The following is a 57,671-nucleotide window of genomic DNA, read 5'->3' as shown; positions in this document are numbered from 1 at the left end:
AAGTGAATGAGGCGTTTGCCCCTGTGCCGCTGGCATGGCTTAAAGAGACTGGCGCCGACCCTGCCAAACTGAATCCGAATGGAGGCGCAATCGCACTTGGCCACCCTCTTGGAGCGAGCGGAGCGCGTCTGATGGTGACGATGATGCATGAACTTGAAAGGACTGGAGGCCGTTATGGTTTGCAGACGATGTGCGAAGGCCATGGCATGGCAAACGCGACGATCATCGAACGGCTTGATTGATCAAAGATGCTAAAAGATGGTACCACAGTAAAGCCTTGGATCGACATTGAAGGAGGAATGAAATTGAGTACAACAATCGGCAAGATTTTCGACCTGACGGTGAAGAAGTATCCGAACAAAGAAGCTCTCCATGATGTCCGCAAAAATGTCCGCTTTACTTACCGTGAATGGAATGATGAGGTGAATAGGCTGGCAAACGCGCTGCTTGCTGAAGGTGTCAGGAAAGGCGACAGGGTTTCGACCTTCCTGTTCAATACCGAAGAACTTGGAACCGCTTTCTTTGCCTGCGCCAAAATCGGCGCGGTGTTCAATCCAATCAATTTCAGGCTGATGTCCGAGGAAGTCGCCTTTATCCTTAAGGATGCAGAACCGAAAGTTGTCCTGTTTGAAAAAGCTCTTGAGCCAGTGATTACCTCGATTGAAAACCGGTTTCCGGATATCGCTTTCTGGTTCATTGATGAGGAACCGCCAGGCTATGCTAAAAGCTACCACGAAAAAGTCAGGGCAGCAAAGGCAGATCCTGTCCATGCTGACATCGATGAAAATGATTTGTACGCCATCATGTATACTAGCGGCACGACTGGCAGGCCAAAGGGAGTCATGCACAAGCATCGGAGTATAGCGGAGCAGAGCTTGCTTGTCATCGCGGCAACAAAGCTTGAATCCGGGGATGTCGGGCTGGTGACAGCGCCAATGTTCCACTGCGCGGAACTGCATTGTGCCTTCCTTCCGAGAGTCCATGCTGGCGGAAGCAATGTCATCCTCCACCATTTTGAACCGAAAAATGTCCTGAGGTTGATTTCCTCTGAAAAAATCACGAAATTCTTTGCTGCGCCGACGATGTGGAACATGCTTTTGCAGGAAAACCTCTCAGACTATGATATCGAAAGCCTGAAGCTCGGACTTTATGGAGCCGCGCCAATGGCGCCATCTCTCGTCCACGCCTGCCATGATCGTTTAGGGATCAAGCTTGTCCAGGCTTACGGCATGACGGAGATGGGACCGGCGATCACATTCCTGGGTGAGGATGATCAGCTTACGAAGGCAGGTGCTGCTGGCCAGGCGTGCCTGAATCATGAAATCAGGATTGTCAGGCCGAACGAGGATGGAGTCTCAAATCCCGAAGATACTCTGCCGCCGGGAGAAAGCGGGGAGATTATCGTCCAGGGGCCGTGCATGATGATTGGCTATTATAATCGGGAAGAAGCGACTGAAAAGGCAATGGCCGATGGCTGGTACCATTCGGGTGATATCGGATACCTGGATAACGATGGTTATTTATGGGTGAAGGACAGGGTCGACGACATGATCATCAGCGGTGGAGAGAATGTCTATCCCCGCGAGGTAGAGGACGTCCTCCATGCCCATGAAGGAGTGCTTGATGTAGCTGTTGTAGGCCAGCCGGATGATCGTTGGGGAGAAAGCGTAACGGCTTTTGTCGTGAAAAAAGACCCACTCGTCACGGAGGGAGACCTTGATGAATGGTGCAAAAGCAGCGACAGCCTGGCAAATTACAAACGGCCCCGGAAATACCTTTTCGTAGAACAGCTGCCGAGGAATGCAAGCGGTAAAATCCAGAAATTCATGCTCCGCAAGCAAATGGAGGAGATTCCTTCAAAGGGGCTGCCGACATGATGCCAGGGATGCTTGATGGCATCAAGGTTGTCGATTTCACCAACTACATTCCCGGGCCATTCGCGACCTTAAGGCTCGCCGAGCTTGGCGCAGAGATTGTAAAGGTTGAAGCGCCAGCAGGGGACCCGGCGAGGAATACAGGAGAAGGGCACGTCTTCACGGCCCATAATCGCGGCAAGAAAAGTATTGTCCTGGATTTGAAACAGAAGAAAGGCAGGGAAATTGCCCTCGGGTTGATTGAAAGTGCGGATGTTGTTGTTGAAAGCTTCCGGCCAGGCGTTATGGAAAAGTTCGGCCTCGACTATGAATCCCTTAGTGCGTCAAACCCAGGTCTTGTGTACTGCTCGATCACCGGCTACGGGAACAGAGGGGCAATGAGTGAACTTGGCAGCCATGATTTAAATTACATGAGCATCAGTGGTGCCCTTGCACAATTGAAGGATCGGGAAGGCAGACCGGTGCATCCAACCAACACATTCGCTGACTATATTGGCGGGCTTACTGCAAGTGAAAGGATTCTTTCCGCACTTGTCTCCCGTTTTCGGACGGGGAAAGGGAGCCATCACTGCATCTCGCTGGCAGACAACCTGGCTTCCATGATGGCAAACCATGTCCTGATCGAAAGAGAGACTGGCTATCCTAATGGCGTATCGGTCCTGAACGGGACCGTCGTCGCCTATTCACTCTATGAAACGAGTGACGGCCGCTATATAAGCCTCGCCGCGCTCGAGCCAAAATTCTGGCGGAATTTTTGCGAGGCAATAGGCAGGGAAGATTGGATACCGGCCCATCTATCAAAAACGGAACCGGGAAATCCTGTTTTCCTTGAACTGACGAATCTATTCAAGAGAAGGAGCTTTAAAGACTGGATCCGCTTCGGACAACAGGTGGACTGCTGCCTCGCCCCAGTACTGGAAGCAGGCGAATTGTCCGAGTTTCCTTATTTTAAGGAGAAGGGATTCGTGTTCGGCCGGGGACAAGTGAAAATGCATGGTGATCTAAAAGAAAGAGCTGCATCTTCCCCTCCGGAAAAAGGGAGCGGGACGGAGCCCATTTTGCGGGAGTGGCTTGCAGCCAGTGAACAACAGATCAGCGCCTGGAAAAGGGATGGTATTATCCATTTAGGAGGAACGAAAGGGGAAATGTCGGTATGATGAATGTGCCAATGACAATTGGTTCGCTTTTGGAAAGAGCAGAAAAGTTTTTCCCGAAAAAAGTGGTTGTATCCCGAACTCTTTCTGGTATACACCGGTTCACGTACAAAGAAATCGGCGAACGGACACGGAAGCTGGCCAGTGCGCTTGAAAAGCTGGGAATCAAAAAGGGCGATCGGGTTGGAACCTTTGCCTGGAACCACCACCGCCATCTCGAAATTTACTTTGCTGCGCCAGGAATGGGAGCTGTCCTCCACACAATCAATATCCGACTTTCTCCTGAACATCTCTCCTACATCATCAACCATGCAGAAGACAAGATTCTGTTTGTTGACGAGGATTTATTGCCGCTGATCGAGCGGAATCAGGACAAATTCAAGACCGTAGAAGCATACGTCATAATGACTGACAGTCAGGAGCTTCCGGAAACAACGCTTGCACCTGTGTATTCGTATGAAGAACTCCTGCGGGAAGGTGATCCAGGTTTCGGGTTCCTGAAAGACATTGATGAGAATGAACCAGCCGGAATGTGCTTTACCTCAGCGACGACAGGCAATCCGAAGGGGGTGGTCTACAGCCATCGAGGGATTGTCCTTCACAGCTTCAGTTTTGGGCTTGCCGACACAGCAGCCCTGTCAGAAACGGACATTTGCATGCCTGTCGTGCCGATGTTCCATGTGAATGCATGGGGCCTGCCATTTGCGGCCACCTGGTTCGGCTCGACCCAAGTGCTTCCAGGGCCGATGTTCACGCCAAACCTGCTTGCCGAATTGATCGAACAGGAGAAGGTCACTTTTACCGCGGGAGTGCCGACTATCTGGCTTGGACTGCTCAATGAGCTTGAGAAAGGCAGCTATGATACCTCATCCCTTAGAGCGATTGTCTGTGGAGGATCAGCTGCTCCGCGAGGCATGATCAAAGCTTTTGAGACAAAATACAAGATTCCTTTCCACCATGCCTATGGAATGACGGAAACGACTCCGCTTGCTACCGTTTCCCGTCTTAAGAGCTATCAGCTTGGCCTCGATGAAGACGAAATTCTCGACATCCGCTCCAAGCAGGGGCTGCTTGTGCCCGGGCTGGAAATGAAGGTTGTCGGCGGAAACGGGGAGGTGAAGTGGGACGGCAAGGAAGCTGGGGAACTGCTGCTGCGAGGCCCTTGGATTGCTGATGAGTATTATAGGGATGAACGCAGCGCCGAGGCGTTCAGGGATGGCTGGCTGTACACAGGCGATGTGGCCACTGTTGATGAAGAAGGGACAATCAAGCTGGTCGACCGTACGAAGGACTTGATCAAAAGCGGAGGAGAGTGGATTTCATCTGTCGACCTTGAGAACGCTTTGATGGCCCATGAAGCGGTGTTTGAAGCGAGCGTTGTCGCAGTTCCCCATCCGGAGTGGCAAGAGCGGCCGGTAGCATGCGTTGTCTTGAAAGAAGCCTTCAGGGGCAAAGTGGGGAAACAGGAGCTGCTTGAGTTCATCACTCCCCAATTCGCCAAATGGTGGCTTCCTGACGACATCGTCTTCATGGAGGAGATTCCAAAGACTTCCGTCGGGAAATTCCTCAAACGCGCCCTGCGCGAACAGCTAAAAGACCACTTAACGCAAAAATCCTGATTTGTTTGCCGGCTGCAGATGAGCAGCCGGCTTTTAAGTTGACAGGAAAATCGATAAAAATAAATCAATCGCCATTCTGAACCAATGCGTGGGGGTCCATTCTGTATAAATGCCTGGAAGTCCTGCCATGAGTGTCGTCAAGGGACAAAGCATTAAAAAGAAGAGCCACCTGAGAGGTTTTGCAAAAGGAAATAGTCCTATCCTTATGATCCAATGGGGCTGTGGCTGTTGGTAAATGGACGGATATTGCTTGCAATAGAAAAGAAATCAGGTTTTTTCCATTTTTTATTGCAATTTGATGTAAAATACTTTAATATTTAGTTAAATAACTAAATATCTAATAAGAAAACTCCGTCACACCTTTTTGAGAGGGGGGATTCCAGTGAATGAAGCATTTAAGGCTCTGTCAGATCCTACGAGAAGAAAGATATTGGATCTCTTGAAAGAAAAGGATAGGACAGCTGGGGAAATATCCGACCATTTCAACATTTCCAAGCCCAGCATCTCCCAGCATCTTAAATTACTGAAGCATGCTGGATTGGTCCAGGACGAGAAACAAGGACAATTCATCATTTATTCACTCAACCTGACTGTGTTCCAGGAGTTGATTAGCTGGGCTTTCAGTTTTACAGAAAAGAAAGAGAAGGAAGGAGAAAACTGATATGAAAAATCATGTATTGCCTTTGACATTGATTGGCCTGACCGTCATTGCCTGGATCATTGCTTATCCGAACCTGCCGGAACAAATGCCTGTCCATTGGAATGCAAGCGGGGAAGTTGATGATTACGCGGCAAAACTTTATGCAATGCTTTCCAATGTTGGTATCATGGCGCTGCTGTATGTTTCAATGGTGTATTTGCCAAAGATTGATCCGCGCAAAAAGAATTATAAGTACTTTGGCAAAAGCTACAGCATCATCTTGAATGTGATGATGAGTGTATTTTTTGTCATCAGCCTGCTGGTCATCCTGAATGGCGCTGGCTACGATGTCCCGATTGCAAGCATTGGCCCGCTGGTTGCAGGGATTATGTTCATGGTACTTGGGAATTATATGCCGCATGTCCGTTCGAATTTTTTCCTGGGGATCCGGACTCCCTGGACACTGAGCAACGATGAGGTCTGGAAACGGACACACAGGATGACAGCCAGGGTTTTCTTTTTCGGCGGCTTTTTGATCATGCTGACGACTTTTATACCAGCAGATTGGAAGCAATGGATTTTCATTTCAATCATTACCGTTACTCTTACTGCTCCGTACCTTTATTCCTATCTGCTTTATCGTAAAATCCAGTCCTGAAAGGGACTGGATTTTTTAAAGCCATTTTCTCCCTTCTATTGTGATAAAATAATGATAAAATTCGTTGGACGAAATAGTGTGTGTTCTTTTTAGGGGGAGTACTGCATGAGAATCCTTTCGTTTGCAAAACCCTATCGTATCCCGATAGCGGCAGCGCTGGCCTTGATGCTTGTAGAGCTTGCTGTCGAACTGTGGCAGCCGCTGCTGATGGCTAAAATCATCGATGAAGGCATTGTCGAACGAGATCTTGATACCGTCATAAAATGGGGAGGGGTAATGCTCGGGCTTTCACTCCTTGCTTTTGCATCCGGGATCACCAATTCATTCATAGCGGCCCATGCAGGCCAGAGCTTTGGATTTGATTTGCGGGAAAAACTGTTCGAAAAGGTACAGTCGTTTTCTTTTGCCAATTTCAGCAGTTTTCCCGCATCCTCGCTGATCACAAGAATCACCAATGATGTGACCCAGCTGCAAAATGTTTTGTTCATGAGCTTGAGGATCGCGATGAGAGCGCCCCTGCTTGTCATCGGAGGAATCATCATGGCCTTGCTGGTTCATGTGAAACTGGCTCTTGTATTCGTTATCGTGATCCCGCCATTATTATTTTTCATGGTCTGGATCATGAAAATGGCTGCGAAATTATTCAAAAGTGTCCAAAGACGGCTGGATCGAGTGAATGCGGTGATGAGGGAAAACCTTGCTGGCATGAAGCTGATCAAAGCCTTCGCTAGAGGAAACTATGAAGAAACCAGATTCAATGAAGTGAACGAAAAACTCAGGGAAAGGACGGTATTTGCCCTCAGGTTGACAGAGTCGGCGATTCCAATCCTGTTGCTTTTCATGAATATCAGCATCATTGCAATCCTCTGGTCAGGAAAATTGGAAATCGAAAGAGGGGCTGTGACGGTCGGGGAAGTTGTTGCGATCATTAACTATGCCGCAAGGATTACCACAGCGTTTTCGATGTTTTCATTCATTATAATGGCTTTTTCTCGTGCAAAGGCTTCTGCGGAAAGGGTGACAGAAGTGTTGGATGAGGAAATCGATTTGCTGGATACAGAGGAAAGCCGCGAGGAAAATAGGCTTTCGAAAGGGAAAATTGAGTTTGACCACGTTTCCTTCCAATTCCCGAATACAGATGTGACGGTACTGCATGATCTATCCTTTACAATTGATGCCGGGGAAACGGTTGCGATCCTCGGAGCTACAGGAGCCGGAAAGTCGGCCATGTTCCAGCTTATTCCACGTCTTTATGATGCCACCTCTGGAAAAATAAAGCTTGACGGACATGACATCCGGGAAATGAAGCTGAAAAACCTGCGTGAGCAAATCGGCTATGTACCGCAGGAAGCATTGCTGTTCAGCGGCTCGATCAAGGAAAACCTTTCCTGGGGAAAGGGAGAGGCTACCTATAAGGAAATGGTTGAGGCAGCCGGCAGCGCCCAAATCCATGACACGATCATAAAGTTGCCGGACCAGTACTTAACACTTATTGGACAGAAAGGCGTCAATCTTTCTGGCGGGCAAAAACAACGGCTTTCGATTGCAAGGGCGCTAATCAAGAAGCCAAAAATCCTGTTGCTTGACGACAGCACGAGCGCGCTCGATTTGAAAACAGAGGCGAGGCTGCTGGACGCCATCGCAAAGCACAAGTGTACGACAGTCGTCATTACCCAGAAAATCAGTACGGCAATACAGGCCGATAAAATCCTTCTTCTTGAAGATGGCAGATTGATTGCCTATGGAAACCATGAACAACTGTTAAGCGATTCTTCCCTCTATCAGCAAATCTGCCAGTCCCAGTTCCTGGAGGTGAAGGCAGAGTGATGAAAAAACAATCGAAAAAACAGCAAAGACAAAGGCTGGGACCTACTTTGAAAAGGATATGGTCCTATCTTTCCGCCCACAGGAAGCTGCTCCTGCTGGTCCTGCTGATGGTCGTCGCCAGTTCAGTGTTCGGCCTGATGGGGCCATTCTTGGTGGGGCGGGGAATCGACAATTATCTCGCTGCGAAGTCTACGGATGGCTTCATCTTGTTATTGATCGGGCTGGCCGCTGTCTACCTATTGAATTCTCTTTCTTTATGGCTGCAAAACTACTGGATGATCGGCATTGCGCAGAAAACAGTTTACAAGATGAGAGAGCAGCTTTTCCATCACTTTCATGATCTGCCGCTCGATTTTTTCAACAAACGGCAGCATGGAGAGCTGATGAGCCGGGTTACGAATGATATTGAAAATGTCAGTTCAACGCTGAATTCATCCGTTATCCAGATATTTTCAAGTGTGCTGACACTCTTTGGGACGGTTGGTGTCATGCTCTGGCTGAGCCCGCTGCTGACACTAATCACAATGACCATTGTCCCATTCATGTTTTTAGGCATGAAATGGATCACAAACAGGACCGGCCGGCTTTATAAAGAGCAGCAGCGCAGGCTGGGAGACATGAATGGGTACATTGAAGAAGCGATTTCCGGACAGAAAATCATCAAATCTTTTTCACAGGAAGCGAAGGTCATTGAGGAGTTCAAAGTGAAGAACCAGGAATTGAAGCAATCCGGATATTGGGCTCAAACTTTTACCGGATTCATCCCGAAGCTGATGAACATGCTGAATAACCTCAGCTTCACGCTGGTGGCAGCAGTCGGAGGATATTTTGCTTTAAAAGGCATGGTATCAATCGGGACGTTAGTCATTTTCACCGAATACTCCAGACAGTTCACAAGGCCATTGAACGATCTTTCAAACCAGTTTAATACACTCCTGTCGGCAGTGGCTGGTGCCGATAGGGTATTTGATATCCTTGGTACGGAAGTAGAGGCCATCGATGAAAAGGAAGCAATCGCACTGCCTGGGATCAAAGGCAGTGTAGAATTCAAGGAAGTTTCTTTTTCCTATGAAAAGGGAGGGGATACTGTTTCGAATTTATCTTTTGCAGCTAGGCAGGGTGAAAGTATAGCACTTGTAGGACCAACAGGTGCTGGGAAATCGACGATCATCAATCTGATTTCCCGCTTTTATGAGCCGGATAGCGGCGTGATCCTAATCGATGGACATGACAGCAGGTGCATTACCCGTGATAGCCTGCGCCGGCAAATGGCTTTTGTCCTGCAGGATTCCTTCCTGTTCCAGGGAAGCATCAGGGAAAATATCCGCTTTGGCCGTCTGGATGCAACCAATCAGGAGGTAGAAGAAGCAGCGAGGGCCGCAAATGCCCATTCGTTCATAAAAAGGCTGCCGGAAGGATACGAAACGGAATTGAGCCAGGATGATGCAGGAATCAGCCAGGGGCAAAAACAGCTGCTTTCCATCGCTCGGGCGATTCTCGCAAATCCTTCCATCCTGATCCTGGATGAAGCGACCAGCAGCATCGATACAATCACCGAACTGAAAATCCAGGAAGCATTGGACCAACTGCTTGAAGGAAGGACCAGTTTTATCATTGCCCATAGACTCAATACGGTAAAGAATGCAGACCAGATCATTGTGATTGACAACGGCCGAGTCATTGAAAAAGGAAGCCACAGTCAGCTGCTTTCACAAAAAGGATTTTACCATGATTTATACACCAGTCAATTGGAAAGGAAAAAGATGGAAAATAACCAAAGGTTGTTATCGTAATAAGCGGTGGATGGTTTCCACACGAAGGCTTCCCGCTTTCCACTGAGGTGAGGTGGGCCGCATTGGCCCGCAGCGCCTGCAAGATCCCGCCCTTCTAGCTGATCCTGAGGAGGAATAGACCTTTCTTTTTTGAGCTGATCTATCCATGAAGGAAATGTGGCAGCCTTTTGGGAGGAGCCACGCAAATCCATTTCCATGTAACTCTTTTCTTTGTTCTTTTTCAGAACCTATGTAAATAAAATGAAGATTTCGTCTATAAAGTGACAAATTTCCCGGGAAATAGGAAAAAACCGCTAAAAAAGAGGGTCATTATAACCCCTGGTCAGTCAATTGACTGCCTTGCTTCCATATAGAGTGCCTGGAGGAATTTTTTTATGTTGGCACGGGGCTGGAGGGCACAGGTTTTTGATTTCCCCTCTAATTCACGCATCTTCATGCGAACCTGGGTATAATCAAAGAATGTCGTAGCATAGTGTTCGAATTTTGGGTTGGCATAATCCGTCAACCCGAGGGAAGCAATGTGTTCCAGTGCCTGGTGCAAAGCCCTTCGGACGCGCTGCTCAGCCGCTTTTGTTTCCTTCTTGATAACTGCAGGGCTTGCAGTATACCCGAGGCGCCTTTTTATAATTTCCTCAAATAGATCTTTCAACGGTGGAATCTCTCTTATTCCCTTTTTCTCATAATCATATAAAACATTGATCAGGTCCAATAGGTCCTTGTTGCCGCTTTCTCCAATGATCCCCAGCTCCAGCAGCGCATTTTTTCCTGCTGGGACAATAGAGTGGCTCCGGTTGTGAGGGATTGGCTTTGTTTGGAGAGCCGATATGGAGCTCAGTGATTCCTGGATATTCAGAATCGACCGTTCCAAAACAAGCCGCTCACTGACTTTCTTGATGACATTCATTACCTCTACACGATTAATCGGTTTCGTAACATAGTACTCGACGCCAAGCTCATAGGCTTCGCCAATCATGTCCTTTGACTCGACCTGTGAAATCATGATCACCTTTCCGTTGAAGCCCGGCCCGATTTCCCGTATGGTTTCAATCCCATCCCTGTTAGGCATCAGCAGGTCGATCAGGAGGATATCGATCTGTTTTGTTTCAAGGAGATCTGCATATACCTCTGATCCGTCTTCCGCCTCCCCTTCGATGGTCCCGAGCTCTTGATCTTCAATTATATTTGACAGCATTGCACGGATGGACGCAGAATCATCCACAATGAAAAATCTCACGGATATCATCCCTTCTCAGTTAAGCTTTCAATAGGAAGCGTAACGGTAAAAATTGTTTTGTATAATGGAGAAAAGCTTTCGTCTTCCAACATTATGGTGCCATCAAGATTTTCAACCACATTTTTCACATATGACAGTCCGATCCCGTTAGAAGATACACCTGTCTGATCGAATTTGGTCGTGAAGCCAGGTTCGAAAATGAGTCCCCGATTCCTTGCGGATATCCCGGAACCACTGTCGCTCACTTGAATGACGGCATGATCGTCGCATCTATCAATCCTCAGATGAATCTTTCCGGACTCAGCAATCGCTTCAACCCCATTCGAAACAAGGTTATTGATAACAGAGAGCAGCATGAATGTGTGGTATAAAGGATGGTCTCCTGAAATATCGCTTTTGATATCGATGGATTTCCCGAGTGAATCGGCGTACCGTTCATTGCAAGTTTTGATTACCTCGATAATTTCATTAATAGTCATGAAATCATTCAAGTTCTCCTTGACCATTAATTTTGACAGCCCGGCATAGATCCGCTGGTTGTCTTTTTTCATTTCATGCATTTCTCCAGCAATCCTAAGGGCAGTCTTGGCATAGCCCTCAAGGGATTGAACTTTTAGTTCACGGTAGAAATTATAGCAGTCCGCTGTCACGTTTTCTGCATCTTTCATCGTTTTTTTCAGCTGGATCATTTCAACGTATAAGTTCGAAATGAGCATCAGCATTTGCTCAGTCCTTTTTCGCTGCTGTTCTTCAGCAAGCTTTGCTTCTCTTATCACAAATATGTTGAAGAAACCGAGGACAAAGAAACTCCTGATGATGGCAATTCCGCCGATTGTAAAGAAAGTATCCAAGGTGATTGGGATATGGGAAAAAATCGAGCGAAAACCAATTTCAACGAGGCTGGCAGCTACTTCGACAATCACTCCAAGCAGGCCAACCATTAAAGGCCGATCATAGAGAGTGTTGATTTTAAAAAAATAGAACAGTAGGGCAAACGTCAAGTAATAAAAGAAAACGGGGAAGTGCATGGTGAATACTTCCTCTAATATAGGCGCATTTTCCGTCATTCCCTGCAAAGCTACCCTGAAAGCAACAACTGAAGCTCCGGCAACTAAGCCGGATAATAATGGATGAAGCTTCCTCGACCATAATAAAAAAAAGAAAAAAACCGGAGTCCCAAGGCTGACCCTAAGATGCCCCTCTAAAGGGTAAAATTTCATTTCACCAGCAATCGGTACTGCAATCGCTATTGCCAGGTATATAAGAAGCCTTTCCTTCATGAAAACATCCCCTGTTAGAAGAATCTTTGATGTTATTAATATTCACTGAAGATTGGCAGAATCCTGTACATATTTATTTTAAATGAGAGAATCGATTCGGCAGCCAGCAAATTTGACAAAAATATTAAGAACGAAGAAGTTTGTGTAGCTATTTGTAGTTTTCCGTAGGGGCATCGTTATGCTGAAGCTGTAAAAGCATATATCCTGGAAATGAAACGTTTTCGGGAACAAAATAATGTGAAAACATTCACAAATTAGAAAGAAGGTGTCATGAAAATCAATGTTCGTGAAAAACGTCATTTTTAGCAATTCATGTTGGCCTTTAGCATTCATAACTTAACAATCCATTCCCAGGGAGGAAACCAAAATGTTTTGGATTCAATTTTTAATTGTTATGGCATGTATATTTATTGGTGCCCGTCTTGGTGGAGTCGGTCTTGGAGTGATGGGGGGCGTTGGCCTTGCAATCCTCGTATTTGGATTCGGGCTGCAGCCGACTTCAGCACCTATTGATGTCATGCTGATGATATTGGCGGTCATCACCGCGGCGGGTGCGCTCCAGGCAGCTGGCGGGATGGAATATCTCGTCTATCTGGCTGAAAAGGCACTGCGGAAAAATCCTAAACGAATCACTTTCATAGCACCGATGGTTACTTACATTTTCACTTTCTTTGCCGGCACAGGCCATGTAGCATACTCTGTACTTCCTGTCATCGCAGAGGTTTCAAGGGAATCAGGCGTCCGTCCAGAACGTCCGATGTCCATCGCAGTCATCGCGTCGCAGCAAGCGATCACCGCCAGTCCAATATCAGCAGCAACGGTAGCGATGCTCGCCCTTTTGGCGGATTTCAAGATCAGCCTTATGCAAATCATGTTAATCTGTGTCCCTTCCACTTTCATCGCCTGCATGATCGCAGCTTTCGTTGCCAGCAAGATGGGCAAGGAATTGAACATGGATGCAGAGTATCTGAAGCGTCTTGAAGAAGGTCTCGCACCAATCAAAAAAGATAAAAAGGCCTATACGGCCAACCCAGGTGCAAAGCTTTCCGTCATCCTGTTTTTGCTGGCAGCAGTACTGGTCGTTATTCTTGGGTCCATTCCGGAACTCCGCCCAGGATGGGAGATTGACGGAGTGTTCACAAGGATGGGAATGCCGGCTGCGATTGAAATCGTGATGCTTACCATCGCGGCGATGATCATCATATTCGCAAAGCCGAAAGTCGAAGAAATCGTCTCAGGATCCGTATTCAAAGCTGGCGCAGCAGCTGTTGTAGCTATCTTCGGGATTGCCTGGATGGGGGATACCTTCTTCCAGGGAAATATCGCCGCTATCTCGGGTTCGATTTCTGATCTTGTGACAGCAGCGCCTTGGTTATTCGCTGTCGCTTTATTCGCCTTATCCATCCTTCTGTACAGCCAGGCAGCAACTGTCAGGACTTTAATGCCGCTGGGAATCACACTTGGGATCAACCCGGCATTATTGATCGCGATGTTCCCGGCAGTGAATGGGTACTTTTTCATTCCGAACTATCCAACCGTAGTTGCGGCCATTAACTTCGACAGAACAGGGACAACACGGATCGGAAAATATATCCTGAACCATAGTTTCATGGTTCCCGGACTGGTTGCTACAACCGGCGCAGTAGGAATCGGTATCCTGTTAAGCACGATTGTACTGTAAGAAATCTTTTGGACCGCAGTTGGCCTAGTTGCCGGCTGCGCATCATTGAAAATGGGAGATGAAGAAAATGAAAGATCAATTCAGGGTCGAGAAAGATTTTTTGGGAGAGAAAAAGGTTCCTGCCAATGCTTATTATGGGGTGCAGACAATGCGGGCCATCGAGAATTTCCCGATAACTGGTTCCCGAATTGATGAAGCATTAATCAAGGCAATGGCTATCGTGAAAAAAGCGGCCGCTCTCGCAAATGCTGATATCGGCCAGCTTGATAGGAAGATTGCGGACGCAATCGCCAAGGCTGCAGATGATGTGATCGAAGGGAAACTGCATGATCAATTCATTGTTGACCCTATCCAGGGCGGAGCCGGCACATCCATCAATATGAACACGAATGAAGTGATTGCTAACAGGGCATTGGAGTTGATGGACGAACAGAAGGGAAGCTATAAGATCATCAGTCCGAATTCACATGTCAATATGGCACAGTCAACCAACGATTCCTTCCCTACTGCCATCCACCTTTCAACACTGGCAACTCTTGAAGGGTTACTTGAAGTGATGGAAGGTCTCCATGAGGAATTCATGAAAAAGGGCAAGGAGTTTGCGGGCATGATTAAAATGGGCCGCACGCATCTGCAGGACGCCGTTCCGATTCGTCTTGGCCAGGAATTCGAGGCATACGCAAGAGTTTTAAAAAGGGATATTAAGAGAATCAGCGCAACCAGGGAACATTTATACGAAGTGAACATGGGTGCTACGGCAGTCGGAACTGGCCTTAATGCTGATCCCGTCTATATCCAAAAGGCTGTGGACTATCTTGTGGAATTCAGCGGATTCCCGCTAAAGGGTTCAGAAAACCTTGTCGATGGGACACAGAATACCGATTGCTATATTGAAGTTTCAGCTGCATTGAAAGTCTGCATGCTGAACATGTCCAAAATCGCGAACGATCTTAGGATGATGACTTCAGGTCCTCGCTGCGGATTCGGGGAAATCAATCTCCCTGCCCGGCAGCCAGGTTCATCGATCATGCCCGGAAAAGTCAATCCGGTGATGGCGGAAGTTTTGAACCAGAGTGCATTCCAGGTTGTCGGAAATGATTTGACAATCAGCATGGCAGCGGAGGCGGGCCAATTCGAGTTGAATGTCATGGAACCAGTCATTGTATACAATCTCCTCCAATCGATAAAAATCATGACAAATGTCTTCGCTGTCTTCCGTGAACATTGCTTAAGCGGCATTACAGCCAATGAAGAGAGAATGAAAGCTTACGTCAATAACAGCGTAGGAGTCATCACCGCAATCAATCCGCACGTAGGATATGAAACCGCAGCTTCTGTCGCCAGGGAAGCGATTGTATCAAATCGTCCAGTCCGTGAAATCGTACTGGAACGCGGGGTGTTGACAAATAAGGAACTCGATACGATTCTTAACCCATTTGAAATGACGCATCCGGGTATTTCGGGCAAGGAATTGATCGATAAAAAAAAGGAAGAAGAGCTATTGGTGTAAGCGAGGGCAGCACTTAAGGAGGCGTTATCATGGAGCACGGAAGGAACCAGCATTTATACAGAAAGCTTCACTCACTGTCAGGAATCATCCCGGTCGGGGTGTTCCTGACGGTTCACCTTTTCGTCAACTATACAGCAACATGGGGACAGGATGCTTATAATACGGCAGCAGGAATCATGGTGAATTTGCCCTTCAAATATTTCCTTGAGGCCTTCATCATTTTCATTCCTCTGTATTTCCATGCAATTTACGGAATTTATATAGCGTTCCAGGCGAAAAACAATGTAGGGCGATACGGTTTTGTCCGGAACTGGAAATTCTTCCTGCAAAGATTGACGGGAGTGATCACATTTATTTTCGTTACCTGGCACATATGGGAAACGAAGGTCCAAGTCGAATTCTTTGGAGCCGAAGCAAACTTCAATCTAATGGCCAATATAGTAGACAGCCCCGTTTCTTTAGGATTGTACATTGTCGGGATTGTTTCGTCCATTTATCATTTCGCGAATGGCATATGGACTTTCCTGATCACATGGGGAATCACAGTTTCCCCGAAATCACAAAAAGTATTTTCATATATTACATTCGGATTATTTGTCGTACTATCCATCATTGGTGTACGCGCAATACTTGCATTTGCTTGATAGCTGGATAGGAGGGCATTCAAATGAGCAAGGGTACAATCGCAATAGTCGGCGGTGGTCTCGCAGGATTGATGGCGGCCATCAAGATAGCGGAAAGCGGCACGAGGGTTGACTTATTCTCCATCGTTCCCGTAAAACGATCGCATTCTGTATGTGCACAAGGGGGAATCAATGGAGCAGTGAATACAAAAGGAGAGAATGATTCTCCATGGGAGCATTTTGATGATTCAGTATACGGCGGAGATTTCCTTGCCAACCAGCCTCCGGTCAGGGCGATGTGTGAAGCGGCCCCGAAAATCATCCACATGTTTGATCGCATGGGGGTCATGTTTAACCGGACACCCGAAGGTTTGCTTGATTTCCGCAGGTTTGGAGGAACACAGCATCATCGCACTGCTTTTGCCGGAGCGACAACCGGGCAGCAGCTCTTGTATGCGCTGGACGAACAAGTCAGGAAATATGAAGTCGATGGGCTTGTCACGAAATTTGAAAACTGGGAATTCGTTTCGGCCGTCGTTGATGATGAGGGAATCTGCCGGGGGTTAACCGCCCAGAATCTGAGGACAATGGAAATTCATCCATTTCCAGCGGATGCGGTCATCATTGCGACTGGTGGTCCTGGACTAATTTTTGGAAAATCAACCAATTCGACGATCAATACGGGATATGCAGCTGCCAGATTGTATGAGCAGGGTGCGGTTTATGCGAATGGTGAATTCATTCAAATCCACCCTACGGCCATTCCAGGTGACGACAAGAATCGCCTGATGAGTGAATCTGCGCGAGGAGAGGGTGGCAGGGTCTGGACTTATAAGGACGGGAAGCCTTGGTACTTCCTCGAAGAGAAATACCCTGCATACGGAAATCTAGTCCCGAGGGATATTGCCACGCGTGAAATATTTGATGTTTGTGTGAGCCAGAAGCTTGGAATAGACGGAGAAAACAAAGTATATCTTGATCTGTCACATATTGATTCCAAACAGCTTGATATCAAGCTTGGGGGAATCATGGAAATTTACGAAAAATTCATGGGGGATGATCCGCGCAAAGTCCCAATGAAAATTTTTCCGGCAGTCCATTATTCCATGGGCGGATTGTGGGTTGACTTTGATCAAAGAACGAGTATTCCAGGACTGTTTGCAGCGGGTGAATGTGATTACTCCCAGCATGGTGCGAATCGCTTAGGTGCCAATTCCCTGTTGTCAGCTGTTTATGGCGGCATGGTTGCTGGTCCGTCAGCCCTGGAATATATTCAAGGATTGGACAAGTCAGCCAGCGCCATACCGGATTCTACCTTTGATCAGTATGTAAACAAAGACAAGCTGAAATATGAATCCATTCTGAAGATGGATGGAAACGAAAACGCATACTTGCTCCATAAAGAGCTTGGGGAACTGATGACAGCAAACGTGACAGTCGTGCGGGAAAATAAAAAATTGAAATTGACTTATGAAAAACTTCAGGAATTCAAAGAACGGTACAAGCGGATCAACATAGAAGATACGGCAAGATGGAGCAACTCAGGCGCATCATTCACTCGACAGCTTGAAGGAATGATCAATTTAGCGCATGTGATCACACTTGGAGCTTACCAAAGAAATGAAAGCCGCGGCGCCCATTACAAGCCTGAGTATCCAGAACGCAATGACGAAGAATGGCTGAAAACCACAATGGCCAAGTTTAATCCTAAAACGAAATTGCCTGAATTATCCTATGAAAAAGTCGATGTGTCGTTAATTGCACCAAGAAAACGCGATTACACAAAATCCAAGAAAGGAGCAAAGTAATCATGCCTGCAGAGAAAAAAATCCACTTAATCATCAAAAGGCAGAGAGATGCTACTTCAGCCCCTTATCTTGAGGATTTTCACATACCCTACCGCCCGAATATGAACATCATTTCGGCGTTGATGGAAATACAGAAAAAACCAGTCAACGCCAAGGGTGAAAAAACGACACCAGTCATTTGGGAATCCGTTTGCCTTGAAGAGGTCTGCGGTGCATGTTCGATGGTCATCAATGGAAAGCCGCAACAGGCATGTTCTTCATTGATTGACCGCCTGGAACAGCCGATCCGGATTGAACCATTAAGCACATTTCCTGTGATTCGCGATCTGGCTGTAGATCGGCAGAGAATGTTCGATTCGCTTAAAAAAGTGAAAGCGTGGATTCCAATCGATGGGACGCATGATTTAGGTCCTGGTCCGCGAATGCCTGAGAACACGCGGCAGTGGGCTTATGAACTTTCAAAGTGTATGACCTGCGGCTGCTGCCTTGAAGCATGCCCAAATGTGAATGATCATTCTCCTTTCATGGGACCGGCGCCTTTATCCCAGGTCCGCCTCTTTAATGCGCACCCAACAGGCGCCATGCATAAAGGAGAACGTCTGGAAGCCATCATGGGAGAGGGCGGCATCACGACATGCGGGAATTCGCAAAATTGTGTCGAGGTTTGTCCAAAAGGAATACCGCTCACGACATCTCTCGCCCATCTAAACCGCCAAGTTACAGTACATTCCATTAAGAGCTTTTTTGGAAGCTTTTGAATACTCAAATGCCGGTTCGGAATGAACCGGCATTTGTTTTGATCAAAAAGAAATAGGGAATGGCTGCAATGGGCCGTCCTGTTACTGGAGGTCTTTAAAAATCAATTTGACCAGGTCAAGGTAGACCTTAATGTTATGCCGATTGAAGGTTTCTTTTAGAAGATTGCCGGGAATAGAAAAGATGGTTGATGGGAAAAAATGTGGGATAGTGTCCAAAAAAGGAGAAGTTTTTTGGTTTTTAGGAAGCTTGACGATTCTTTTCCCATTTTTTTATTTTTTTATGGTACTTTATGTGAAATGATTCACTACGAACAGGCGCCATTCCTTTGGATGGTACAGCATCAAGCATCATCATTACCCGGGAGGGAAGGGACATGTTATGGATTCAATTTCTAATCGTGATGGCCTGCATCTTTATTGGAGCCCGCCTTGGCGGCGTTGGCCTGGGCGTAATGGGAGGAGTGGGGCTGGCAATCCTCGTATTTGGATTCGGGCTGCAGCCTACATCTGCTCCGATTGATGTCATGCTGATGATTTTGGCTGTCATAACTGCTGCAGGTGCATTGCAGGCAGCTGGAGGAATGGAATATCTTGTCTATCTGGCAGAAAAAGCATTGCGGAAAAACCCAAAACGGATCACTTTCATAGCCCCTATGGTTACTTACATTTTCACTTTCTTTGCAGGGACTGGACACGTTGCGTATTCAGTTCTTCCTGTCATTGCTGAAGTGTCGAGGGAATCCGGGGTCCGTCCGGAACGGCCGATGTCAATCGCCGTGATTGCCTCCCAGCAGGCGATTACCGCCAGCCCGATTTCTGCCGCCACTGTCGCCATGCTTGCATTGCTGGCCGACTTTAATATCAGCCTGCTGCAAATCATGCTGATCTGTGTTCCATCAACATCCATTGCCTGCATGATCGCTGCGTTCGCCGCAAGCAGAATGGGCAAGGAACTGTCCATGGATGCTGAGTATTTGAAGCGCCTGGAAGAGGGGCTCATTCCGATCCAAAAAGATAAAAAAGCATATGCCGCTGATTCAGGCGCCAAGCTTTCTGTCATACTTTTTTTGCTTGCCGCTATCCTTGTCGTCATTCTTGGTTCCATCCCAGAGCTCCGGCCGGGCTGGGAAATCGAGGGGGTCTTCACAAGAATGGGGATGCCGGCCGCTATCGAAATCGTCATGCTGACGATTGCCGCCATGATTATTATCCTTGCGAAACCGAAAGTAGAGGAGATTATTTCAGGCAGCGTATTCAAGGCGGGTGCCGCCGCTGTTGTCGCGATATTTGGCATCGCATGGATGGGGGATACTTTCTTCCAGGGAAATATAGAGGTTATCTCTGGATCAATCTCAGATCTTGTTACAGCAGCTCCATGGCTATTCGCCGTAGCGTTGTTTGCTCTGTCCATCCTCCTGTACAGCCAGGCTGCGACAGTCAGGACGTTAATGCCGCTTGGAATCACGCTTGGCATCAATCCTGCTTTATTGATCGCGATGTTCCCGGCGGTGAATGGGTATTTCTTCATCCCTAACTACCCCACGGTCGTCGCGGCGATCAACTTTGACCGGACAGGCACAACGCGTATCGGAAAGTACATCCTCAATCACAGCTTCATGGTCCCTGGCCTTGTGGCGACAATCGGAGCAGTCGCGATCGGTATTTTGCTCAGTACGATCGTCCTTTGAAAAAAGCCGGGCGTCCATCGGCTGGACGCCCGGCTTACGTTAATTGAAAAAGCGGACCGGCTTGGTCCGCTTTTGAGTAACTTGCTACCTCACAAGATGTATATTGTCCATCAATTATAAACTGTGCCGCGGTACAAAATTCCACTTGGCCATTTTTAAAACCTAAACGACGCAAGCCCTACCTCTCTTGCATCCTAACGGCTCCGAAGCCGATCCAGTGTGAATAAGTTGTTACCTAAAAAATAAAGCAGAATGCCATTTCATGTTTACATTGTTTAATGGTGTGTTTCAAGTTACTTCTTTTATAAAGGCGAAGCAATATATAACTTTACATGATATTTTTTGTGCTGTCAAGGGATCTTATTTGTTTTTTAAGTTTTCCTGTGCCATTTTTACAAGTTCCCTTACCATGCTTCCGCCTAGCTTGCCGCCAATCCTTCCAGCCTCCCGGGTTGTCAGGTTTCCGTTATAGCCTTTTTTCAGTGGGATACCTGCTTCTCTCGCGGTTTCGAATTTTGCATCTTCGGCTTTCAGCGTACCGGCGACCCTGGCTTTCAAATCATCAAGCGCATCTCGTGCTTCTGGTACAAGGATCTTTCTTCTTCTAGCCATTGCTAACCCTCCTTGAATTGCATTTTGCTTTATTGTTTGTAAAGGTGAATAAATTTATTTGTTCAAGCTTTTGGAAAGAGTTATGACGAGTTCATCACAGCTGCAACATTGGTAAAAAAGCAGGAGGAAAATAAGGTGTGCCAGGCTTTCGGCACTCTGGAAAACGATTGGTACAGGGAGGTTATATCTGCGCAGCTTGTCGATAGCGGCTTTTTTTATCCTCAAACATATCAACAGATAAAATGCTTGATTCATAAGTATTCCACAGGTTTATCCACATTATCCACAAAAACAAGGGAGTTTGTCCTCAATTAAGCAAGTGTTGCTCGATAAGGCATGTGGAAAGTTATCAACAGTATCCACAGCGTTGTGGATATCCGCATTTTTTTTTGTGAATTATTGGTGAACCTCATTGTATCGAGGAGAAAAATAGAGTATATTTAAATTATCAAAAGTTAGTGAATTTATTCACAAACTTTGATCCCATCATTACTTGTGATGAACATTTCCCCCTCCCCCTTTAAACAAAGCAAAAAGCAGGATGAATATCCTGCTTTTTGCTTTGTTTAAAGGGTTATTTTCTGTTCCTGGCACGTTCGTCGGCTGCTTTTGAACGGGCCATGGCTTCCAGATCATCATGGTCTGCAAGGTCACGGGCGATTTCAACATCAAGGCCGTCAGACTTAAGATTCTTGGGAACCTGTGGAAGTGATGCTTTGTTTCGGTCGCGTGTTCTTTGTCCTCTTGAACGTCCCATTTGGAAAACCCCTTCCTGTCTAAAATGCGGAAATGGAATATTCCCGCACCTTTAAGGTTTGCCGGTTGCTGTTCTTTCATACAGGTTATCTCTTTCCAATATACCCGCCGGCCCGGTCTGCCTTTTTGAATTCACGGCTGTAGGTTACTTCCTGCATACTTGATAAAGTGTTTTTTGTTTGTTCGCGCTTCTTTTTTTCCAACTGGATCCGTCCCTTCCAAACTGATTTACCTTACAAGTATCTCCCCAGGCGGAAAGGTTAAACATCGAAAATGTTTTTCAATGCCTGATTCAGCTCTGGATAGCGGAAGGCATAACCAGAGGTAAGGAGTTTTTCAGGAATTGCCCGCTGGCCTTGAAGCACAAGCATACTCATTTCGCCAAGCAGCAATTTCAGCATGAAGGAAGGAACTGGAAACCAATGTGGCCGTTCCATGACATTGGACAGGGTCTTTCCGAACTGCTCCATTCGTACAGGTGAGGGGGCTGTGAAGTTTACGGGCCCGGCAAGGTGGGGGTGCTTAATCGCAAAAATGATTCCTTGGACCACATCTTCAATATGGATCCATGAAAGCCATTGGGAACCTGACCCGACTCTGCCGCCTGCGAACAATTTATATGGCTGCGCCATCCTTGGAAGGGCACCGCCATTTTTATCGAGTATGACACCGAACCGGGATAATACTACACGGAGTCCTAAATCCCCTGCTTTCATTGCTGCAGCTTCCCACTGAACGGTCGTTGATGCAAGGAAATACTTTCCTGCCGGCGATGTTTCAGTGAATACTTCGTCTTCGGAAGTGCCATAAAATCCAACTGCACTGGCATTGATCAGCGCTTCGGGTTTGGTTTTCAACGAGCTGATAATTCTGGTGATTTCCGCGGCTGCATCCAGCCTGCTGTCCAGGATTTTTTGTTTGTAATCTTCTGTCCATCGTCCGTTGATCGTGGCGCCTGCAAGATTCACGATTGCATTTGTTCCATCAAGCATTTCTTCAGGTTTATCACCAGGATTTAGCCACCGGACATATTGAATGCCTTGATTATCAGCCGTCCTGCTTTTTCTCGTAAGGATAACCACATTATGGCCGTTTCGGATCAATTCGCTGGTCAATGCCTGGCCGACAAGGCCCGTGCCGCCTGTAATCACTATCTTCATCAATGATTCCTCCTTAAGGTCCACTTCTTTAATTGTACTTCCTTTTCCATGAAATACCCTCTTTCAATGTGTTACATTTAAAACAGAGGTGAAAAAAATGCCTGTCATTACGAAAATATCTGTTCAAAAGCATAACAAGGACCGATACAGCATTTTTACCGACAGTGGCAGCGGTGAAGAATATGCTTTCAGTGTCGATGAAGACGTCCTGATCCGGCATCAGTTGAAAAAAGGGATGGAACTTGATGAGTTGTCGATCTCGGAAATGCTTGTCCAGGATGATATCCGCAAAGCCTTCAATATGGCCGTCCAGTATATGGCATATAGAATGCGTTCAGAGGCAGAAGTTCGCGACTACCTGAAAAAGAAGGACATGGCAGAGCATGTCATCCAGGAAGCAGTGCACAAGCTTTATGAATTGAAATTTTTGAATGATGATGAATTTGCGGCTGCTTTTGTACGTACGCAATTGAATACGACTGACAAGGGGGCTGAGCTGATCAAACGTGGGTTAAAGGAAAAAGGGATTGATCAGGGAAAAATCGATAAAGTGATTGGGGAAGCCACTTTTGATGACCAGCTTGCAAAAGCTATCAAGCTCAGTGAAAAGTATGCCCATAAAAATAGGAAGGATTCTTCAAGGATCCTTAAACAGAAGCTTGAGCAGATGCTGCAAAGGAAAGGTTACTCCTTTTCGATTATCCGCGCTGCCCTTGAAGAAATAGAGCTGGAAAAAGACGAAGTGGATGAGATGGAGGCACTCCGCTATCATGGTGAAAAATTCCATGGCAAGTTTGCGACGCTCCCGGAACATGAGTACAGGCAAAAAATGAAAATGGCTCTTTACCGGAAAGGCTTTACGATGGATCTGATTGACCACTTCATCTCTGAAAAGGAAAAGGAAGAATCAAAAAAATCATGACAGTTGTCATGATTTTTTTGATTCTATAATGATTTCTTCCTTGTCCAGGTTGTCGATGATCAATGCCGCTACTTCGGCAGGTGACCGGAGCCTTGAAGGGTCTGAGACATGGTCGCTGCCTTCCCAGAACTTGGTATCCATCCCGCCCATATAGGCTCCAACGATACGCACCCCTGAGTTTTCATATTCCTTTTGAAGGCTTTCGGTGAATCCTCTTACCGCGAATTTACTTGCGCAATAGACAGCCTCGTTCTTCTTGCCGCGCAGCCCGGCTGTCGATATGATATTCAAAACAAGCCCTTCCTCGTTCATTTCTAAATAAGGAAGGAAGGCATTTGTCATTTGGATGGTGCCTAGTACATTGATCTGTACCATCTCTTCGATTTCCTTGTCGGATGTCTGGAGGAACGGGCCAAAATAGCCGACTCCTGCGTTATTGACGAGACCATATAGCGTGAATTTTTTATTCAACAGGATTGCCTTTTCTTTCACATCCTCGAGATTCCTGACATCGAGTACGATTGTTGTTGCGTTCCCGCCGGACTTCTCGATTCGGGATTTCGTCTCAGCCAGCTTAGCTTCGGACCTTCCTGCCAAAATCAAATGGTATCCTTGACCGGCCAACAGCAAAGAGAGTTCCCTTCCAAGCCCTGAACCAGCTCCTGTGATAATGATCGCTTTCATGATAGCCTCCTTAAAATTACATGCTATACTTTAGTTATATAGTAAATTTAAATATGTTGAAAGCAAAAGCAATCCGGGAGTGAAGGATATGACAAGAGATAAACGCTACAGCGAGATGTCGGAATACGAATTGAAGCAGGAGATTGCTGCCTTGCATGAAAAAGCAAGGAAGGCTGAGCAGATGGGCATGGTGAACGAATATGCTGTCCTTGAACGGAAAGCCGCGATGGCAAAGGCCTATTTGCTGGATCCCGAAGATTTTAAGCCTGGGGAGGTTTATCAAATCGAGGGGGATCCGGGACAGTATTTCAAAATTGGGTATATGAATGGGATATTTGCCTGGGGGACACGCCTTGGAGGCACTGGAAAAGAAGAAGCACTCCCTATTTCCCTTCTGGTAAAATTGGAGCAAAACCAGAAATGAGTTCTGGTTTTGCCTTGAGTCTATTTTTGATCTTTGATGGCGGCTGAAGTATCGTCCTCGCGATGGGATGAAGCATACATGCGTTCCTGCGGATGAGTATTGATCGTACCATCCGCCCTTGTGGAAGCATATTCCGCTTTTGCCCGCGGTTCGCCTTCAAGCTTATTGCCATGCACATTCGGGAAGTTCTTCGCTTTATTGCGCATATGGGCCTCCATGACAGGTGAGATTACGTGTACGCCAAAGGCTGCACGCATTAATAGTATGGGATAAAGATGCATTAGGCATGAAATCAAAAATTGGCAAAGGAGGAGCTGCATGCAGGAATATCATGACCGGTTGGCCAAATTGTTGCTGGAAAAGAATAAGGAGCTAACCTACGAACAAGCGTTGACATGGGTTGAATTATTATCGGAGGATTTTGAAGCCACGTATGCAAAAGCAGGCCATGATTATATGGGCAGCGCTGTGACCGAGAAGGTCGTCCGCCAATGGATCGAGCACTATGGCGCCCAACTCCATGACTTTGTGAAAAGAAACCCCAAATACAAGCATCTGCTGGGACTGGGCGATGAGGGGCCAAAACATCATTAAGCTAAAAACCCCGGCTCTTTGCCAGGGTTTTTAGCTTAATGATGAATTTTTACTTTCCAGCCGGCTCCCAGCCTAGCTAGGCCGGTTGGCACACGCGATGAAGTCAAGGAGAAGCTTCCACCGCCTCGATTTCATGCCTCTCATGGATGAGTTTCCAGCATTCCGGTATATATCGGCTGCTTATGCTTTCCTTAACCTTCACCTGGGATGAATTCGAGTTTTTTCCTCAGTTTTTCTTCACTGTAGATCCAGCCTGTGTATGAGCTTAGGATCTCCAGATCCTTGTTAAGGTTCACGACTGCAACAAAGGGGTAATACCCATTGCTCCGGTAACGCAAATCGATGAACCTGACCTCGTAATAATCATCATATTCATCGCATTCCCAGCGGTACACCGGAGAAAACGAAAGGAAAGCCGAAAGGTTCTTATCTTTTTTAGCAGCTTCGAGTACAGGTGTCTCCGGCACGGGAACCCGGTTGAACTGATCGAGAATGCGGACGTGGTTTTTATGGGCCCGCCCTACAAAAAACTGGCGTTTGTTCATGACCGCTACTCTCCAATGATGGAATCTCATTGTCGGGGCGACAATGATGTCCGTTGCGTCGGGCACGATTTTTTTCACAGCTTTAAGGACACGGCGCTTATGGATGTATCGGTAGATATAGTAGCCAATCAGGGAGAAGTAAATCGCCAGGAACGTATAACCGGGGTCTGCCCCGAAAGCCCAAAGGAACAATCCAGCGACATGGACCGCAAAAATAATCGGATCAAACGTGTTGATGATCCCCAAAGCGACCCATTTCGACGAAAACGGCCTTAAAGCCTGGGTTCCATAGGCGTTGAAAATGTCGACAAAAACATGAAGGAAAACCGCAATGAATGTCCAAATCCATAAATGCAGCAGGTTCGCTTCCGGATAAAAAGAGTATATCACCCCGGTTATCAGGAGCGGCCAAAGCAGGACTGCAGGAATGGAATGCGTGATGCCGCGGTGGTTCCTGATATAGACCGCGTTATTCCTTAACTTTAAAATTGTATCAATATCCGGGATTTGTGAGCCAATGATTGTAGCGATCAGGACGCTTCCGGCCGTAGCGGAGCTTCCGCTGACGACTGGGTCCAGCGTGGCCAATCCGCCAAGCGCAAAGCCCATTACAACGTGGGTTCCTGTATCCATATTAGCCCCCTCCTCGTTAAAAATTTGATTTGAAATCCTTGTCATGGTTGTGATTATAGTTTACTTTTAAAGGGCTGTACAGCACCAGGCCTTTTGGGAGAAATTCAAAAAAAGGAGCTGTCCCGCATGATCCAAATGATTGTTCATTACGAGATTAAACAAAATCTACTCGAACCATACAAAGAAGTATTGAGCAAAATTTCTGCAATGCTTCCTGTTTTTGAGGCTGATATGTTCTCCTGCAGCCAGTCGGAACAGCTGAACCATTTTGTTGAAACCTTCTATCTGCCGACTGAAGCCCATTACCATGCGTTGAAAAAGCTGCGTCTTTCCCGCAGCCATCCAGTGTTTGGCAGCCTGGAGGATTTTGTCCCCGGAGGACTGGAAAAGATTGGGTTCGCGGCAATCAAGCAGGAACATTACTAATATATTCCCAAGTTTCCGGAACGATTAACACCAGGAGGAGCAAAAAGTGGCAAATAATCATATGACAACTGTAAGTTCAATAAACATAAAATCTTTTCAGGATGACTTGATTAGCTGGTTTTCGGCAGAACAACGGGAACTGCCCTGGAGACAGGACAAGGACCCGTATAAGGTTTGGGTATCTGAAATCATGCTTCAGCAAACAAGGGTGGATACTGTCATTCCTTATTTTACCCGTTTTCTCGAAAAATTCCCAACCATCGATGCGCTGGCAGAGGCTGATGAAGATAAAGTATTGAAAGCTTGGGAAGGTCTTGGCTATTATTCGCGCGTGCGCAATTTGCAGGCAGCCGTCAGGGAGGTCCAAGAGAAATATGGTGGCAAAGTGCCTGATACCCCTAAAGAAATCTCTTCTTTAAAGGGAGTCGGACCGTATACAGCAGGAGCGATTCTCAGTATAGCGTATGGAAAGCCTGAACCGGCTGTGGATGGAAATGTGATGAGGGTTTTATCGCGCATTCTGTTGATCTGGGAAGATATCGCAAAACCGTCCTCGCGTAAGGTTTTTGAACAAGCAGTAAGGGAAATCATCTCCCATGAAAATCCTTCCTATTTCAATCAGGCGATGATGGAGCTTGGCGCACTCATCTGTACGCCTACATCTCCATCGTGTCTTTTGTGCCCTGTAATGGATCATTGCAATGCATTCCATGAAGGCGTCCAGGACCAGCTGCCGGTGAAGACCAAAAAGAAGAAGCAGAGGAATGTCCAGCTTGCGGCAGGCGTTTTCACGAATGAAGAAGGGAAAATCCTGATCCGCAAACGTCCGGGGACAGGATTGCTGGCAAATTTGTGGGAGTTTCCTTCCGTGGAGCTGTCTCTGGGCTTCCGTCGGCAGCGGGACGAGTTGGCAGAGCATTTTGAAGAACATTATGGCATCAGGCCGAAGGTGGGCGATTCTATTGGCCAGATTGATCATGTTTTTTCCCATCTTGTTTGGAACATCCAGGCATACAAAGGAGCGTTTGAAGGAGACATTTCCGAAACCTCTAGGCTGAAGCTTGTGACCGATGAGGAAATCGGAGAGTACGCATTTCCTGTCCCATATCAAAAGATGCTGAAGCAATATGATGCCGAAAAAAGGGCTGACTAACCAGAATTGGTTTGCCAGCCCTTTTTTCAGTCGTAGTTTACTTTCGTACCGTGGGTATAGTCGGCCTCGCCTCTGTTCAAGCCGCCCCTCTGTTCGATTTCCTTAATGATTTCCTTGTGGATTGTCTGTCCTTCAGCATTCAGGTAAGGAACCATCTGCTGCAGTGAATGCTGGAAGAACGCAAGTTCACTATCCTTCCAGTCTGATTTCGGAATCATCGAAAGCTCTGTCATATCCCGGCCAACATACATTGCCATCATCCTTTCGAAAATAATATCTAACTAAGGGTAGTGTTTTCCGCTAATCAATATTTTATCAGGAGAGAGACTATCCTCCTCATTGTCATATATACCTGAAAAAGCTAAAATGAAACAAACAGGAGAAAGAAAGGATTTTTTACATATGACTCAAAAAGTTGCATTGATCACAGGAAGCAGCCGGGGGATTGGCAAGGCTGCCGCCATCAGGCTGGCAAAAGAAGGATACGATATTGTTATCAATTATGCCCGGAGCCGGACAGCTGCCCAGGAAACAGCAAAGGAAATAGAAGCGATGGGCAGGAAAGTACTCACAGTCAAAGCGAATGTAGGGGATGTCAGCAAAATCAAAAAGATGTTCGAACAAATCGAAGCGGAATTTGGCAGACTCGATATTTTCGTCAACAATGCCGCTTCGGGAGTGCTACGGCCCGCTATGGAGCTTGAAGAATCCCACTGGGACTGGACAATGAACATCAATAGCAAGGCATTGTTATTTTGCGCCCAGGAAGCAGCAAGGCTGATGGAGAGGAATGAAGGCGGAAAAATCGTCAGCATCAGCTCACTAGGTTCGATCCGCTATCTCGAGAATTACACCTCGGTTGGGGTTTCAAAAGCTGCGCTCGAAGCATTGACAAGGTACCTTGCCGTCGAGCTTGCGGATAAGAACATCGCAGTCAATGCCGTATCTGGCGGAGCAGTCGACACGGAAGCCCTTACGCATTTCCCGAACAGGGACGAACTTTTAGAAGAGGCAAGACAGAAGACACCCGCAGGCAGGATGGTAGAGATCGATGACATGATCAATGCGGTAATGTTCCTGCTCAAGGATGAATCAAGCATGATCCGCGGCCAGACGATCATTGTCGATGGAGGCATTTCCCTGCTTGTCTAATGCTTTGCTTGCCTGAATTTGGAATAAAATAGCCGGATAGACCACCTCCCGAATGGTTACATTAATATTCGTGGAGGTGATAACAATGGCAAAACAACCTAACCAAACTCAAGCTGGAACTAACGTTCAGCAGGTGAGACAAAAAAATGCTCAATCTGCTCAAGGCCAATTCGGAACTGAATTCGCCAGCGAAACAAACGCTCAGGAAGTGCGCCAGCAAAATCAGCAAGCTGAAGCTCGCAAAGGTCAAAACGCTGGCCAGCAGCAACAGCGCTAATATCACATCACCACAAAAGGCACTTTCCAATCTGGAAAGTGTCTTTTCCGATTGCTTTTTCCCGCTTGCCCCCCGGAAACCTCTTCATAATTCAGTCTTAAGCAAGGGGAAATCCGGATATTACTTCCATTTAAAATGAATTTAATCCTAAGGAATGAATCTTACGGTTGAGGCTGTCTTAATCTTAGTTGGAGTCGGTTTGCTGGGGTGTCACAGAGTCAGTTTAATCGATGGTCGATCAATTGATTATAGGAAGTTTATGAAGCCTCTCTGAATCCCTGGATCCATCCCGTAATCCTCTGAATTTAAGGTCATTCCTATCAGCGGGCAGGGAAGCGGTTTTTTAGGGGAATGCAGTTCGACAAAGATTCCAATCCATCTACATAACTAGCCAAAGGAATATAGCCAGGCCGACAGAATACTTATTAGGAGATTAAATTTCACAGGTGGTGGAAAAAGGGATGGAAAAATTTAATGAATTGGTTTCTTCGCAGATGCAAACGATGGAAAAGCTTCTCTATCTGCAGTCTGAATTGGAAAGATGCCAGGAGATTGAAAAGCAGCTCGATGCCCTCAAGCTAAAAGCTGGGCTCAAGGAAGTACGGGCCGAGATTGACATGAAAAAGCAGGAATTGAAGGAAATTCACAATATATTCGAGAGGCAGACAGAAGAAGTGATCGGCACTTATCAGGAGCTGACTGGGGCGGTATCGCTTAAAGGCTGAGCCACTGAGCCTTCCCCCGGGAAAAAATGAACTTTTATAAAACTATCCCGGTTTTTGGCTTGCCATCGATGGAAATCGGTGGCTCTTTTGTTTTAAATTCTCTGCTGAACCGTTATAATAATAAAAAACAGGAATCATTCTTTGTTGCCTTTTGTCGTTTTGATTTTATCGGTAGAATAAGCATAGATAGGTTGCAAAGCTTCCAGCAAGGAAAGTAGGGGAGAAGAACATGGGCGTACCCACAGAAGGTGAATCTGTGCAGATACACAGCTATAAGCATAATGGGCACATCCATCGGGTCTGGGAAGAAACAACCGTCTTAAAGGGAACACAAAATCTTGTGATTGGCGGCAATGACAGGACAGTCGTAACAGAGTCGGATGGAAGAACGTGGATCACACGGGAGCCAGCGATCTGTTACTTCCATTCTCAGCACTGGTTCAATGTGATTGGCATGATCCGGGAAGATGGCGTGTATTATTACTGCAATATCAGTTCCCCATTCATTTTTGATGGAGAAGCGTTGAAATATATTGATTATGATCTTGATATTAAAGTTTTCCCTGATATGACGTTCAACTTACTCGATGAAGATGAATATGAAAGACACAGAAAAGAAATGCAATATCCGGATGTGATCGATAAAATCCTGAAGTACAATGTAGAAAAGCTGAAGCGCTGGATCAGGCAGAGGAAAGGTCCGTTTGCGCCTGATTTCATCGACATATGGTACGAGCGGTACTTGACTTACCGGCGCTAAAAATCAAGGAGTCCGATAAAAGCCTGTTGATTTTTATCAACAGGTTTGTTTCGTATTTACCGCATGCAGTATCTAAGCAAACACGGTCAACAATCAGGCTCAATCCAAAAGGATATGCATCAGCCATTTTGAAATCCTGTCCAGCAGGGCACTCTTGTGCCTTGGAATTGTTATCCACTGAATTTTCTTGAAGAGTTGCCTAATTTGGCAGTTTCAAATGATCCAGAATCAGTTGTTTTTAACTTAGAGCAGGGAGCTGCTCGGCAACGACCTTTGGTGGCTGGCTATGATTCGCCGAAAGGCAGGAGCCCTGCGCTTTTTCAATGATTGGCTGTATCAAGCTTGCCTGTTGATTCCGCTTCAATCAACCTTGCCAACAAAATAAAAATGAGCTTTGACTAGAGATAGACAGCTCCGTGAGGGGGAAACAGGTTGGGCAGCATACGCAGATATTTAGAATTCGTAAAACCATATCGGATACAGATTATCGGGACAATTTTCATTGGAATCCTCAAATTCGCGATTCCGCTTCTGATCCCGTTATTGATTAAATTTGTCCTCGACGATATTATCGGCAATGAAACGATGAGCACAGCTGAAAAATCGAGCAGGTTATTTTGGGTGATGGGCATTATGGTCATCGTTTTTGTCGTGTTCCGTCCACCGATCGAATATTATCGGCAATATTTTGCGCAGTGGACTGCGAGCAAAATCCTTTATGACATCAGGGACAGGCTATTCACCCATCTTCAGAGGCTGAGTTTCAGATACTACTCGAATACCAGGGCTGGCGAGGTCATTTCGAGGGTCATCAACGATGTCGAGCAAACAAAGACTTTTGTGATTACAGGGTTGATGAATCTTTGGCTTGATATCGCAACGATTTTGATCGCAGCTGCAATCATGTTCACGATGGACGTCCAGCTCACACTCGTCTCCTTGATCCTGTTCCCATTTTATGCTTTTTCGGTAAAATATTTTTTCGGGAACTTGCGCAAGCTGACCCGGAAACGTTCGCAGGCCCTTGCAGAGGTACAAAGCTATTTGCATGAGCGCGTCGCCGGTATTTCCGTCATTAAAAGCTTCGCTATCGAGGATTACGAACAGACCCAGTTCGACCGGCAGAACAAGAATTTCCTGATGAAAGCATTGGAGCATACAAGCTGGAATGCGAAAGCGTTCGCAGCAGTCAATACGATCACGGACATCGCCCCGCTGATCGTCATCGGTTTTTCAGGTTATCAGGTTATCCAGGGGAACCTGAGTATCGGGGAAATGGTGGCCTTCATCGCCTACATCGACAGGCTGTATAATCCGCTCCGCAGGCTTGTCAACTCATCGACGACCCTGACGCAAGCCATTGCATCGATGGATCGTGTATTTGAATTCATGGATGAAAAATACGACATCCAGGACTCGGCTGACGCAGTCGAGCTGGACAAGGTGCATGGTGATATTTCATTCAGGAATGTCAGCTTTGCTTATGAGGAAGAGAGCGAAACTGTGTTGAAAAACCTGAACATTGATGTGAAAAAAGGCGAGACAATCGCGCTTGTCGGGATGAGTGGAGGCGGCAAGTCTTCTTTTGTCAGCCTGATTCCGAGGTTCTTCGATGTCACCGAGGGAGAGATCCTTCTTGACGGGAAAGATATCCGCTCTTTCAAGGTCCGTTCCCTGAGGGATAAAATCGGTATGGTGTCGCAGGATAATATTTTATTCAGCGAATCGGTCAAGTCAAATATTTTGTTAGGAAAGCCTGAAGCAAGCGACGAAGAAGTAATCGAGGCAGCAAAGGCCGCAAATGCGCATGAATTCATCATGAATCTGTCCGACGGGTATGATACGAAAGTTGGGGAAAGAGGAGTCAAGCTTTCAGGAGGCCAAAAACAGCGTATCGCTATTGCCCGCGTGTTTTTGAAGAATCCGCCGATCCTGATCCTTGATGAGGCAACGTCGGCCCTCGACCTAGAGAGCGAGCATTTGATCCAGGAAGCAATCGAAAAGCTGGCAAAGGACCGCACCACTTTCATTGTCGCCCACCGCCTGTCGACCATAACGCATGCTGACAGGATCGTACTCCTAGAGCATGGCCAGATCGTAGAGGTTGGCAGCCACGACGAACTGATGTCCATCAAGGGCGGGTATTATAGACTCTTCCAGGTGCAGCAGCTTGAAAACTGAATAATTTCTTTCCAACCGAAGTGCAATGAAGGCGCTTCGGTTTTTCTATGGTCAATTGCATCTTTTTCCCAACTTTCCCTGAATAAAAACGGGACTAAAGTCCTGATTATAGTTGAAATCTTCGTTATATTTAAACAATTTAGAAAAATCAGTGGACTATCTCATAGTATTTAATATAAAATGTTTTTACACAGACAGTATTCAACAATAATAATTTTGCAACGGAGAGGAGTAGAAAATTGGTACATGCTCCGGTATTGGATGTAAGAAATTTAAGAACATCTTTTATTACATCGGATGGAGAAGTCCCGGCTGTCGATGATGTGAGTTTTTCCGTCCATAAGGGGGAAATCCTCGGGATCGTCGGGGAATCCGGATGCGGCAAAAGCGTTACATCGCTATCCATCATGAAGCTGATTCCCCAGCCGCCGGGGAAAATAGTCGGGGGGAAAATCCTCCTGAATGGGGAAGACCTCGTCCATGCTACGGAAAAGAGGATGCGTGAAATCAGGGGAAATGAAATAGCGATGATTTTCCAGGAGCCGATGACTTCACTCAATCCGCTGTTCACGATTGGCCAGCAGCTGACTGAAGCCCTGAAGATACACAAGAAACTTGGTAAGAAGGCTGCACAGCAGCAGTCGATTGAAATGCTCAAGCTTGTCGGCCTTCCGAGAGCCGAACAAATAATGAATGAGTACCCCCATCAGCTGTCCGGAGGGATGAGGCAAAGGGTCATGATTGCGATGGCGCTTAGCTGTCATCCACGGGTGCTGATTGCGGATGAGCCGACAACCGCACTTGATGTGACTATCCAGGCGCAAATCCTCACACTGATGAAGGATTTGAATGAAAAACTTGATACCGCGATCATCATGATCACTCACGATCTCGGTGTTGTTGCCGAGGTCTGCCAGCGTGTAATAGTCATGTACGCCGGCAAGGTTGTCGAGGAAGGGCTTGTCAAGGATATTTTTAAAGATCCTAAACACCCATATACAATGGGGCTTCTTAAGTCGATTCCCGATATCCGTGCGAAACAGGAACGGCTGTACTCGATTCCAGGGAATGTTCCAAAGCCTGGTTCGATTAAGTCTGGATGCAGATTTGCGGCAAGGTGCGAATTTGCCATGGATAGATGCCTGAGTGAGAACCCTGAACTTTATGAAACAGGGAAGCCAGGTCATTCAGTGCGCTGCCTGCTGCATGAGAAGGAGGAAGTAACCGATGCCAGAAGTACTTTTACAGGTTGAAGGCCTTAAAAAATACTTCCCGATCACTGGAGGAGTGCTCGGGAAACAGACTGGGAACGTCAAGGCAGTGGATGATATCAGTTTCTGGGTCAATAAAGGGGAAACACTCGGGCTTGTTGGCGAGTCCGGATGTGGCAAATCAACCACTGGCAGGATGCTGATGCGCCTGATCAATCCTACGGAAGGAAAAGTTGTTTTCGAAGGAAAGGAACTGGTCGGGCTGTCGCAGGAAGAGATGCGAAAAACCCGGAAGGATATGCAGATGGTGTTCCAGGACCCATACGCATCGTTGAATCCGAGGCATACGGTTGAAAAGATTCTCGAAGAGCCTTTGATTGTCCATGGAATCGGGACAAAAAAAGAGCGTAAACAAATGGTGAAGGAGATGCTAGAGGTCGTCGGCCTCAGCAGCTATCACGCCAAAAGGTACCCCCACCAGTTCAGCGGCGGACAGCGCCAACGGATTGGGATTGCCCGGGCTTTGATGACCAGGCCTAAGCTGATTATTGCCGATGAGCCTGTGTCGGCGCTGGATGTGTCGATCCAATCACAGGTTTTGAATCTATTGGAGGACCTGCAAAGGGAATTCCAATTGACCTATATTTTCATCGCGCATGACCTCGGTGTCGTGAAGCACATTAGCGACAGGGTTGGCGTCATGTATTTGGGCAGGCTTGTTGAAATAACAGATGCGGAAAAGCTGTATGACAATCCGCTCCATCCTTATACAAAGGCACTGCTTGCAGCAGTTCCAATTCCTGATCCGGAAATCAAGAGGGACAGGGAGTTATTGGCCGGAGATATCCCAAGCCCGGCAAATCCGCCGCAAGGCTGTGCTTTCCATACAAGATGCAAGGAATGCATGGAAATTTGCATGACAGACAGACCGGAACTGAAAGAAGTTGAACCTGGTCATTTTGCTGCCTGTCACCTCTATTCATAGGAGGAAGCAGATAGCGTGAATGATAGATTTATGGACTGGCATTTAAAAGCTGGACCGAAAAAACAAAGGGGGAAAATCATGAAAAGGCGTCTTGGATTAATGTTTTTTGCGTTTATCCTGATCTTAAGCTTAGGCCTTGCTGGCTGCGGCAAAGAGCCGGCCGATTCAAAAACAGGCGGTGCCTCTTCTGATGGGGGAGATTCATCAGGAGGAACGCTCGTATTTGGCCGCGGAGGCGATTCAGAATCGCTTGACCCAGCAACAACAACAGAAGGGGAATCATTCAAGGTAACAGAGAATATCTATGAGACTCTCATCAACTTTGGTGAGCAGGATACTGAAATCGAACCTGGCCTTGCTGAAGATTGGGAAGAATCTCCTGATGGACTGAAGCACACATTGAAGCTTCGCAAAGGGGTTAAGTTCCACGATGGCACTGATTTCAACGCAGAAGCTGTTGTCTTCAACTTCGAACGCTGGAAAGCAGGAAACAAGGAACGATTCTATTACTACAACTCTCAATTCGGGGATGTCATCAAGGAAGTCAAAGCAGTTGACGAGCATACAGTAGAAATCACACTCAACCGCGTATTGGCACCATTCTACAAAAACCTGGCAATGTCGCCATTCGCGATCGCTAGCCCGGAAGCCATCAAGAACCACGGCGACAAGTTCGTTGAGAACCCAGTTGGTACTGGTCCATTCAAATTCAAGGAGTGGAAGCGAAACGATAAAATTACGGTCGTTAAGAATGAAGACTACTGGCAAAAAGGACTTCCGAAGCTTGACAGCGTCATTTTCCGCGTCATTCCGGAAAACTCCGCGCGTTTGAATGCATTGAATACTGGTGAAGTTGACTTGATCGATGGCGTAAACTTCAGCGATGTCGAGCAAATCAAGGCGAACCCTGATCTGCAGGCATTCTTCCGTCCATCCATGAACGTTGCCTACCTAGGCTTGAACAGTACACGCGGTCCATTGAAGGATAAAAAGGTCCGCCAGGCATTGAACCATGCGGTCGACAAGCAGGCATTGATCGATGCTTTCTATGCGGGCGCAGCAGAGCCAGCCATAAACCCTATGCCGAAAACAATCGCAGGCTACAATGACCAGGTCAAGGATTATGAATTTGATCTTGAAAAAGCGAAGCAATTATTGAAGGAAGCCGGCTATGAAAATGGCTTCGAGATGGAACTGTGGGCGATGCCGGTAGCAAGGCCATATATGCCGGATGGAAAGAAAGTTGCAGAAGCCATTCAAGCTAATTTCGAAAAAATCGGCGTAAAAGCTAAAATTGTTTCTTTCGAGTGGGCCACGTACCTTGAAAAAGCCCGTTTAGGCGAAGCGGATTCATTCCTGCTTGGCTGGACAGGCGATAATGGCGATGCTGATAACTTCCTTTACGTCCTTTTGGACCAGGACAGCATCGGCAGCAACAACTATTCTTACTATAAGAATCAAGAGGTTCACGACCTGTTCATCAAAGCACAATCTACGAACGATCAGGCTGAACGTGAAAAAATCTATAAACAAGCTCAAGAAATCATCAAAGATGACGCTCCTTGGGTACCGCTTGTCCACTCTGAGCCTGCCATTGCCGGAAAGGCAGATATAACAGGCTACAAGCCGCACCCTACAGGTTCTGACCTGCTTTCAAGTGTGGAATACAAAAAATAGAGCAACAGGGAAAGGGAGAACATGCGCTGTCTCCCTTTTCTTTTGAAAAAAGAAGATGCCAAAGCAATACTCGTAAACTGACATCATATGAAATGAGGTGGGGAAGGTGTTTGCCTATTCTATCAGAAGGATTTTATCCCTGGTTCCCGTACTTTTAGGTCTTTCTCTTATCGTATTTTTCATGATCCGGGCGATTCCCGGCGACCCTGCCCAGGTCATCCTCGGGCAGTTGGCGACAAAGGAAGCCGTTGCGGATTTGACGAAGCAGCTTGGTCTGGACCAGGCTTGGTATATTCAATATTTTAACTATCTTGGAGGATTGCTGACCGGTGACCTTGGCCAATCCCTCCGGACCAAATCGGAGATCAGCAATGAAATTTGGCCTTACCTCGCAGCGACGATGGAGTTATCCTTCGTTGCGATGATGATCGCGATTTTCATTGGAGTGAATGCGGGGATCATCAGCGCCTGGTTCCAGAATTCCTGGTTCGATTATGTCGCGATGATTTTGGCATTGATTGGGGTTTCCATGCCGATATTTTGGCTTGGTCTGATGGAACAATGGTTGTTCGCTATCAACTTGGACTGGCTGCCGACTTCTGGTCGTGAAGAGGTAAGAAATCCGGTCTCGGCTATCACCCACTTTTACATCATCGATACATTGATCCAGGGACAGACCGACCAGTTTGTCGAGGTACTCAAGCACCTGGTTCTCCCGGCAATCGCCCTCGCAACAATCCCGATGGCAATCATTGCCAGGATTACGCGTTCAACGATGTTAGAGGTCATGCGTTCCGATTTCATTAGGACGGCAAGGGCAAAGGGGATGCGTATGTTCTGGGTGGTCTATAAGCATTCCCTGAAGAATGCAATCATTCCTGTGCTTACTGTCATCGGTCTGCAGACTGGACTGCTCCTTGGCGGCGCAATCCTGACAGAGACGATTTTCAGTTGGCCAGGTATCGGCAGGTATATATATGAAGCCATCAACTACCGCGATTACCCTGTGATCCAGTCAGGCATCCTGATCATAGCCCTGATTTTTGTCTTGATCAACCTTGTAGTTGACCTGCTGTATGCCGCGATTGATCCTCGGATCAAATACTGATGAAAGGGGAGAATATGATGGAAATCTCAACAGATAAACAAATACAGCCATCCATCGTACAGGCGGAGGAAAAAGTAGCTTCTCCCTGGGCGGAAGCATGGTACAGTTTCAAGAAAAATAAACTGGGACTGGCAGGTACCTTCCTTGTCCTGTTCTTTATATTGCTCGCCATTTTCGCACCAGTGATTGCTCCGGAAGGGATCAATGACCAGGCGATGAAAGAACGCCTGCAGGCTCCATCTGCTGAACATTGGTTCGGTACGGATGACTTTGGCCGTGACATTTTCTCGCGTGTTGTGTATGGAGCGAGGATCTCTTTGTGGGTCGGGACTTTTTCAGTCATGGGCTCGATTGTGGCAGGATGCCTGCTTGGTATTCTTGCAGGTTACTATGGAAAATGGGTTGATGCCCTCATTTCTAGATTGTTTGATATCATGCTCGCTTTCCCGAGTATCCTGCTGGCTATCGCGATTGTTGCCGTTCTTGGGCCATCGCTGCGGAATGCCTTGATCGCGATTGCCATCATCAATATCCCGAACTTCGGAAGGCTGATCCGGTCAAGGGTGCTTAGTGTCAAGGAAGAAGAGTATATCATGGCTGCAAAGGCCGTCGGAATGAAGGATAGCAGGATCCTATTCCAGCACATCCTTCCGAACAGCATGGCGCCGATCATCGTCCAGGGAACCCTGGCAGTCGCCACGGCAATCATCGAGGCAGCGGCCCTTGGATTCCTCGGGCTGGGAGCAGAGGCGCCAAATCCCGAATGGGGCAAGATGCTGGCCGACGCAAAACAGTTCATGATCCAGGCACCTTGGACGATGATCTTCCCTGGATTGGCAATCATGCTGACAGTCCTTGGCTTTAACCTGATGGGAGACGGTCTGAGGGATGCGCTCGATCCGAAGATGAAAAATTAAAAAGCAAGCAAAAAAAGCAGCTGGGAAGCTGCTTTTTAAATTTCGATATTTTGTTCTATATCAACGTTGGGGTCATCTTTATGATAAGACTGGAAGCTTGTGACGAGCGTATCCAGGTGCTCGACCTGCTCTCCGTATTCCATGATGATCGAAATAAGCTGCATGACATGATAGAAGACTTGGCTATTTACATCGGAAAAGTCCTTTTTCTGCTCCAAAAATAATTCAAACAGCTGGTTTTTATTCAGGCAGACTTCTGCTTCAACATGAGGAGGAGTTTCAGGCCTGATTTTTCCCACGAATTTCAGCATCACCTGCTCATGGTGGTTGACAAGGCAGTCAAGCTGATATTGGATGACTTCCTTGAACTCAAGCGGCATATGGTTGAATTCATTTTCATAGCGATGGAGCCGCTTTAGCGTTTCCAGGGCTTTTCTCGTCGTGATGATCATCTGTCTGTAGATGACGAGCTTTCGCGATTTGGCCAGCTTGTTGTTTTTAAAATAATTGCGCTCCTCTTTGTACATATTATACAGCTGATCAAGCTTGAATGTTCCTTCACTCAGACGCTTAATGTCTGCTCTCAGAAGCTCACGCTCGGAGGCATGGCGGGTGCTCAGACGGATCCACTTCGTTATTTCCTCCGCCAGTGTCGAGGTTTTATTAAAAAGCTTGTTCTCATACTTTGGCGGCAGGAACACAAGATTGACAATGAAGGCAGAAATGACCCCTAACATGATCGTTGAAAAACGGATCAGCGCGAACTGGATGAAGTTTTCTCCGGGCGTTTCCATGATGGCAATCAAGGTGACGAGCGACAGGGAAATAGTATTTTCAAGCTTAAGCTTCAGGTTCAAAGTGATGACTAGAACAGCGGCCAGCCCAATGATGAAAATGCTGTTGCCAAACGCCATGACGAACAGGACGGCTGTCGCTGCTCCAATCAAGTTGCCCTGCACATGCTCGATGATGGTTTGATAAGAACGGTAAACAGTCGGCTGCAAGGCAAAAATTGCCGCAATGCCGGCAAACACCGGAGATGGAAGATTGAAAATATGAGACAAGAATAAAGCAAGGACAATGGCAATTCCCGTTTTCAAAATGCGGGCACCAAGTTTCATGGAAGATGTTTTCCTTTCATTGAGAGATGGGATATCTCATTCATTAATTAATACTTTAACAAAATCAGTTGAGACTAAACAACTATGTACTATACAATGGAAAGCCGATAAGTTCAAGCGGCAAGATGATGATAATACAATCTTTTAAATTGTAAGGGATTACATGATGGAGTGTTCCTGTTAAGCGGTTTATAAGAGGGAGGATGAAAAGCGATTTCATTGGCATGGCGGCTATAGGCAAAAAAGGAAAAAAATGCTTAAGATGCGAGGCCTTATAAGGCGCAAAGATTAAAAGAAAGGTACCGCGAAGAGGATGAGTGCCCTAAGGATGCTCATATAGGGGGGAAAAGGTACGCAAACGGGTTATGCGAGACCTTTCGAAGCCCTGGGAGTGGTCCAAGGTAGCGCAAGCGTGGTATGCGTCCCATTTGAGACATCAGAGAGAGGGAAAATGGGACGCAAGCGGGTTATGCGTCCCATTTGAGACATCAGAGAGAGGGGAAAGGTAGCGCAAGCGCGGTTTTCGTCCCATTTGAGACATCAGAGGGAGGGGAAAGGTAGCGCAAGCGCGGTATGCGTCCCATTTGAGACACCAAAGGGAGGGGAAAGGTAGCGCAAGCGCGGTTATGCATCCCATTTGAGACATCAGAGGGAGGGGAAAGGTAGCGCAAGCGGGGTTTTCATCCCATTTGAGACATCAAATAGAGGGAAAAGGTACCCCAAGAGCGGTTTGCATCCCATTTGAGACACCAGAGGGAGGGGAAAGGTAGCGCAAGCGGGGTTTTCATCCCATTTGAGACATCAAAGGGAGGGGAAAGGTAGCGCAAGCGGGGTTTTCATCCCATTTGAGACATCAGAGAGAGGGGAAAGGTAGCGCAAGCGGGGTTTTCATCCCATTTGAGACATCAGAGAGAGGGGAAAGGTAGCGCAAGCGCGGTTTGCGTCCCATTTGAGACACCAAAGGGAGGGGAAAGGTAGCGCAAGCGCGGTTTGCATCCCATTTGAGACATCAGAGGGAGGGGAAAGGTAGCGCAAGCGCGGTTTTCATCCCATTTGAGACATCAAGGAGAGGGGAAAGGTACCGCAAGAGTGGTATGCATCCCATTTGAGACATCAAATAGAGGGGAAAGGTAGCGCAAGCGCGGTTTGCGTCCCATTTGAGACACCAAAGGGAGGGGAAAGGTACCGCAAGCGCGGTTTGCATCCCATTTGAGACATCAGAGGGAGGGGAAAGGTAGCGCAAGCGCGGTTTGCATCCCATTTGAGACATCAAAGGGAGGGGAAAGGTACCGCAAGCGGGGTTTGCATCCCATTTGAGACATCAAGGAGAGGGGAAAGGTACCGCAAGAGTGGTATGCATCCCATTTGAGTCATCAGAGGGAGGGGAAAGGTAGCGCAAGCGGGGTTTTCATCCCATTTGAGACATCAGAGAGAGGGGAAAGGTAGCGCAAGAGTGGTATGCGAGACCTTTCAAGGCCCTGGGAGTGGCCTAAGGTATCGCAAGAACCGGATACCCGCCCTTAGCAGTTTCCCGGAGGGATGAAAGGTAACGCAAGAACCGGATACGCGCCCTTAGCAGTCCCACGGAGAGGTGGAAGGTAACTCAAAGGAATAAAAAAACCGTGCATATTCCAATAATCCGGAATATAGCACGGTTTTTTATTCGGATCCAAAATGGAAACAAAAAACAACAGATTTTCAGTATCCTGAGGATTTATGGCCGGTTTTCACCTTCTTATTCTGTTGACACTGCTGGGTCGGCCTGTTCTTTTACTGGCACGACCTGGATGAAGTGGTCTTCTGGATGGTCCATAAGCTTGGCGAGCTGTTCAGCTTCATTCTTTTGCCCATGACGTTCCAGCATTGCCGCGTATTGCCCAAGCAGTTCTTTTACATCGCCGATTCCTTTGGCGTTCAAGGCTTCAATTGAAACCTTCGCTCCTTTGGCAATCCGGCGGGAAATAGCTTCTGTAGTCAGTCCCATTTCAGGCTGGTGCCTTAAGTAAACGACACCGCCTGTCATGCCTGCGCAAATCCATGGTCCCGGGTCGCCAAGGACGAGACCGCGTCCGTTTGTCATATATTCGAAAGCAAAGCCTTTGATATTGGCATTTGAACCTATGTTGCCGTATTCCTTTTCAGGAATTGGCTTCTTGATAGTGCCTCCAATGATCATATCTGCTCCCGACAGCCGGATTCCGGCCCGTGCATCGGCATTTCCCTGTGCCACAAGCAGTCCTTTTTGTGCTCCATATCCAAACCCTTTTCCAACGGAACCATTATAGAAACGGCCATCCTTGCCAGGAGACTTTGCGATCAGGATCGTGCCTCCGAAGGAAGTCTTGCCTACCCCGTCCTGGGTGCCGCCATCGATCTCAATGTCGATGCCTTCAGTATTATAAGCACCAAGTCCGTTTCCAAGGATCGACCCTTTATAGCGTAGTGATATAGGCTGGAGCTTCCTGTATGAGCCATCAAGACGGCCGCGGACTCTATGGCAGGAAACCCTGCTCGCAAGCACCCGCTGCTCGGCTGTGACGCTTGAGAACTCACGGGATAGGTGAAGCTCCTCATCAACTGCATCAAGATACTCGGCACCTGCCGCCACTTGGAGCTGGGTAGCTTTCAGAGCAGCAGATGCTTCCTTCTGATGAGTCATCTGGCTGATTTCGAGCGGCTTCAGCAAGTAGGTCAGGTCAAGCAGGTCTTTCCCTTTAATTTGTTCCAGAAGGTCAGAAAATCCGACAGCTTCCTGCAGATTCCTGATGCCTGCAGAAGCGGCGAGCGCCTTGAGCTCGTTGCCGAAAGCCGTGAATAAGTTCATGATGCCTTGGACGGCAAGGTCGAACTGGCGCGGGACGAACCGCCGCAATCCGTGTTCCTTGGCCTGCGCCTCGGATTCGATCTGTGTTGCAATCCCGACATGGCAGGTATCCAGATGGCATCCCCGGCAGGTCGTACAGCCAATCGCAAGCATTGAGAGTGTGCCAAAGCCAACGCGGTTTGCACCAAGCAGCATGAATTTGATGACATCGAGAGAGCTTTTGACGCCCCCATCTGCCCAAAGTTCGACATTGTCGCGCAATCCAGCTTCCAAAAGGGCGTTATGCGCAGCCTTGATGCCAATTTCAGCAGGCAGTCCGACATGCTGGAGGGCATGGATCCGTGCTGCACCTGTCCCGCCATCGAAACCGCTGAGTGTGATGATATCAGCACCGGCTTTTGCAATTCCGACCGCGATCGTCCCGATATTCGGCACGACCGGCACCTTTACGGCAACCCGCGCCTGGTCGTTGGCTGTCTTCAACTCGTGAATCATCTGTGCAAGGTCCTCGATTGAATAGATGTCATGATTGTTGGATGGCGAAATCAAATCCGAACCGATCGTCGCATTCCTTGCTTCGGCTATTTTAGCGGTTACCTTTGAACCTGGGAGGTGTCCGCCTTCGCCAGGTTTTGCTCCCTGCCCAATCTTGATTTCAAGAAGGTTAGAGGAGTTGAGTAGTTCAGCATTGACCCCAAAGCGCCCTGATGCGACCTGCTGGCCCCGGGTGCGCGGATACTTTCCAAGCATATCCTTGATTTCGCCGCCTTCACCATTCATGCTGACCATATTGAGCCGGTCAGCTCCCTCAGCGTATGCCCGGAAGGCAATTTCGTTTTGAGATCCGAATGACATCGAGGCAATCACGAAGGGCAGGCTATGGTCGCCTACACCAATGTCAACCTCTTCAGGAGACACTGTTGAAGGAGCCTTCTTCAATCCAGTGAGGTGGCGAATTGTCGTCGGATTATTTTCCTCCTGCTCAGAGATCTTTTCGCGGAGCGCACTGTAATCACCAGTTGAGGCAACCTCACTGATGGCCTTCCAGATCCGGGGGAATAGGTGGAATGTTTTGCCGATTCGCTCTTTCTCGTTCTGGAAATCGGCTGCCCTCGCAATCGCATCTTCTTTCATCGCTTCGAAATTGTAGGCGATTCCGTTGGAACCAAAGAAGTTCACAATTACCAGGTATTCGGCGATTTCCTCATTCAATCCGATTGCTGAAAATAAACGTCCGTATCCGCGGAGTTCATGGATTCCGATCGTCGAAATCACCTTTTCAAGCCCTTTCGTCAATGCGCTGTACAAATTGACAAGAGGTTTTACGGAATCATCAAGGACAGTCATGAACAGGTAGTAAGGGCTGATGGCATCAGCGCCAAGTCCAAGAGCGACAATGATATCGTGGAGTGAACGGATCGATGCTGAACGTAGCAGGAGAGAACAATCACGCCGCAGACCGGCTTTTACGAGTGCCTGGTCGATTGCAGAAACAACGAGGTGCGGATCAAGCCATAGGGCATTTTCCTGGTGGGCGACTGCATCATCAAGCACAAGGAGTGTCCTGCCGCCTTTTACCGCTTCGATTGCTTCAGAAGCAATCCGTTCCAGCGCATCCTTTATGGTTTCTTCGTTGGTAAAAACTGTTTCAAGATAGGCTGCCAACTTTTCATCCTGGAAGCATTGGATCACCTGGTCCATGCTAGGCTGGCCAGTTTCAAGCGAACACTCATAGCCTGCTTTTCCTTCAATCAGAAGAGGCGTTACTAGTTCGATTACCTTTCCGGTTTCACTTTTTCCAAACAATGAAGGCCGCCTTCCAAGCACGGTCCTTGTGGAAAAATGCTCGGCTTCGCGATCCCGGTCGATGGCCGGGTTCGTGACGACAGCAACACTTTCCTTGATGAAATCTGCCACGTTCTTTCTTGCAGGGTTAAGGGCTGCAAGCGGGGCATCATGCCCAAGTGAACGGATCGGTTCAGCCCCTTTCTCGGCCATTTGTTCAATGAACTGGATATGATCACGTTCCCAGCCGAATGCTTTATATTGGCCATTATGGATTTTATCCGGGTAGGTCATTGTCACTGTTTTCGCGAGCTTCGGGGCTGCCAGGCGATGGCGTGCTTCTTTAAAAGACAGATGTTTTGAAAGGCGGTTGTATACTTCCTCCTGATATTGTTCGTGCTCAAAAACTACGATGGAATCTCCATTCCACTTCAGTCCGACTTTCTCCCCTGGAGCCAGCGGCTTTGGATCGCCTGTATATTCCGAGGATGGAATGATTCCAGGCTCTGACGAAAATAGGATCGAGCTGTCGGTATCCACCATCCAGAGAGGACGGAGCCCAAGTGCATCCACACTGAAAACAGCTTCGTCGCCAAAACGAGAAATGATTCCTGCAGGCCCTTGGGCAAAGTGGCCCCACGCTTCACGGATATACGTGTACAAATCCTGTAAATGTTCCGGATATCTTTTGATTTCATTGATGATTGGCGGGAAGACGATATCTATCGCTTCAAATAATGTATAGCCGTGCCTGCAGATGAATGTTTCCAATGTCCTGCTTAAATCCTGGGAATCACTGCCGTCCTTCACTAGCGGGACATTCACCATCCGCGCTTCATCGCGAAGCCTTGCAATCGTATTGATTTCCCCGTTATGTCCAAGGACACTGAACGGCTGTACGCGGAAAAAGCTTGATAGAGTGTTGGTTGAATAACGATTGTGGCCAAGAGTCATGGTGGAAGCCACTAATGGGCTAGCAAGGTCAGGATAGTACTTTGGGAGGATGTCGCCGGCCCCCATTACTTTATAGACTGCATGGTATTGGCTTAACGAGGCGACATGCACCTGTTCGTTTTTTTCAAAATCAACAATTAGCTTGAAAAGCTTGCTTGATAACTCACGTCCTGATTGATCAGCAAGGCAAGCGAATTGCCAGAAAACAGGGTTTTCCTGAATGGCGATTGGTCCAAGTGCATCTGCATCCGTTACATCAGTTGATGAGAAAACCAACTCCAGGCCACTGGCTCCAAGCTTTGCTTCGAGCTCTTCGAGTATTGACTGGGAACCTTCGTGCCTGGTAATGAATACATGCCCGACCACAAAGTTTTCCTGATCCGCTGCCGCAGGGTCGCTCCCTGAAACAGCCAGCTTTTCTCTCCACAGCGCCCGGGGAATATCGATATGGACTCCAACGCCATCTCCTTCGCCGTTGATGAAGCCGGCGCGATGGTTCATGGTGATAAGTCCATCTATGCAGTGGAATATATTTTCGCGGGTCGGGATTTTCTTTTTCTCAATGCTTGCCACAATTCCGCAGGCATCGTGTTCTTGTTTCGCAAAATCCTTGAATTGAGATGGGGACCAAGTTTTAGTCATAGAATTTCGGCTTGTAAAAGGGAATCCTTTAAGCCGGCTCACCTCCTGGAAAAATTGTAAGATTTTAAATGGATTTTCAGTTTGTGGGTGCAATGGTCGACGGGAAAGTTCTGCAGAATTTCAGTGGCCATTTGAATGACGAAGTGTAAAAAATGGTATGGCTAATAATATCATAAGAATTTTCAGAAATCAATTATTATACAAACATTTGGATAAAAAAAGTGAAGAGGATTGAGATGGATAAGTTATAAACCTTTGATTGTAAACGTTTTCATTGACAGCTAAAAAAAGAACAGGAGCCTTTACGACTCCTGTTGTGTATAGAGGATTGCATATTTATTCGTTTCCCATTGTATAAAAAACCTGGTCGACGGCGTGGAGTGTTGCCTCGATGTCTTCCTTTGTATGGGCAATCGTTATGAACCACGCTTCGTATTTAGACGGTGCCAGGTTGATGCCCTGCTTCAGCATCAGCTTGAAAAAGCGGGCGAACATTTCTCCATCCGTGTTTTCAGCCTGTTCGTAGTTCTCAATCTTTTCATCTGTGAAATAGATTGTAAGAGCACCCTTTAAACGGTTGATGGTTATAGGAATTCCATGCTTGCCTGCTGAAGCTGATATTCCTTCTTCAAGCATAGCGCCAAGCTGGTCAAGGTACTCATATACACCATCCTGTTTGAGAACTTCCAGGCAGGCAATGCCGGCCTGGATGGAAGCTGGGTTTCCAGCCATTGTGCCGGCCTGGTATGCAGGTCCAAGCGGGGCGACTTTTTCCATGATTTCTTCTCTGCCCCCATATGCGCCAATCGGCAACCCGCCTCCTATGATTTTGCCCATTGCAGTAAGATCCGGCGTCACGCCAAGAAGATCCTGTGCACCTCCGTACATGAAGCGGAAAGCGGTAATGACTTCATCAAAAATCACCAATGCCCCCGCCTGATGGGTAAGTTCCTTGACCTGTTCGAGGAAACCAGGCTTTGGCTCGACAATCCCGAAGTTGCCGACGATTGGCTCAACGAGTACTGCTGCGATTTGGCTGCCCCATTTTTCAAGTGCATCTTTGAAAGGGCCGATTTCATTAAAAGGAACCGTGATCACTTCCTGGGCTATGCTTTTTGGAACACCGGCGGAGTCTGGGGTTCCGAGTGTGGAGGGCCCAGAGCCCGCTGCGACAAGGACAAGGTCGGAGTGGCCGTGGTAACATCCGGCGAATTTGATGATTTTATCCCGGCCGGTATAGGCACGGGCAACACGGATGGTCGTCATCACTGCCTCTGTGCCAGAATTCACAAAACGGACCTTATCCAGCGCAGGCATCGCTTCCTTCAGCATCTTTGCGAACGTGACTTCATGTGGGGTAGGAGTTCCATATAGCACTCCTGTTTCCGCCGCCTTTTTGATTGCTTCGGTTATATGGGGGTGGGCATGGCCGGTAATGATCGGCCCGTATGCGGCCAGATAATCGATATATTGATTGCCATCGACATCCCAGAAGTAAGCTCCCTGGCCCCGCTCCATCACGACCGGAGCGCCTCCCCCTACGGCTTTGTAAGAACGCGAAGGACTGTTGACACCACCGACGATATGTTCAAGTGCTTCGCTATGTATACGTTCTGAATTTGTTATTTGCATCGTATAACCTCCTATATAAGCTGCTTTTCTATTCTATCATTAAATTTAATCTTTAACGGATTGTTTTACTAGTCAAAAAACAAAGCCCCAACTGAAAAAGTTTGAGGCCAGGTCAATCATTTTCCTGTTTAAGCGGCCAAAAAAAAGCCTTTTTGAATGCATTGTAATGCAGGAGCGGCTGTGATTGCAGCGGATTTTGGCCAACCATCGGAACCAGGTTTTCGTGCATGATTTCTGCTGACGCCCGCTGAAGCTCCCACTTGGTATGGTGAATATCGGCCCTGTACAGCCCATTTCCCCGTTTTGTCCAGAGGCAATACCGTTCAGTGAACCAGTGCTCCAGCGTTCCAGGTTCCGCGAAGAACACATCATTTTCCGGCCGGTAGCTGACATGGAGTTTTGCGGAGGCATCCGATACCGGAAGCCGGATGGAATCCAATTTTACAGTGTCATCCAGCCGGAAGCGGATATTGGCTTGTTTATAAGGAAGTCCAAAGAACAGTTTCGCACCAAAAACCACCGTCAGCTGATTGGCATCCAGGGAAAAGAAATAGACGCCAGGGTTCCCCTTATAAGTAACGTACGTTCTTGCATTCACTTCAATATAATGGCTGAAAAAAGGGATGGGGGGGATAAATCGGCCGCGCGTATTCTTCACCTGGAAGGGGACAATGCCTATCCAAGCATCCCCATCATAAGTATCGATTTCCAGTTCTGGCGGTACGTTGTCCCTCAGCATTCCTGCGGGCAGCGGCCAGTGGGCGAACAGTGTATGATGCCACTCCTGGGTCATGATCCATGGATCAACCGGCATCGGAAAGGTACGATGGCTTTGTACTAGTAATTCTTTCCTCATTGAATTCATCCCTTTTTGCGATTAAATTACCCTAAAAGGGTGTGTGCTAATCTTTCCAGGGCTTAGCATTTGTTTTACTCCATATGATTAGCTAAACTGTTTTGTTAGGGATAAAGGAGGAAATGAAATGGACGCTATAGAAGTGAAGGGGCTGAGGAAAGAATTTAAGGCTTATTCAAGCAGGTCGGGGCTGTCAGGGGCTTTCCGCGATCTTTTCACGCGGAATTATACCATCATTCCTGCTGTGAATGAAATCAGCTTCAATGTCCAGCAAGGTGAAATGGTCGGCTATATAGGGGAAAACGGGGCTGGGAAATCGACAACCATCAAAATGCTTACAGGGATCCTGACTCCTACATCTGGACAAATCACCGTAAATGGAATGAATCCCCATAAGGAGCGAGAAAAGTTTGTCCAGACAATCGGAGTCGTCTTCGGCCAACGATCACAGCTCTGGTGGGATATTGCGGTCCAGGAATCGTTCCGGCTGCTGAAAAAGGTGTATAAGGTATCTGATGCCGATTATAACGAGCATATGGACCATGTCATCAAAACGCTTGAAATCGGTCCGCTGCTGGACAAGCCGGTAAGGAAGCTTTCTCTTGGCCAAAGGATGAGGTGCGAGCTTGCAGCAGCCCTGATCCATAACCCGCCTCTGCTGTTCCTGGACGAGCCGACGATTGGGCTGGATGTGCTAGTGAAGCTCAGAATCAGGGATTTCCTTAAAGAAATCAATGAAAAATACAATACCACTATCTTGCTCACGACCCATGATCTTTCTGATATCGAAGCTCTTTGCGAACGAGTGATCATGCTTGATGAAGGATCGATTATCTATGATGGTGCTTTGAAAAGCCTGAAAGAGAAGTGGGGAGATGGACAGGAGATCAGTTTTGAATTCATCGAAAAAGCGGATATCAGCCGGCTTGAAGCATTGACAAGCGATTTGGACGCGAAGTGGCAGCTTGATGAGAAAGACCAGGTGTTCACCGTAGTTATAAGTGACAATGAAGAAGCGGTATCACAGTTGATTGCAAGGACGGTCTCTGCCTATAGAATAAAAGATGTAAAGATCAATGAACCATCTACTGAGGAAATCATCCGCAACATCTATGAAAAAGGAATGGCATAGAAATGGATAAATACATTGAAATGATCCGCATCCGCTTTTTAATGATGCTTGCATACAGGACGAATTATTACACCGGAATCTTGATCTACAGCATCAATATTGGAGCTTATTATTTCCTCTGGAATGCTATTTACGGCGGAAAAGATGAGATTCAAGGACTTTCAGTCATCCAGATGACAACCTACATCGCGGTGGCCTGGATGGCCCGGGCTTTTTACTTTAATAATATTGACCGGGAGATGGCGATGGAGATTAAGGAAGGCAAAGTTGCTGTGGAGCTGATCAGGCCATACAGCTATCTGGGCATGAAGACCATGCAGGGTCTTGGCGAAGGGATTTTTCGGCTGTTCTTCTTCTCAATGCCCGGGATGTTGATTGTCGCGCTGATCTTCCCGCTTGAATTCTCGGCAGACCTTACGACATGGATCCTGTTTGCTGTTTCGATCCTGCTGAGTTTTTTCATCAACACACAATTGAACCTGCTGACCGGGATTACGACTTTCTTCCTATATAATAATACGGGGCTGATTAGAGCCAAGCGGGTCATAATCGATCTATTCTCCGGCCTGCTTCTGCCGATCAGCTTTTTCCCTGGATGGGCACAAGAAATCATGAAGTTTTTGCCTTTCCAGGGGATCAGTTACATTCCGAGCATGATTTTCACAAATGGTTTTAATGGAAATCAAGCGTTTGAAGCCATCCTGTTACAGGCTGCCTGGGTAGTGATCCTGCTCATCCCGATTCAAATCCTCTGGGTGATAGCAAAAAAACAGCTCATTATACAAGGAGGGTGACACATGTTTTACGTTACGATGTTTTTTCGGTATGTCGCCCAATACATGAAAACAAGACTTGAATACCGTGCCGATCTGTTCGTCGAACTTTTTTCGGATTTGTTATTCCAAGCGGTTAATCTTATATTTATCCTTGTTGTATTTGACCATACAGATTTCCTTAATGGCTGGAACAAGGATGAAATTATTTTCATCTATGGCTTTTTCCTTGTACCGTATGCGATCTTTTCTTCTTTTTTTAATATATGGGATTTCAATGAACGCTATATTGTAAAAGGAGAGCTGGACAGGATTTTGACAAGGCCGATTCATAGCCTGTTCCAGGTTATCCTTGAAAGGATGGAACTGGAATCTCTTTTCGGTGCAGTTACAGGAATTGCTGTCATGCTTTATTCAGGCAGCCGTCTGGACCTTGTGTTCCATTGGTATGATCCTTTTCTCTTTATCATGCTCGTCATTGGAGGCGTTCTAGTGTATGCGGGAATCTTTGTAATGATTGCTTGTATAAGTTTCTGGGCGGATGCAAGGACGTCGATCATGCCGATGATGTACAACATCGGGAACTATGGACGGTATCCGGTCGATATTTACAATAAAGCCATCCGGTTTGTGTTAACCTGGATCCTTCCTTTTGCTTTTGTGGGCGTCTATCCTGCCGCCTATTTCCTAGGGCGGGACGAGTGGTATGGCTACTCCTTTTTGACGCCGGTTATCGGGATTGCTTTTTTCAGCCTGTCAGTTTTCCTCTGGAATGAAGGTGTAAAGCGCTACAGGGGAGCAGGGAACTAGTTTACCTGGGATGTAGCGTAAAACCCTTAATGCAGCGGGCTATAGATGAGGTGAGGACGTTTCCGGCAATTGTGTCCATCTACCGGTTTTAATTGAGGGAATAAACAGGACTTGCTTGCATACTGGCGTTCAAACGAGCGTATAGTTGGAAAGAGAGACTGGGAAGCGGGGCTGTGCCATGCAATTTTATCTGTCGATTTTTCTGATTGTAACCGCGATGACATTAAGTTTAAGAACACTGTTCATCCCCAACAAAATTAAAGGCAAGCAGCTTTCGTTCGAGAATTTCCTGACGCTGGCATTGACCTATGCAACCGTGATGGCTGGATTCGGTCTGCTGTATTACTTGCTCGAGCACAGGGGGATTGCTGTCCTCTCTGGCGGCGGATTCAGGGAGCTCACTACTTCATATGAAAGAATGGCAACCAGTGTCTATTTCAGTGCTGTCACTTTGTTTTCCGTTGGATATGGCGACATCGCACCAGTCGGTATCGGCCGAATCATCGCGGTTTTAGAAGCGTTGATCGGTTATACCATTCCTGCGGCCTTTGTTACCAGGGTGGTATTTGAAAGGGAGAAAAATAGCATTTAAATCCAGGCGGCCAATTTAACGGATTGGCCGCCTCGAATTTGTATTCCCAGCCAAAATTAGATAGGCTATTGGTAGCGAAGAATTTTTTGGAGGGATTAAGATGGCATTGGTTATTGGCGAAAACGCACCGCAATTCGAATTGCCGGCAAGCAATGGCAAAACAGTCAAGTTATCAGACTTTCTTGGGAAAAATGTCGTCCTTTATTTTTACCCTAAGGATATGACCCCCGGCTGCACGACTGAAGCTTGTGACTTCAGGGACCATCATGAGAGCTTTGAAGGACTGGACGCTGTGATCCTTGGTGTCAGTCCTGATCCGGTCAACAGGCATGAAAAATTCATCGAGAAGCATGGATTGCCCTTCCTGCTGCTCGCAGATGAAGACCACGAAGTAGCTGAAAAATATGGAGTCTGGAAGCTGAAGAAAAACTTCGGCAAAGAATACATGGGTATCGAACGATCTACCTTCATCATTGACAAGGAAGGCAAACTCGCCAAGGAATGGCGGAAAGTCAAGGTCAAAGGACATGTCGAAGAAGCACTCCAATTTATAAAGGAAAATCGATAATCAGGAAGGCAGCCTATACAGGGCTGCCTTCCTGCTAGTTCAGCCAGTATTCCAATTGCATTAGGAATATTAATCATTGGAACCGTCAGTCATGAATACGGCATTGAAATGTCAATCAGGAATAAGGAAATTGCCATTCCCGTTTTTATAGAGCGTGGTTTTGAAGGGTACAACATCAAGATGATAGACAGAGATTTTTACCGTACTTCGCTTGGCGGCCGATCTTAAAAAGAGAGAAGCGAACTATTTTAATCCAGAGGAAACCAACTGCATCTGTTTCAACCTCACGATAGGCCTTCAATTTTTCCCATTGTGCTTTACCGAGAACCCGTTTGGGCACGATTTGCCTCGGATTGTTTCCCTTTTGTCTTTCCGGGGTCTTCGCCTATTTTAAGGAAAGCAGGCTTTTGTCCATTCCTTTTCCTTCAAGCTGAATATTATTGTATTAGGGCATACCTCCTCAAACTTTATTTGCGGGCCAAAATGGTCCGCCTTTTTTATATAAAGCTTTGTTAAATTTGAATGTTGTTTTCAACTCCAGGCACTTCGCTTTCTGGGGGAGAGCCTTCTGTTCCAAACCGACTGGTATTCCAAATCAACGTTGATCTTAAAAATTTTTTTATGAAGAAACGAAGCAGCATGAAGAAGTGTACCTAGATATCACCTTTTTAGCCTTTGCAAGTCAGAGGTTTGGTTTTCTGGATAGTCTTAGAAGTTGTTTAAAAAAATGAAAATTAATACAATTAAATGGATAAATCAATTTTGAGGAGTTGAGATTGTGAACATCTATTCTTCGTTATTACCATCTGAATCAATTCGGGAAGAAGTAAAGAAAGCCTTTCCTGAAGTCCGATTCGAATTCCATAAAGGCATCAAGGAAGAGTTGTTTTTGGATGCGGAAGTTTTCATTACATATGGTGAAGATTTAACAGATGAATTAATTTTCAAGACCGATAAGCTGAAGTGGATCATGGTGATGTCGGCCGGGTTGGAGAAAATGCCGTTTGAAGCCTGCAAAACGCGGGGAATTTTAGTAACAAACGCAAGGGGCATCCATAAAATCCCGATGGCGGAATTCACAATCGGCCTGATGCTCCAGCATGTGAAGCAGATGAAAACGATATGGGAAAATGAAAAACAGCAGCTATGGGAGCGGAAGTTGCCGATGGGAGAATTATACGGTAAAACTTTGCTTATCCTAGGTATAGGGGCAATTGGCGGAGAGGTCGCCAGGCTAGCAAAAGCATTCAATATGAAAACAATTGGAGTAAACCGAAGTGGCAACATGGCGGATTGGGCGGACGAAATCTGTACGATGGAAAATTTCGGACTAGCGCTCCCAGAAGCGGATTTTATCGTCTCGGTATTGCCTAGCACGAAAGAGACGAAGCATTTCCTTGATTCACCCCATTTCGATGCAATGAAGGATACCTGTGTTTTTATCAATATTGGACGCGGTGATTTGGTGCGGGAGGATATCCTGCTGAAAGTCCTTAAAGAAAAGAAAATCGCACATGCATATTTAGATGTTTTTTCTAGCGAGCCGCTTCCTGAAGGACATCCATTTTGGACAATGGACAATGTGACGGTAACACCTCATATTTCAAGTTTGACAAAAAACTATTTGCCAAGGTCGTTCGAAATTTTCAACCATAATCTGCATACATATATGAACAAAGGCAATGACTATCTAAATGTGATAAACCTAGACAGGGGGTACTGAAATGAAGATCTATACGAAAACAGGTGATAAAGGAACAACCTCCCTTATCTATGGTTCACGAGTCAGTAAAAGCGATACCCGGGTAGAAGCTTATGGCACATGTGATGAAGCAAATTCTATGATCGGACTCGCATTGAGTTATTTGCAAGGTGAATACTTTCCGGGAAAGGAAGGACTTCAATCCATCTTCCATAAAATCCAGACTGTGCTATTCCATGCTGGGGCAGAACTTGCAACACCTGCAGGGAAAGAAGTGAAATGGACGCTCAAACAAGCGGACATTGAAGAATTGGAAAAAACCATCGATGAGTGGGATGCTTCTCTTCCTCAGTTAACCAACTTCATCCTTCCGGGGGGGCATCAGGCGGGTGCGGCGTTTCATGTTGCAAGGACAATTGTGAGAAGATCGGAACGGATCGCGGTCTGTCTGGGGGAAGAAGTGAATCCGCTCGTACTGTCTTACCTGAATCGTCTTTCGGACTTTTTGTTTGTCGCTGCTAGATATGTGAATATGCATCTTGGATCTAAGGAGCAAACCTTGCATCAAGAGTAACTTCATTGAAATAAATGTAAATGTTTGCGAGGTAGTAATATTGACAAAAGTGTCATCGAATTAGTACACTATTTATAAACATTATAAAATAAGAATGATATCTAAGGAAAAGTGAGGTGCATGGCGGTGGTACAGAATCAGTTAAAACAAGCCCTTGATACCCTGAAGGATACAGGAGTCCGTATTACTCCGCAACGTCATGCGATACTCGAATATTTGATAAACTCAATGTCGCATCCGACTGCCGACGAGATATATAAAGCGCTTGAAGGAAAGTTCCCGAATATGAGTGTTGCGACAGTTTATAACAATCTGAGAGTATTCCGTGAAGTTGGATTAGTCAAGGAACTGACCTTTGGTGATGCCTCAAGTCGTTTTGACTATGTGACGACCCATCATTATCACGTAATCTGTGATAAGTGCGGCAAGATCGTCGATTTCCATTACCCTGGTCTTGATGAAGTAGAACATCTTGCTTCACATGTTACAGGTTTCAAGGTCGGCAACCACAGAATGGAGATTTATGGAACATGTCCGGAATGCTCAGTAAAAGAGGTACATTAAATGTTGCTACAAAAAAACTCGGCTATCATGCCGAGTTTATTTTTGTTTCCTGTTATATTTTTCATCAAAGACCTTTCCCTCAAGATCAGAGTCGAGGGTTAACGGTTCATTGCAATACATACACATATCCACCCTGCCAAGCATCTTGGTCTGTTTCCCGCAATTCGGGCACACAACCTGGACAGTTTTTGTCGACAACATGCCGATCCAAAAATAAACGACCGTGCTGGCGATGATGAACAAAAGGCCCAGGATCATGAAGATTGTCATGACAACGGGGGAGTTGCGAAAGAAGATCCCAGCGTACATGACGATAAAGCCGATAAAGATCAGGCTTAAGGCGAAGGTGCGAATTTTATTTATTTTACTTGAATATTTAGCCATCAATTTCCCTCCCTAAAAAACAACTATATCATACTATTTAGGGGAGAATAAAACATAAAATACCGCCAAAGGTGTCGAAAAATGTCTAGAGTATTTGCAGGAGATTTTATATAATTGTCGAACATATATGCTAACAAACTAATGGGGGAGTTTTGAGATGGAGGATATCCTTCGTTCTATATATCAAGAGCGCGCAAGCCATCCGAGTACTGTAGGGGTCATCATAGTCGAGAAAAGGCAAAACGCCATTCCGACAACTGATACATTCGACGCAATTTTGCTTATCATCGTAAAGGAAAACAATGATCCGGTGTTCGTAAAACACTACACCTATAATGATAAAAAAGCTGCCATGCATATCGTAACGGAAAAGCAAATTCATGACTGGTTGTTATTGGGTAATAACAAGAAGATCTTCGATTGGATCTATAATGGGAAAATCATTTTTGACCGGAATGATTACATAGCTAATTTAAAACATGAACTGAAAGAGTTTCCATTCCTTGGACGGAAAATCAAAATGGGAATTGAATTTGCAAAGTTGATCAGAAGGTATATTGACGGAAAAGCCTTTTTTGATCATTATCACTATCTTGATGCCTACAATCATGTAGTGCATTCGCTCCATCATTTAGCAAGACTGGCGGTCATCGAAAACGGCTTTCATCCAGAGGTGACTGTCTGGCATCAAGTAAAGCAAATCGAGCCTGAGATTTATAAGTTATACGAAGAACTTGTCTGTAGTGAAGAAACATTGGAAAAAAGGCTTGAACTTTTGTTCCTCGCAAGTGAATTCCTAATCCATAAAAGTACAAAAGCAGGAATCCAGCATCTGATGGAGGTACTGCAGTCAAAAGAATCTTGGTCCTTCAATGACATGCTGATGCATCCGGAGCTGACTCCTTACTCGGTTGATCTTGGGATCCTAATTGAATACCTAATTGATAAAAAAATCCTTGAAGCAGTAGAAGCCGAAACTAAAGGTCAAGGTATTCATCATCGTTTCTATCGGATTCCTGAAAAGTTATCCTAAAAAAACAAAAAAGTTATTGACCTTTGAAATAATACTTGGTATATTAATAACCGTCGCTGCGAAACGCCATAAAAACACTTTCGTGGCAGACGGTCATACTTGATTATGTGTTATATGCGATATCATGTTTTAAATTAAAAAAGATATTGACATAAAGGACACAGGCTGGTATATTAATAAGGTCGCTTCCGGGCGACATAGTGAAAATTGCTCTTTGAAAACTAAACAAACAAGCGTCAACAAACAATAATCATCATGGCTTCTTTATGAAGATCATGAGCCAACGTTTTTTTATTATGAGCTAACTCATACTCTTTCTTGGAGAGTTTGATCCTGGCTCAGGACGAACGCTGGCGGCGTGCCTAATACATGCAAGTCGAGCGGACAGAAGGGAGCTTGCTCCCTGAAGTCAGCGGCGGACGGGTGAGTAACACGTGGGCAACCTGCCTGTAAGACTGGGATAACTCCGGGAAACCGGGGCTAATACCGGATAACCCTTTCCCTCGCATGAGGGAGAGCTGAAAGACGGTTTCGGCTGTCACTTACAGATGGGCCCGCGGCGCATTAGCTAGTTGGTGAGGTAATGGCTCACCAAGGCAACGATGCGTAGCCGACCTGAGAGGGTGATCGGCCACACTGGGACTGAGACACGGCCCAGACTCCTACGGGAGGCAGC

Annotated in this window: 53 protein-coding genes and 1 rRNA gene (1 of these 54 running past the window's edge); 39 read left to right on the top strand and 15 right to left on the bottom strand. The window is 46.7% G+C overall.

The features are described 5' to 3' along the window. The 8 genes from JJQ88_RS17840 to JJQ88_RS17805 form a co-directional block, all read left to right on the top strand. Positions 1-242: the 3' portion of a thiolase family protein gene (locus tag JJQ88_RS17840; RefSeq protein ID WP_210367393.1), read on the top strand. The gene continues 913 nt to the left of window position 1, outside the view; only the last 242 of its 1,155 coding nucleotides appear in the window; its start codon lies off the left edge, out of view; its stop codon occupies positions 240-242. A gap of 63 nt (positions 243-305) precedes the next feature. Beyond that, positions 306-1,877 carry a fatty acid--CoA ligase gene (locus JJQ88_RS17835; RefSeq protein ID WP_210367392.1) on the top strand — a complete coding sequence of 524 codons (1,572 nt, stop codon included), beginning with the start codon at positions 306-308 and terminating at the stop codon, positions 1,875-1,877. Beyond that, positions 1,874-3,031 carry a CaiB/BaiF CoA transferase family protein gene (locus tag JJQ88_RS17830; RefSeq protein ID WP_246861267.1) on the top strand — a complete coding sequence of 386 codons (1,158 nt, stop codon included), beginning with the start codon at positions 1,874-1,876 and terminating at the stop codon, positions 3,029-3,031. Before JJQ88_RS17835 ends, JJQ88_RS17830 begins: the two co-directional genes overlap by 4 nt. Beyond that, positions 3,028-4,647, top strand: coding sequence for a long-chain fatty acid--CoA ligase (locus tag JJQ88_RS17825; RefSeq protein WP_210367391.1), 1,620 nt, complete (start codon positions 3,028-3,030; stop codon positions 4,645-4,647). Before JJQ88_RS17830 ends, JJQ88_RS17825 begins: the two co-directional genes overlap by 4 nt. A gap of 382 nt (positions 4,648-5,029) precedes the next feature. After that, positions 5,030-5,308: an autorepressor SdpR family transcription factor gene (locus JJQ88_RS17820; RefSeq protein WP_210367390.1), complete on the top strand. Its 279-nt coding sequence runs from the start codon at positions 5,030-5,032 to the stop codon at positions 5,306-5,308. 1 nt (position 5,309) lies between these two features. Continuing rightward, a complete protein-coding gene (locus JJQ88_RS17815) occupies positions 5,310-5,945 on the top strand; it encodes an SdpI family protein (protein WP_210367389.1) in 636 nt (211 codons plus the stop codon). A 105-nt stretch (positions 5,946-6,050) separates the two neighbouring features. After that, positions 6,051-7,772: an ABC transporter ATP-binding protein gene (locus JJQ88_RS17810; RefSeq protein ID WP_210367388.1), complete on the top strand. Its 1,722-nt coding sequence runs from the start codon at positions 6,051-6,053 to the stop codon at positions 7,770-7,772. Then, positions 7,772-9,565 carry an ABC transporter ATP-binding protein gene (locus JJQ88_RS17805; RefSeq protein WP_210367402.1) on the top strand — a complete coding sequence of 598 codons (1,794 nt, stop codon included), beginning with the start codon at positions 7,772-7,774 and terminating at the stop codon, positions 9,563-9,565. Before JJQ88_RS17810 ends, JJQ88_RS17805 begins: the two co-directional genes overlap by 1 nt. A gap of 322 nt (positions 9,566-9,887) precedes the next feature. On the opposite strand, the gene JJQ88_RS17800 is transcribed toward JJQ88_RS17805, so the two are convergent. Continuing rightward, positions 9,888-10,799, bottom strand: a complete 912-nt coding sequence (locus JJQ88_RS17800) for a response regulator (RefSeq protein WP_210367387.1) — start codon at positions 10,797-10,799, stop codon at positions 9,888-9,890. A 5-nt stretch (positions 10,800-10,804) separates the two neighbouring features. Continuing rightward, positions 10,805-12,079: a sensor histidine kinase gene (locus JJQ88_RS17795; RefSeq protein WP_210367386.1), complete on the bottom strand. Its 1,275-nt coding sequence runs from the start codon at positions 12,077-12,079 to the stop codon at positions 10,805-10,807. 367 nt (positions 12,080-12,446) lie between these two features. On the opposite strand from JJQ88_RS17795, the gene JJQ88_RS17790 reads away from it, so the two are divergent. The 6 genes from JJQ88_RS17790 to JJQ88_RS17765 all read left to right on the top strand — a co-directional run bounded on the left by JJQ88_RS17790 (position 12,447) and on the right by JJQ88_RS17765 (position 20,147). After that, positions 12,447-13,760, top strand: a complete 1,314-nt coding sequence (locus JJQ88_RS17790) for an anaerobic C4-dicarboxylate transporter family protein (RefSeq protein WP_210367385.1) — start codon at positions 12,447-12,449, stop codon at positions 13,758-13,760. A gap of 67 nt (positions 13,761-13,827) precedes the next feature. Beyond that, a complete protein-coding gene (gene aspA, locus JJQ88_RS17785) occupies positions 13,828-15,270 on the top strand; it encodes an aspartate ammonia-lyase (RefSeq protein WP_481748314.1) in 1,443 nt (480 codons plus the stop codon). Positions 15,271-15,299: 29 nt separating this feature from the next. Further along, the gene (locus JJQ88_RS17780) at positions 15,300-15,914 is read left to right on the top strand and encodes a succinate dehydrogenase cytochrome b558 subunit (protein ID WP_210367383.1); all 615 of its coding nucleotides are present in this window, start codon (positions 15,300-15,302) and stop codon (positions 15,912-15,914) included. 23 nt (positions 15,915-15,937) lie between these two features. After that, the gene (gene sdhA / locus JJQ88_RS17775) at positions 15,938-17,701 is read left to right on the top strand and encodes a succinate dehydrogenase flavoprotein subunit (RefSeq protein ID WP_210367382.1); all 1,764 of its coding nucleotides are present in this window, start codon (positions 15,938-15,940) and stop codon (positions 17,699-17,701) included. 2 nt (positions 17,702-17,703) lie between these two features. Further along, complete coding sequence (gene sdhB, locus JJQ88_RS17770; protein ID WP_210367381.1) at positions 17,704-18,459, top strand: succinate dehydrogenase iron-sulfur subunit; 756 nt, start codon at positions 17,704-17,706, stop codon at positions 18,457-18,459. Positions 18,460-18,833: 374 nt separating this feature from the next. Then, complete coding sequence (locus JJQ88_RS17765) at positions 18,834-20,147, top strand: anaerobic C4-dicarboxylate transporter family protein (protein ID WP_210367380.1); 1,314 nt, start codon at positions 18,834-18,836, stop codon at positions 20,145-20,147. 360 nt (positions 20,148-20,507) lie between these two features. Here the strand turns inward: JJQ88_RS17765 and JJQ88_RS17760 are convergent, their stop codons facing one another. The 4 genes from JJQ88_RS17760 to JJQ88_RS17745 all read right to left on the bottom strand — a co-directional run bounded on the left by JJQ88_RS17760 (position 20,508) and on the right by JJQ88_RS17745 (position 22,675). Beyond that, positions 20,508-20,759: an alpha/beta-type small acid-soluble spore protein gene (locus JJQ88_RS17760; RefSeq protein ID WP_210367379.1), complete on the bottom strand. Its 252-nt coding sequence runs from the start codon at positions 20,757-20,759 to the stop codon at positions 20,508-20,510. A 574-nt stretch (positions 20,760-21,333) separates the two neighbouring features. Continuing rightward, on the bottom strand, positions 21,334-21,516 hold the full coding sequence (locus JJQ88_RS17755; RefSeq protein ID WP_210367378.1) for a YfhD family protein: 183 nt from the start codon (positions 21,514-21,516) through the stop codon (positions 21,334-21,336). Positions 21,517-21,601: 85 nt separating this feature from the next. Next, a complete protein-coding gene (locus tag JJQ88_RS17750) occupies positions 21,602-21,718 on the bottom strand; it encodes a YfhE family protein (RefSeq protein WP_210367377.1) in 117 nt (38 codons plus the stop codon). A gap of 57 nt (positions 21,719-21,775) precedes the next feature. Further along, complete coding sequence (locus JJQ88_RS17745) at positions 21,776-22,675, bottom strand: TIGR01777 family oxidoreductase (RefSeq protein WP_210367376.1); 900 nt, start codon at positions 22,673-22,675, stop codon at positions 21,776-21,778. A gap of 97 nt (positions 22,676-22,772) precedes the next feature. On the opposite strand from JJQ88_RS17745, the gene recX reads away from it, so the two are divergent. Beyond that, positions 22,773-23,597: a recombination regulator RecX gene (recX, locus tag JJQ88_RS17740; protein ID WP_210367375.1), complete on the top strand. Its 825-nt coding sequence runs from the start codon at positions 22,773-22,775 to the stop codon at positions 23,595-23,597. 6 nt (positions 23,598-23,603) lie between these two features. Here the strand turns inward: recX and JJQ88_RS17735 are convergent, their stop codons facing one another. Then, positions 23,604-24,281: an SDR family NAD(P)-dependent oxidoreductase gene (locus JJQ88_RS17735; protein ID WP_210367374.1), complete on the bottom strand. Its 678-nt coding sequence runs from the start codon at positions 24,279-24,281 to the stop codon at positions 23,604-23,606. A gap of 88 nt (positions 24,282-24,369) precedes the next feature. Between JJQ88_RS17735 and JJQ88_RS17730 the strand changes: the two genes are divergently transcribed. Then, the gene (locus JJQ88_RS17730) at positions 24,370-24,705 is read left to right on the top strand and encodes a YfhH family protein (protein WP_210367373.1); all 336 of its coding nucleotides are present in this window, start codon (positions 24,370-24,372) and stop codon (positions 24,703-24,705) included. Positions 24,706-24,725: 20 nt separating this feature from the next. On the opposite strand, the gene JJQ88_RS17725 is transcribed toward JJQ88_RS17730, so the two are convergent. Further along, positions 24,726-24,911: a small, acid-soluble spore protein K gene (locus tag JJQ88_RS17725; protein ID WP_210367372.1), complete on the bottom strand. Its 186-nt coding sequence runs from the start codon at positions 24,909-24,911 to the stop codon at positions 24,726-24,728. 112 nt (positions 24,912-25,023) lie between these two features. Between JJQ88_RS17725 and JJQ88_RS17720 the strand changes: the two genes are divergently transcribed. Beyond that, complete coding sequence (locus JJQ88_RS17720) at positions 25,024-25,299, top strand: YfhJ family protein (protein ID WP_210367371.1); 276 nt, start codon at positions 25,024-25,026, stop codon at positions 25,297-25,299. 191 nt (positions 25,300-25,490) lie between these two features. Here JJQ88_RS17720 and JJQ88_RS17715 read toward each other — a convergent pair whose 3' ends face one another. Beyond that, positions 25,491-26,477, bottom strand: coding sequence for a metal-dependent hydrolase (locus JJQ88_RS17715; protein WP_210367370.1), 987 nt, complete (start codon positions 26,475-26,477; stop codon positions 25,491-25,493). A 126-nt stretch (positions 26,478-26,603) separates the two neighbouring features. Here JJQ88_RS17715 and JJQ88_RS17710 point away from each other — a divergent pair, with 126 nt between their 5' ends. After that, on the top strand, positions 26,604-26,903 hold the full coding sequence (locus JJQ88_RS17710) for a hypothetical protein (RefSeq protein WP_210367369.1): 300 nt from the start codon (positions 26,604-26,606) through the stop codon (positions 26,901-26,903). 61 nt (positions 26,904-26,964) lie between these two features. After that, entirely contained in the window at positions 26,965-28,056 is a 1,092-nt protein-coding gene (gene mutY, locus JJQ88_RS17705) for an A/G-specific adenine glycosylase (RefSeq protein WP_210367401.1), read from the top strand. A gap of 26 nt (positions 28,057-28,082) precedes the next feature. Here the strand turns inward: mutY and JJQ88_RS17700 are convergent, their stop codons facing one another. After that, positions 28,083-28,307: a hypothetical protein gene (locus JJQ88_RS17700; protein WP_210367368.1), complete on the bottom strand. Its 225-nt coding sequence runs from the start codon at positions 28,305-28,307 to the stop codon at positions 28,083-28,085. Positions 28,308-28,458: 151 nt separating this feature from the next. Between JJQ88_RS17700 and fabL the strand changes: the two genes are divergently transcribed. The 10 genes from fabL to JJQ88_RS17650 all read left to right on the top strand — a co-directional run bounded on the left by fabL (position 28,459) and on the right by JJQ88_RS17650 (position 39,049). Further along, a complete protein-coding gene (gene fabL, locus JJQ88_RS17695) occupies positions 28,459-29,208 on the top strand; it encodes an enoyl-[acyl-carrier-protein] reductase FabL (protein WP_210367367.1) in 750 nt (249 codons plus the stop codon). Between the two features lie 85 nt (positions 29,209-29,293). Continuing rightward, complete coding sequence (locus JJQ88_RS17690; RefSeq protein ID WP_210367366.1) at positions 29,294-29,485, top strand: gamma-type small acid-soluble spore protein; 192 nt, start codon at positions 29,294-29,296, stop codon at positions 29,483-29,485. Between the two features lie 461 nt (positions 29,486-29,946). Further along, entirely contained in the window at positions 29,947-30,210 is a 264-nt protein-coding gene (locus JJQ88_RS17685) for a YgaB family protein (protein ID WP_210367365.1), read from the top strand. Positions 30,211-30,439: 229 nt separating this feature from the next. Continuing rightward, positions 30,440-30,970 (top strand): nucleoside tri-diphosphate phosphatase, encoded by a 531-nt coding sequence (gene ntdP, locus JJQ88_RS17680; protein WP_210367364.1) that lies wholly within the window; start codon positions 30,440-30,442, stop codon positions 30,968-30,970. Between the two features lie 432 nt (positions 30,971-31,402). Then, positions 31,403-33,151, top strand: coding sequence for an ABC transporter ATP-binding protein (locus JJQ88_RS17675; RefSeq protein WP_210367363.1), 1,749 nt, complete (start codon positions 31,403-31,405; stop codon positions 33,149-33,151). 239 nt (positions 33,152-33,390) lie between these two features. Next, positions 33,391-34,404, top strand: a complete 1,014-nt coding sequence (locus JJQ88_RS17670; RefSeq protein WP_210367362.1) for an ABC transporter ATP-binding protein — start codon at positions 33,391-33,393, stop codon at positions 34,402-34,404. After that, positions 34,379-35,347 (top strand): ABC transporter ATP-binding protein, encoded by a 969-nt coding sequence (locus JJQ88_RS17665; protein ID WP_210367361.1) that lies wholly within the window; start codon positions 34,379-34,381, stop codon positions 35,345-35,347. The genes JJQ88_RS17670 and JJQ88_RS17665 overlap by 26 nt, the downstream gene beginning before the upstream one ends. 78 nt (positions 35,348-35,425) lie before the next feature. After that, positions 35,426-37,024 carry an ABC transporter substrate-binding protein gene (locus JJQ88_RS17660; protein ID WP_210367400.1) on the top strand — a complete coding sequence of 533 codons (1,599 nt, stop codon included), beginning with the start codon at positions 35,426-35,428 and terminating at the stop codon, positions 37,022-37,024. 106 nt (positions 37,025-37,130) lie between these two features. Continuing rightward, complete coding sequence (locus tag JJQ88_RS17655) at positions 37,131-38,132, top strand: ABC transporter permease (protein ID WP_210367360.1); 1,002 nt, start codon at positions 37,131-37,133, stop codon at positions 38,130-38,132. A 17-nt stretch (positions 38,133-38,149) separates the two neighbouring features. Continuing rightward, a complete protein-coding gene (locus JJQ88_RS17650; RefSeq protein ID WP_481748313.1) occupies positions 38,150-39,049 on the top strand; it encodes an ABC transporter permease in 900 nt (299 codons plus the stop codon). Between the two features lie 35 nt (positions 39,050-39,084). Here JJQ88_RS17650 and JJQ88_RS17645 read toward each other — a convergent pair whose 3' ends face one another. The 4 genes from JJQ88_RS17645 to JJQ88_RS17630 form a co-directional block, all read right to left on the bottom strand. Next, positions 39,085-40,170, bottom strand: a complete 1,086-nt coding sequence (locus tag JJQ88_RS17645) for an FUSC family protein (protein ID WP_210367358.1) — start codon at positions 40,168-40,170, stop codon at positions 39,085-39,087. 1,735 nt (positions 40,171-41,905) lie between these two features. Continuing rightward, positions 41,906-46,375, bottom strand: a complete 4,470-nt coding sequence (locus tag JJQ88_RS17640; RefSeq protein ID WP_210367357.1) for a glutamate synthase-related protein — start codon at positions 46,373-46,375, stop codon at positions 41,906-41,908. 336 nt (positions 46,376-46,711) lie between these two features. Further along, on the bottom strand, positions 46,712-48,007 hold the full coding sequence (locus tag JJQ88_RS17635; protein ID WP_210367356.1) for a glutamate-1-semialdehyde 2,1-aminomutase: 1,296 nt from the start codon (positions 48,005-48,007) through the stop codon (positions 46,712-46,714). Positions 48,008-48,119: 112 nt separating this feature from the next. Beyond that, positions 48,120-48,863, bottom strand: a complete 744-nt coding sequence (locus JJQ88_RS17630; protein ID WP_210367355.1) for a YqjF family protein — start codon at positions 48,861-48,863, stop codon at positions 48,120-48,122. Positions 48,864-48,990: 127 nt separating this feature from the next. On the opposite strand from JJQ88_RS17630, the gene JJQ88_RS17625 reads away from it, so the two are divergent. The 8 genes from JJQ88_RS17625 to perR all read left to right on the top strand — a co-directional run bounded on the left by JJQ88_RS17625 (position 48,991) and on the right by perR (position 55,578). Further along, positions 48,991-49,995: an ABC transporter ATP-binding protein gene (locus JJQ88_RS17625; RefSeq protein WP_210367354.1), complete on the top strand. Its 1,005-nt coding sequence runs from the start codon at positions 48,991-48,993 to the stop codon at positions 49,993-49,995. A 2-nt stretch (positions 49,996-49,997) separates the two neighbouring features. Continuing rightward, positions 49,998-50,789, top strand: a complete 792-nt coding sequence (locus JJQ88_RS17620; protein WP_210367353.1) for an ABC transporter permease — start codon at positions 49,998-50,000, stop codon at positions 50,787-50,789. A 3-nt stretch (positions 50,790-50,792) separates the two neighbouring features. Next, positions 50,793-51,578 (top strand): ABC transporter permease, encoded by a 786-nt coding sequence (locus JJQ88_RS17615; protein ID WP_210367352.1) that lies wholly within the window; start codon positions 50,793-50,795, stop codon positions 51,576-51,578. Positions 51,579-51,756: 178 nt separating this feature from the next. Continuing rightward, positions 51,757-52,170: a potassium channel family protein gene (locus JJQ88_RS17610; RefSeq protein ID WP_210367351.1), complete on the top strand. Its 414-nt coding sequence runs from the start codon at positions 51,757-51,759 to the stop codon at positions 52,168-52,170. Positions 52,171-52,270: 100 nt separating this feature from the next. Further along, positions 52,271-52,738: a thioredoxin-dependent thiol peroxidase gene (gene bcp / locus JJQ88_RS17605; RefSeq protein WP_210367350.1), complete on the top strand. Its 468-nt coding sequence runs from the start codon at positions 52,271-52,273 to the stop codon at positions 52,736-52,738. A 778-nt stretch (positions 52,739-53,516) separates the two neighbouring features. Then, the gene (locus JJQ88_RS17600; protein ID WP_210367349.1) at positions 53,517-54,461 is read left to right on the top strand and encodes a D-2-hydroxyacid dehydrogenase; all 945 of its coding nucleotides are present in this window, start codon (positions 53,517-53,519) and stop codon (positions 54,459-54,461) included. A 1-nt stretch (position 54,462) separates the two neighbouring features. After that, positions 54,463-55,014 carry a cob(I)yrinic acid a,c-diamide adenosyltransferase gene (locus JJQ88_RS17595; RefSeq protein ID WP_210367348.1) on the top strand — a complete coding sequence of 184 codons (552 nt, stop codon included), beginning with the start codon at positions 54,463-54,465 and terminating at the stop codon, positions 55,012-55,014. A 120-nt stretch (positions 55,015-55,134) separates the two neighbouring features. Next, entirely contained in the window at positions 55,135-55,578 is a 444-nt protein-coding gene (perR, locus tag JJQ88_RS17590) for a peroxide-responsive transcriptional repressor PerR (protein ID WP_246861265.1), read from the top strand. Positions 55,579-55,614: 36 nt separating this feature from the next. Here perR and JJQ88_RS17585 read toward each other — a convergent pair whose 3' ends face one another. Then, positions 55,615-55,965 carry a YgzB family protein gene (locus tag JJQ88_RS17585; RefSeq protein ID WP_210367346.1) on the bottom strand — a complete coding sequence of 117 codons (351 nt, stop codon included), beginning with the start codon at positions 55,963-55,965 and terminating at the stop codon, positions 55,615-55,617. A gap of 154 nt (positions 55,966-56,119) precedes the next feature. Between JJQ88_RS17585 and JJQ88_RS17580 the strand changes: the two genes are divergently transcribed. Beyond that, positions 56,120-56,995, top strand: a complete 876-nt coding sequence (locus JJQ88_RS17580) for a nucleotidyltransferase-like protein (RefSeq protein ID WP_210367345.1) — start codon at positions 56,120-56,122, stop codon at positions 56,993-56,995. Between the two features lie 315 nt (positions 56,996-57,310). Next, positions 57,311-57,671: ribosomal RNA gene (locus JJQ88_RS17575) — 16S ribosomal RNA — on the top strand; the annotation flags it as partial.

It is taken from the genome of Bacillus sp. REN3 (assembly GCF_017912555.1).
Taxonomy (GTDB): domain Bacteria; phylum Bacillota; class Bacilli; order Bacillales; family Cytobacillaceae; genus Mesobacillus.
This window is presented reverse-complemented; position numbering and strand designations above follow the sequence as displayed.

Coding starts and splice junctions, on each gene's coding strand:
- JJQ88_RS17830 (WP_246861267.1), top strand. CDS start 1,874: ATGATGCCAGGGATGCTTGATGGCATCAAGGTTGTCGATTTCACCAAC.
- JJQ88_RS17825 (WP_210367391.1), top strand. CDS start 3,028: ATGATGAATGTGCCAATGACAATTGGTTCGCTTTTGGAAAGAGCAGAA.
- JJQ88_RS17815 (WP_210367389.1), top strand. CDS start 5,310: ATGAAAAATCATGTATTGCCTTTGACATTGATTGGCCTGACCGTCATT.
- JJQ88_RS17810 (WP_210367388.1), top strand. CDS start 6,051: ATGAGAATCCTTTCGTTTGCAAAACCCTATCGTATCCCGATAGCGGCA.
- JJQ88_RS17805 (WP_210367402.1), top strand. CDS start 7,772: ATGAAAAAACAATCGAAAAAACAGCAAAGACAAAGGCTGGGACCTACT.
- JJQ88_RS17795 (WP_210367386.1), bottom strand. CDS start 12,079: ATGAAGGAAAGGCTTCTTATATACCTGGCAATAGCGATTGCAGTACCG.
- JJQ88_RS17790 (WP_210367385.1), top strand. CDS start 12,447: ATGTTTTGGATTCAATTTTTAATTGTTATGGCATGTATATTTATTGGT.
- aspA (WP_481748314.1), top strand. CDS start 13,828: ATGAAAGATCAATTCAGGGTCGAGAAAGATTTTTTGGGAGAGAAAAAG.
- JJQ88_RS17780 (WP_210367383.1), top strand. CDS start 15,300: ATGGAGCACGGAAGGAACCAGCATTTATACAGAAAGCTTCACTCACTG.
- sdhA (WP_210367382.1), top strand. CDS start 15,938: ATGAGCAAGGGTACAATCGCAATAGTCGGCGGTGGTCTCGCAGGATTG.
- sdhB (WP_210367381.1), top strand. CDS start 17,704: ATGCCTGCAGAGAAAAAAATCCACTTAATCATCAAAAGGCAGAGAGAT.
- JJQ88_RS17765 (WP_210367380.1), top strand. CDS start 18,834: ATGTTATGGATTCAATTTCTAATCGTGATGGCCTGCATCTTTATTGGA.
- JJQ88_RS17760 (WP_210367379.1), bottom strand. CDS start 20,759: ATGGCTAGAAGAAGAAAGATCCTTGTACCAGAAGCACGAGATGCGCTT.
- JJQ88_RS17755 (WP_210367378.1), bottom strand. CDS start 21,516: ATGGGACGTTCAAGAGGACAAAGAACACGCGACCGAAACAAAGCATCA.
- JJQ88_RS17745 (WP_210367376.1), bottom strand. CDS start 22,675: ATGAAGATAGTGATTACAGGCGGCACGGGCCTTGTCGGCCAGGCATTG.
- recX (WP_210367375.1), top strand. CDS start 22,773: ATGCCTGTCATTACGAAAATATCTGTTCAAAAGCATAACAAGGACCGA.
- JJQ88_RS17735 (WP_210367374.1), bottom strand. CDS start 24,281: ATGAAAGCGATCATTATCACAGGAGCTGGTTCAGGGCTTGGAAGGGAA.
- JJQ88_RS17730 (WP_210367373.1), top strand. CDS start 24,370: ATGACAAGAGATAAACGCTACAGCGAGATGTCGGAATACGAATTGAAG.
- JJQ88_RS17725 (WP_210367372.1), bottom strand. CDS start 24,911: ATGCGCAATAAAGCGAAGAACTTCCCGAATGTGCATGGCAATAAGCTT.
- JJQ88_RS17720 (WP_210367371.1), top strand. CDS start 25,024: ATGCAGGAATATCATGACCGGTTGGCCAAATTGTTGCTGGAAAAGAAT.
- JJQ88_RS17715 (WP_210367370.1), bottom strand. CDS start 26,477: ATGGATACAGGAACCCACGTTGTAATGGGCTTTGCGCTTGGCGGATTG.
- JJQ88_RS17710 (WP_210367369.1), top strand. CDS start 26,604: ATGATCCAAATGATTGTTCATTACGAGATTAAACAAAATCTACTCGAA.
- mutY (WP_210367401.1), top strand. CDS start 26,965: ATGACAACTGTAAGTTCAATAAACATAAAATCTTTTCAGGATGACTTG.
- JJQ88_RS17700 (WP_210367368.1), bottom strand. CDS start 28,307: ATGTATGTTGGCCGGGATATGACAGAGCTTTCGATGATTCCGAAATCA.
- fabL (WP_210367367.1), top strand. CDS start 28,459: ATGACTCAAAAAGTTGCATTGATCACAGGAAGCAGCCGGGGGATTGGC.
- JJQ88_RS17690 (WP_210367366.1), top strand. CDS start 29,294: ATGGCAAAACAACCTAACCAAACTCAAGCTGGAACTAACGTTCAGCAG.
- JJQ88_RS17685 (WP_210367365.1), top strand. CDS start 29,947: ATGGAAAAATTTAATGAATTGGTTTCTTCGCAGATGCAAACGATGGAA.
- ntdP (WP_210367364.1), top strand. CDS start 30,440: ATGGGCGTACCCACAGAAGGTGAATCTGTGCAGATACACAGCTATAAG.
- JJQ88_RS17665 (WP_210367361.1), top strand. CDS start 34,379: ATGCCAGAAGTACTTTTACAGGTTGAAGGCCTTAAAAAATACTTCCCG.
- JJQ88_RS17660 (WP_210367400.1), top strand. CDS start 35,426: ATGAAAAGGCGTCTTGGATTAATGTTTTTTGCGTTTATCCTGATCTTA.
- JJQ88_RS17650 (WP_481748313.1), top strand. CDS start 38,150: ATGGAAATCTCAACAGATAAACAAATACAGCCATCCATCGTACAGGCG.
- JJQ88_RS17645 (WP_210367358.1), bottom strand. CDS start 40,170: ATGAAACTTGGTGCCCGCATTTTGAAAACGGGAATTGCCATTGTCCTT.
- JJQ88_RS17640 (WP_210367357.1), bottom strand. CDS start 46,375: ATGACTAAAACTTGGTCCCCATCTCAATTCAAGGATTTTGCGAAACAA.
- JJQ88_RS17635 (WP_210367356.1), bottom strand. CDS start 48,007: ATGCAAATAACAAATTCAGAACGTATACATAGCGAAGCACTTGAACAT.
- JJQ88_RS17630 (WP_210367355.1), bottom strand. CDS start 48,863: ATGAGGAAAGAATTACTAGTACAAAGCCATCGTACCTTTCCGATGCCG.
- JJQ88_RS17625 (WP_210367354.1), top strand. CDS start 48,991: ATGGACGCTATAGAAGTGAAGGGGCTGAGGAAAGAATTTAAGGCTTAT.
- JJQ88_RS17620 (WP_210367353.1), top strand. CDS start 49,998: ATGGATAAATACATTGAAATGATCCGCATCCGCTTTTTAATGATGCTT.
- JJQ88_RS17615 (WP_210367352.1), top strand. CDS start 50,793: ATGTTTTACGTTACGATGTTTTTTCGGTATGTCGCCCAATACATGAAA.
- JJQ88_RS17610 (WP_210367351.1), top strand. CDS start 51,757: ATGCAATTTTATCTGTCGATTTTTCTGATTGTAACCGCGATGACATTA.
- bcp (WP_210367350.1), top strand. CDS start 52,271: ATGGCATTGGTTATTGGCGAAAACGCACCGCAATTCGAATTGCCGGCA.
- JJQ88_RS17595 (WP_210367348.1), top strand. CDS start 54,463: ATGAAGATCTATACGAAAACAGGTGATAAAGGAACAACCTCCCTTATC.
- perR (WP_246861265.1), top strand. CDS start 55,135: ATGGCGGTGGTACAGAATCAGTTAAAACAAGCCCTTGATACCCTGAAG.
- JJQ88_RS17580 (WP_210367345.1), top strand. CDS start 56,120: ATGGAGGATATCCTTCGTTCTATATATCAAGAGCGCGCAAGCCATCCG.